A 52723-nucleotide genomic window follows, 5' to 3' on the forward strand; every position below is an offset into this window, starting at 1 on the left:
CTACCGAGGCACACATCAGCCGCAGCCACGATCTTTCCGATTGCGATGATGGTCCGATCCCCGAGTTCCTGTACTGCGACGTCGACGGGGAGTTATACCCGGTGACGTTGGGCAAGCAGGCGCGAATGAACAGCGACCAGGAACACCCGGTTCACTACGCATCGGCCGACATGATCGCGAACGGGAAGGTCGTCGGTCACGTCATCTACACCGACCACTGACCTCGCAGCTGGCGCGCTGACCGACTTATTCGCCGAACAGGTCCGCCTGCCCGCTGCGGGACGTCTCACCCGTGCGAACGGCCTCCTCTGCTTGAGCGACGGGCTCGACTCGGAGGAGCCATTCCCTCCACGGTTCCGGCAGGGAACAGTTGATCGGTGCCCAGGCGAACAGCGGCGCGATCTCACTGTCGCGGTACCCCGCCAGCCCACATCCGATTCTTGTCACGAAGAACCGCTCGGCCGGCTTGCTCTTCGCGTATTCGATGAATTCTGCGACCGCGCCCGCGATCTGCTCGAGCGGAAGGGTCTGTTCGGGATCGTCCAATGGCGGTCGGGGACTTCCTGGCGTCGGCCGGCCATCCTTCGTCGGAATCGCATAGCTCTGGCGGCTCCTGCCCGCCGGTTTTCCGGCGGCTGCGCCAAACTTCTCGCGAGCGACAAGCGCAGCGCCTTTGCCATGCCTCGAGGCAAGATTCGATCCGAACACGAAGATTTCGCCATCCTTCGGCAGGGTTCCGTCGAGATGGAAAATCCGATGTTGCCCCAGCATCCACAGCGCGAAACGATCGTATGCGCCGTCGTTGGCGAGATTGAACACCGGCACGCGATGGCGACTGGCCATGACGATTGCGGTTGCTGTTCCGCCCGTTTCGGGAGATCGAGCTGCCTCTGATTCGCACCCGTCCGGCGTCCAACAGAGGACGAACCGCGCCGGCCTGTCGAGGTTCGGACCCAGAAACTCGCCGACGTTGCGGGAATGCAGCCGACGATCGCCTTCCTTCAGCCGCGACCAGGCCGGATGCACCGTCGCCGCTATTTCGGAGTGCCTGGGTGTTGGGAATTGTGCATGATCCGAGGAATGGCCGTTGAAGCCCGGCCACGGAAGCCAGATCTCCTTCGCGCCGCCGACGGCGTCGCATCCCGCCTCGAAAGCTGCATCGGCCCGATCAGCGGCGCCTGAGCGTAGGATGTAGCCAAGCGCGGAGAGACGCCTGGCGATGGCCGTCATGCGCCTGCAGATCTCAACTGGGGTGTCACTGGAGCCGATGCCGGCATAGTAGAGCGTGTCCGCGTTTTCCATACGGCCAGCATACCTGTCCAGTAGATCCCGACAAGAGCTCGAAAGCCCTCGTTGATGCGGGAATATCGATTGACCGCTAGGTTGTGATGCCACGCCGACGAGCGCGACATGGTCACCCATGCGATGCCGGCCAGCATACCGCTCACCTGATGCCCGCGTGGCGGCGGGCACCAGGCAGAATTTACGCAGTCTCGATGTCGATGCGCAGGTTGTTGAACCATGCTGCGAAGTCAGCGGCGTCGGTGAATACCTTGGTCAGCGCGCCTTCATTGCTGATGCCGACCGTATAGCCCTCGTTGAGCAGTCCAACGATGTGCGTTTCAAAGAGAGCAGGATTCCCTTGTTTGGTAAGGGAGTCGCTGATCGTTTCCTCGGAAATGGTGACTACGGGAGTGCTCATGGTTCTCTTCTTTCGATTTCACGGCGGCCGGCCGTGCGCGGGGCGCCGCTGGCGCCGATTGCTTTTCCGTTCTCAGTCGAGGGCGAGTCGATCAGTCAAATGCAGGTCGCGGCATTTTTCGACGTAGCGAGCAATAACGTCAACGATCCGGCGAAGATTCGTCAGATTTGCACGTGCGGTTTCGAGGTCGGCAAGGTTCCGCTCGACCTCAAGTGGGTTCTGCATATCTTTGTTGATCCCCGCGACGATCAACGGGTACAAATCGTGAACCTTCTCAAAATCTTTGAATGTATCCAGCTGACCGTCTGTCACGTGGCGAAGCAGATAACCGAACTCGTGAACCAACAAGCCGTCTATCGAGAGATCACGGACTGTATCGAGTTCCATCCGATTCTTGACCATCAATTCCGAGAGCTCACGTTCTCGACGCATGGTCGATTGCTTTACCCTTCGCTCTAGTCGCCATTGGCGAGGCACATCGCCGCGTACCACCCAATGAACTATGGCGACTGTCACGATTACTGTGCCCATCACGACAAATTGGTTCATCCAGCATCCATTTGCTTTCGGCTACGGGCCGTGCCGGGCGCTCGTGCGCCAGTTCGCTTTTACGGGTATCCGTTTTTTGCGCTTGACCACTTGCGTCTACGCTGTGCAGCATACAAACGGCTTGACGATGGACCGAGTCCAAAAGATGAGGCCGAGGAAAGTCGCCGCCGCAAGGGAAGACTCCAGCCACCCACGTGACTTCATCCTCTATCGGCACGACATCCAATGACTCACTCCCGATCATTGCTACTTGGGAACGCATTCCCAAACAGGGGGGGAATCCTTTCCACCACGCAGCTTCTCGGCAAGCTTCAGAGCCGTCCCCCCCGCTAATTCGCATGCCGGTTTAGACTCAAATTCTTGCATCGAAATGCCCTGCGCCCCTCCCCCGACATTGCTGGTCATGAACGCGACAATGAGAATGAATTTCATATTTTTTGGTATCCGGCTTACGTGGTTGATTTCAGCTAATTCTGAACGTCGTCGGTCAGCTGCGTCAGTGTTGACATGACGGTGCCGACCCGTTTTACCTACCGACTCGACTTGCAACGTCACGGCAAGGCAGGCACTCGCACCAACTCTACGCCATAGCCGTTTGCGCGCAGACGTGCGACGAGACCTTGCGGGCCAGGCAAGTGAAGGGCGCCGACGACGATTGCAGCATCACCATCATCCAGATAACCGCGCAGGCGGTCCATCCATGCGGCATTGCGTTCGTCGACCATGATGTGCCGATGCGTGGCGGCGTCGGCCGAATTGGCAAAGGAATCGTCTACGAGACGCTGTAGGGCATCGAAGTCGCCGGCATTGAAGGCGCCAGCGACCGGAGCAAGCACCGCGGCCGGATCATGGGACAGCGCCCATCTGAACCCTCGCCGCTCGATGCCCTCGGGCACCGCGAGTCGTTGACGCTGGACGAATGCGTCGTCCTCCAGATACTCAGGCTTCAGGTGGTATTCGAGCAGCGCCGATAGAGTGAGCGCAAAATCCGCTGCCTGAAAGGGATTCAGGCCGCACACCGCATAAGCGACCTGATTGGCATCGCGCACTTCGGGGTGGGTGAGCAGTTCGTCGGCCTGCTCGGGCGTCTTGCCGGAACAGGCCGCTCGTCGATGATACGTATCGAGCTCGGCCGCGCTCAGCCCGGCAGCCCATGCAGCAGGTTCGGCACGTTTTGTCGTTACCGCCTGCGGCACACCGAGTTCTGCCGGTGACGTCTCTCCCACATGCTCGAGGACGAAGTGCCGTTTGCCGGCAAGCACTTCGGGCGACGGACGCAGCAATCCTTTGGCCGGGACGTGCATGACGCCAATCAAGAGACTCTGCCGTCCGTTGGGGGCGGTGACCGCGAATGCAGGCACGCCCTCAGCCGACTGATTAGCCAGCAGGCCGGCGCAAGCTACGTGAGTGCAGCACCCAAGAAACAATGCGAGCAATGTTCGCTTCAATTTTATTCCGACGGTTAATTGTTCAATGCTCGATGGAGGTAGAAGAACACCATTGCGATGCTTCCAGTCAAGAATCCTGAAAGCGTCAAGGGCACCTCTGCTACGAGTCGCCCCGACACAATCCACGCACCCAGCCAAAGGACGCAGGACAAGACTGCCCACCGCGCGGCAAATGACTTGGCACGTGGTTTCAGCCACTCGCGGTTGGCCTCACGGCTTTGGCGGTCGGCGTGACGCGTCCAGACGTTCACCGCACTCCTGTAAGCATCGCCGAGTTCACCCCACATTCCAGCCGCTTTGATGTCCGCCCGCAGGGCCTGCGTCGATTCTCGTGATATTTCGTTCGGAGGCGCCGGTACAAAATACTGGAATATGGCTTTGATCATGTGGGTTTCCCATCTTCCTAGTCAGGCAAGAGATCATCGTTACGGGTGAACACGATCAGCTCATAGGGCGCTCCGGGCCGACATAACAGCGAGAAGAATCCTCCCGTCGCACGCGGATGCGGCACAAATGGGAGACCCGGCTCGCACTCCTAGAAGGTCGGGTCCAACAGCATCCCGTCAACATTGCGTACGATTGAATGCGCAACGAAGCGCACCCACGCGCCGTCAAGTTCGATCGCGAGCCACCCGCGCACTGCATGAGTGCCCGTATGAGTGGCAACCCACGCATCGACGGCATCGTGACAGTTCGGCCGAGGCGTGGCTGCTGGCCGCATATGTTGGATCGGGCGTGCTCGACGTGCGGCGACAAGGCCATCAACAAGTGCGGTGGCCAGAGACTCGTTTCCGATCGGGTGTGTATGAGAGACCCGCGTGCGCATGCCGTCGTTTCCTGGGCTATTCGGATTAACGTGTGGAAGACCGTTTACGAGCAAACGGCTCCGGAGGTGGCAAGTGCGGCCGTTGCATCGCGCAATCCGCGTTCGTAGCCCGCTTCTTCAGCGACTCGCAATTGGTCAGCGTGACGATTTTGCATTCGGTACATCGCGCGATGAAGGTCAGTGTCGTCCTCCATGTAGCGTGCCAGCTGCTCCTCGGTCTTTCGCAGAGCCATTAGCAGCCCGCGCTCGGCACCCAGGCTCACTCGCACCATGCAGCCAGGCTCTGCAGTAGGCACGGCACCAAAATGATCCCGTGCACTGCCAACGGTCGTAAATGTTTCTCCGCAATGGAAGCAAGTCCACCCTTGCGCTGGCACCTGGTAGGTGTCACTGGATTTCACACGAATTTCCGCATTTTCGCCTTGCATGGGTGCTCCTTTCCACACGTTTTTCCCGGATAGCCGTTTCCTGTTTCCCGCGGTCAGTTGCGATGCGACTTATAGGACAAAACTTCGAAGCCGAGCGGATTGGCCTCAAACTTCTTTTCACACTCGCGGTCGTCGCTGACGGGGCAGTCCATGGGCGATTTGAAGCCAAACCTCACGGTTGCGACGCCACCCGCAAAAACGGCACTTGCCAAGCCAGGCGAGACAATATCGACTCGTTCGACTTTGGCGTGCTCGCGCTTCACTACTTCTTCCTTCACCAGCCTCTTTTCAATCGGCACAGCGGCTTGCTGGTTTTGAGCAAGTGCCACGTCGTATGCAGTCCGGTCGACTACGCCCCCGACATCCGCGGCGAAAGCCGGGCTCGTGAGCAGAGCGGCACCGAAGGAGGCGATCGCGAATTTCCTCATCTTGGCCTTCCAAGTTCCGGCTACCGGCCGATCGTGCGGGGCGCTCGAACGCCGATTTGCTTTGGCCGTGCTTGCGGCAGGCCCATCCATTTAGCCGCACGCAAGGGCTTTTCAACCCCAACTGACTTTGTATCCGACCGCCTGCGCCTGCTGAAAGAGGTCCACAAAACGCAGCGCAACGCGCTGGACGTAGTCGTCTGTCCTCCCGAAGGACACGATGCGTGGCCCCCGACCGATGGAGACGTCTCCCCCAGATCGGTCAACGACTCGCACCGCCCCTTTAGTGTCGAGCGCCTCGGACGTCGCGGGTTCGCGCAGAGATTGAACGTTTGCTACCTTCAGTGCGCGGCGCACCAGTTCCCCAAGCTCGCTTGCTGACCACGAGCCGCATTGATCGGGCGCGACACCAAGAGCCTCGAGCATTGCGAACGCATTGCTATCCACCAGTTTGATCTCCGGCAGCACGGACACCTCCTCGGTGTACTCTTCGTATCCTTCCGGCTGGTGTATAACAGTTCGAGTCGGCGCATCGGGCGCCCAAAATGTGATGCTCACGTCAACTTTTCCTGACTTCGTTCGGGCTCGCCTTGTCGGACGAGGAGGTTCGACGAACGAACGCATCCAGCCAGCCCGGCCACTTGCGCAGATCCACAGAGCCGTTGGGTTCTGTCGGTTGCTGCTTCGCCCACGCATCGCGCATTTGGTCCTGCGCGAAGGCGGTTGCAGCCGTTCCGATCAGCAAAGCCACGAGGATCTGTTTCATGCCGTGTGAACTTCTGGTCATATTTGGCTCCCTTCAAACGCCCCGCTTGGAGAGAGCATCCCGGCTTACGCTCCCTGCCAGTTGCATACTGCCGACCAGCTCTGCTGCGCTTGCCCTCTCCAAACGAGGCGGATTACTCCCGGAAGACGCTGATACCGCTTTCTGTCGTCTTCCCAGAACCCTTAGTCGCCTTGACTCGACGGAACAACGGTCTCCAGAGTCCGGCCCCGGGAAATTTTGGAGATTTCCTCTTGCGTCAGAACCAGATCCCGATACGCCTCCTTTTGGTCTGTGTCGATGGATTGTGGGATGAAGATCTTCGATTCAATCATTGCCTTGACTCCTGTTGGATGTTCGATTATCAGCTACAGAATCGGGGTTGTCGCTATTCTGATTACTGCCCGCGTTTGCAATCGAGCGCCTGGACTCGCCACCCGTCCGGATTTGCCGTCACGTCCCGCCGAAGCTCGATCTTGCACTTCTGGTCTGCGACTAGCGCATAGACAGTCGCACTGTCCCCGTGTACGTCGGGAGCGCTCATCACGATGAACCTGCCGACAAGGAACTTCTCGGCGACGCGTTCCGCACTGCCTCCTCCGTCTTTGTCTGCCGCCATCGCCCCGGCCCACACACTCGCCAGCGCGAGCAACGCAAGCAGCTTCTTCATTTGATCACCCTCGTAGTTGGTACCTAGTGTCGCGACACCTGTTTTTGTTCGTTCAGCTTTGCCGAATGATGACAATCACCCAATGCCCATTTCGGGCAGCGACGGCTGGCGATGGTGAATGATTCGAAAGTCATAGTAGGCGTCACCCGCGTCGGCCCGTATGCGCGGGACGACGCGTTGCGAGCGAAACGTCACACCGCCCATCTCGATGGCGAGCATGGCGGAGGTTCCCGGCACGGCCTGTCCATCGAATGTGTTTACGAGCCCAGTAGCAGATTCCGGATCGAAATTGACGTAGTGCCCTGCGACGGCGAGCCGAGACTTGAGGTGCCCGGCATTTCTTTCGACCTGGATGTCGCTTGCTATCCGTGTCGCGTTTTCGAACAGCCGATCTCGTCCTCCAAGATCAGCCCCCAAGGCTTCCGGCCACGGGATCGTTACGACAATGGCGCGAGGGCGAGGATCGCCGAAATCGTCCTTTCCCGCGAGCAGTGCCAGAACGGAACCGATGCGATTCCAATGGTCGTAGTCCTCCCACTGCTTGACCGACGTCGCCAAGGCCTGACCACCTTGCGAAAGCAGAAGGTTGATTGGCAAAAATTCCGGCGACTGGCCAATCTCATGTCCCGTCATCGCTACAACACACCGCGCGGCCAAACACCATTGCAGCAACACTTCGCCGTGCTCCTCCAGGCTCCCCTTGCCGGCCCGGAGCAGAATGACCCGCTCGGAGTAGAGTTCCCACCCCGCGAACTCAGATGGCTTCACGGAGCCGCCAGCGTCAGGCATACCTGCAGCATCCGGGAACAAAGTCTCGAGCACGGTACAAACCGCCGCGGACGTATTGAATGCAAAACCGCTGAAATCCTCGATATGCCGTAGTTCGGCCCTTTCTCCATTGACGAACAAGCCTTGCTTTGAGAGGACGGCGTTGGGCCCGACGCGAAGAATGCCCGCTTCCGCGTTTTCGAACAGGCGGTTGACAGGGGGAGTCGGGTCGTTATTTTCCATTCTGGATATTTCCGTGTATTCGGCTTACGTGGTTGCTTTGGGCTGAGCCTCGCCAGTGTAGATGCTCACTCGCGCGAAACATTGTTTGCCGACGTCGTCAACGGGAAGACACCCATCACGTAAAGCAGCCCGGCCACGCCAGCAATGATTGAGACGAGTGCCGGGAAACCCATCACGCCTGGCGCCATCCACGCCGCTAACATTGGCGCGTCTTTGAGACTACCGGGCGGTAGCGGTTTCGCGAACCATCCCAGCATCCATGCCCAGATCCCTGCGCAAAATGCCAGCAGTAGCAGTCCCTTCAGCTGGTTCCACATATTTTTCACCATGCCGTTCTCAGATCAATCGCAAAATCGTGTCTTGGGCCGGCTCAACGCGGATGCACTTCGACAGGAGTCAAGACGTAGCGCTTGTCGGTACCATCCAACTGACGCACGTTGATCCCGCTCGTCATTATGCGTGTCAAGGCCGTGGCCGAATTACGGGCGGCTTCCAGTTTCCCGTCGAAGCTGCCACGGTCATACCCTTTGTAAAAGGCAACACTTGCGCTGCTCGCCGCCGACGTGGCGGCCACGATCGCTAAGCCGGCGATCAGGCTTGCCGGATGAAGTGCAATTTTCTCCACGTTTATCCCTGTATCTTTCCCACCGCTCGCCGCTTTGCTTGGAATTCCAGGTCGAATTTCGTGGGCGCAGCCTGCGTAGTTGCAAAGGCATCGGTTTGGGTGATCGTTTTGCCCTAGGTGTTAACGGCCGCGACTGCCCTATTCTTAACCCACTATACCCAGAGGAAGCCCTTATTCAAGCTGCCGCGATCTGTCGCAGCTTGGCCCGCGCGTACTCGGCCCAAGCCTGCACCAGCACGACCAAAATAATGGCCTGATCCGGTGTATCGCAGTTGTGGGGAGTGTATTCCACCTCAGGACCGATCCAGTCGAGCCGATCGGGTCTGTGCAGCCGGCCGAATGTCTCAGGATCGGCGCCCAGACTCCCGCCAAACAGGGAATCCGAAATGAAGGCTCTCGGGCATGCCGTTCCCTCGACGAACAGAATCTGGGCCTGCTGTCCGGCTTCATACACGGAACCGCCCACCCTCGCGATTCGCTGGTGGACGTCCGACATCAGGCGCTCGATCTCGATGGACGGGACCCGAATCTGGATCAGATCGACCAACGCCTGGGTCAAGACGGAAAAGCAGAATCCGGCTGTCTTGTTGCCCGGCACGAGATCCAGCCCGTCGATGCGATAGAAGAAGCGGTATTTGTCCATTGAACGGCCTCGCGATAACTCAGTTTGGGTAGTTGGCGCCCGCGCCGCCGCGACGGTCTTGTCCGCTTGCTAGGGGCCACTCTCTTCCTATGCGGTCACCGTGCTGCGGGCGCTGCAGCGGAACGGGTATCCGAAGGCCTGACGGAGCCCCACTCTCGCCTCTTAGTCACGGCCCTACCGTCAAAGCGCCTCCCCGATCAGCTCGCGGCCGGCTCCGTGCGGCTCGCTTGCCCCATCTGGTCCGCCAGCGCCTTCGCGATCGCGGCTGCGCTGAGCCCGCTGCTGTTGGTCGGCAACAGGGTCTCCTGCGCCACCGGGAAGATGATCACGCTGTTCTGTTCGGCGCCGATCTCCTTGAGCGTAGCCAGCGTGCGCAGGGTGATCGCGGCGGGGTTCTTGGCCAGGATATCAGCCGCTTGGCTCAGCTTTTGCGCCGCCTCGTATTCGCCCGATGCAGTGATCACGCGGGCGCGGCGGCCGCGCTCGGCTTCCGCTTCCTGCGCCATCGCACGGATCATCGTCGCATCGAGATCCACGCTGCGGATTTCGACGTGATCGACGCGGATGCCCCACGCTTTCGAACGCTCCTCGATCGTCGCTTTGAGTGCGTCGTTCAGCTTCGCCTGCTGGGACAGCAGTTCGTCGAGCTTGTGCTGGCCGATCGTCGAACGCAGCGTGATCTGGGCCAGTTGGCTGATTGCGCCTGCGTAGTCGCGCAGATCCAGCAGCGCCTTCCTGGCGTCCGTCACCTGGTAATAGGTGATCGCATCGACCTTGACCGAAACGTTGTCGCTCGTGATCACGTCCTGCGGATTGATGTTCGTCGCCGTGATCCGGATGTCCACCTTTGACATGGTCTGCAGCAGCGGGAGCAGAAGGGTCAGCCCCGGTTCCGCGACGTGGCTGAACTTGCCGAGAGTCAGCACAACGCCGCGCTCGAATTGCCCCACGACGCGCAGGCAGTTCGTCACGAATACGGCGATTGCGATGACCGCGATGATCCACAGGAAATTTCCGGCGATAAATTCGAACATAGATACCTCGACACTCGTTACAGAAAAATGTTTTGCACATCGGGCGTGCAGGTTTAGAACGTTAGGAAGCCTGCAGGCCCCATGTTCCGACGTCGGTACCGGGCAATGCCATGCAACCGTGGCCTGCGCAGTACCCCCAGGAAACGCACCGATGGCACGGGGAGGACGGCGCCGATGACGCCGCTGGATCGCCGCCGGCTGGCCGTACGGTGCTTTTGCCGCACAGGTCCGACTCGCACATACCGGCTCCCGCTTGCTCGCCCTCCCCGCTCTGCGGCGCGGCCATCGCCGTCAGTTTGCCGGAGAAGATGGCGGTGCCTCGCTCCTCGAGGTCTTTCATGAGCGCGTCGAGATCGGGCCAGTTGAAATTGAGACGACACGCGCCGAGCAGGCGGATCACCTCCAGCGCCCACAATGCAGGATCCTCGGGTGTGGCGTCCGCGTGCGCACGCAAGCACGCGATCATGTCCTTGGTCGAAAGCTGGTCGTGCAGCGCCTTCCAGAGACGTTCGAGATGAACGCGGTTGGTGATACCGTCGTTCGGCGAGAACTCGTCCAGCAGCCTCGCGGCCTGGCGCGTGCACACATCCTTTCGATCGAATTCCGTGGTGCTGTTCAGCAGCCAGCGCAGCGCATTGATGCCACCGAAAACACCGCTGGCGAGATCCTTGCGCGATTCGGCGCCGACTTTCGAGGCTTCGGTCACGTTGAACGCGATGAAGTGATCGTGCCCGCCGTTTTCGGCCCGGCATTGGCACGGGCGCCGCGGTGTGTGTTCGCAGCTCATACCCGCCTGGATCAGAGCCGGGGAACAATGCACCCACTGGCCTGCCGGTGCTGCCATCTGCGCGTTCGAGTCGACCAACGGGCGCGGCATCCAGTGCGTCGCTGCCTGGCAGATTTCCGGCTGATCGTCCGGCGATTCGTAGGAGTTCTCGTTGAGCGAGTCCGCTTTCACGTCGAAAAACTGCTCGCCGTCGAAGTCCACGCCCTCGGTGTAGATCAGTACGCGGGGATACCTGTCGGAGTCCGGGAGGCCGACCGTCAGGCGGCACCATCCTACGCTCAGCGTGCGGTCAGCATCTTCGCTGGCCGTCTCAGGCGCGGTGCGCTCGTAGACTTCGAGCGCGCGGTCGCGCAGCTCGTGATCGTCGTAGGTCTTGGCGATCGCGTACAACGCGCTGCGCGCTTCGGCGAGCAGCGTCACGATGTTGCTATTCGACATGGGGTTCCTTCCGGGGCGGTGGGATTGCCCCGTTCTGCGGCCACTCTACCGAACGAGCCTCCCGGTTCAAGTCTCGGCAATCAACCGACCTGGGTTTTACGACCGCGCCGCCACAGTTTGGCGGGATTTCGGTCGGCGATCGTCACGCCGTCTCGTTCGAGTACGCACCGGGTCTTTCCGGTGTCAAGGTCCGTGACCAGCCACTTGCCTCTGGACAGCGCCGTGACGCGCGTGCGCGGATACCGAGCCTCGATTGCAATGCGGCGCCGCTCGGCGCGAATTGCCATGAAGGTAACAACCGGCCTCGCCAAGATTCCAAGCAGGACGAAAAGCACCAGCGGGCCGACGAGTAAAGCACCAGTAATCTCCAGTGCGGATTTTGCGGAATGCCCCATGTACGTGGCAATACCGAACGTGGCGATAGCCTCCAGCAGTCCCCACAGTGCAATTTCTACTAACATGCCTGACCTCCTGATGGAAAATTGCTTCAGACCACGAACACTTCATGCTCGGCCAGCTTTTCGAGGCCGAGCAGCGAGTAATAGGCCTCGTCGACCTCCGCCACGTCTGCGCCGATGGAAGTGACCTCGCTGCCGTCGGCCGCGAAGATCGTCGTGTACCCGCTCCCATCGTCCTTGTTGAAGCTGCGCCCACGAAAGAAGCAGGCAAGAATCGTCGGCATGCCGGGGTGCTCGAGCAGCGCGTAGCTGGGCCACGCGTCGATTTGGTCGGCCTGCGCAGCAGGCTCTTCCGGATCGCAGGCGTTGAAGATTCGATCCGTTTCATTCCAGACATACAGACGAACAAAGCCGGCTTCACGACTTCCTTCCGGCGCCTGAAGGTTCCACCAGTCGCAGAGATAGCGGACAGCCGGATGGGCCTCGTAGTCCTGCTTGTCGCGAGATCGCAGACGGCTTTGCTCGAGGAGGTCGATGGCGACCTCGAGCACTTGGTAGGGACCGGCGACGGTCTGGTTGGCGCGCACCGTATCCAGGCCCGGTCGCTCGGCGCGCTTGGCGGCCGAGACGCGCGTGCCGTCGAAATCTGCGACGCTGCGTAGATCCACGCCTGCCAGATGCTTGAGAACCCCGGTGCGCTTCGGATGATCCGGGTTGTTCCAGATCCCCCACAGCCATTCGTTGCCGCGGTGCAGGAACACGAATTTCTGGCCGACTGAGCTTTCCGGGCTCGATGCGATCGCGTCGTCGAGCGAGGCGGCGTCGATGTCCGATTCCTTCTTCCACGTCCCGTACATCTCGTTCTGGTCGAGCCTGCGCAAGATCTCGATGCCTCGTTCGACCTCATCCGGCTCAACGAACTTGCCTGCGAACGTGACATGGAACGAGGAGCGCATCTCGCGCATAGCGACGCCGGTCACGCGGCCGTCCGGCAGTTCGCGCAGCACGAGTTCCGGATACCCGGGAAATTCTTCGGGAGCGCTGCTCGCCGTATTGGATTCCTGCATGGAATTCTCCAGTGAGGTTTGGGGACTACGACAGGCTGGACGGGGTATCGTGGGTTTTCCAGCGAGCCATCGGCGCCTTGTCCAGATCCGCCCGTACGTCGAAGATGTTGGCGAACAGCGCATCGGCGAGCTTGTTGCGGAACGTATCCGGGTAACCGTGCCAACCGTGCTCCGTGACGGCTTTCTTGACCGCCAGTGCCGGCGTGTATCCTGTTGCGTCGTTTTCGATCCGACCGTCATGGAAGACAAGCGCGATGCTATGCATCCGCAGGTACCTGAGCATCCGGTCTACGAAGTCGGGCACTAGATCCACCAGAGCCTCTTGCCGCAGGCGATTCAACTGTTCAGCGGTCAGGTCCGTGCATGGATCGGTCAGCTTTGCACGGATTGCCATGTTGAGCCGATTGCGCTCGGCGACGAGTTCGTCGAGACTCTGTTCCGGAATGGATTGCTGCGCGCTCATGATCAGCCTCGCTGGTTTTGGTGGGAAGCGATGCTGATATGCGAGAACGTGCCGCGCCCGTAGGCGATCTGGACAGACCATGCCAGCACGAACGTCACGAGCGTTATCCCGAGAGAACCGAACCAGATCTGCTGCGTGATCGCCTCGGGTATTCCGCCGAACCACGTTACGGCCGGCGGGCAGTTCCGCGTCAGCAACCCGTTCAGCGGATCGAGTGCGTCGTCGATCGCATTGCCGACTCCGAGCAGCGTGACTGCACCTTCGCGCAACAGCACATCGTGTACGGCGTTCCGCGGGATTCGCCCGATCATGGGCAGGGCGAACAGCGGCAGACCGACAATCCACATGATCACCGTGCAGATCGCGTCAAAGCGCGCGACCCACCGCGGCTTGCGCTTCTTTGGCGCCACTCTTACGGGCGCGAACCCGTTGTCGGTTTGTAACGCGCTCCGATTCATGCGTCGCTCCCGTAGTAGCCAATCGACTCGTCCATCTTCGGCTCGATGACCGGTTGCCAGTAACCGCCGTAGGCATCGCAGTCGATCGCGGTAGTGATGCCGTATTGGCCAATGCTGACGAAGCACTTCTTGGTGCTTCCGGACCAGAGCACGGACAGCGGCACCGGACGGGCGTCGAGGTCGCCGGTCCAATGCCAATACCGGCCCTGTTCTTTCGGCGGTTCCTTCGTCCATGCGAACGCGGGCACGTCAACGTTGGCCGTCGCGCGACCGAACTGGACGCCGCGCGAAAATCCCGCGTCGAAATCGAATTCGGCTGAATCGCCCGGTTTTGCGCCGTAGTCGCGCAGCGCCATCTTCTGGGCGTCATCGTCGGAACGGATCACCCCGGTCCGCGTGAGCCCCCATGACGGCATGAGCTGTGCACCGGCCGGCGGGCCGTTCGTTTCCATTCCATTGCTTGCTTTTGCATTCGACATCGGAACCTCCATCAGATCGTGCCGCCAGTCATGTCTTGTCGTGAGTCACCGTGACCATGCCGTTCGTGGTCTATCGATTGCGGCTGGGCGACACGGTTTCGAGGTGCTCTTTCATCTGGTCGAGCAGGAGCCTCGCATTGTTGTCGCCGCTCAACCTCGTGTCCTCGGTGTCTTCGTCCGGGACATGAAGATCCTTTTCGTACACTTGGCAGAGCCAGCCGCCTGGATACAGGGCATAGCCGGTCGCAATGAGCCTGTCTTTGCCGGTCGAGATCTCGACGATCTGGCTGAAGTGCTGCGGCGTCTCGCGTTTCAGCAGCCAGCGGCGCGGGCTCAGGAAGCTTGCAGGTGCTTCCTTGAGTCCGAACCCTTGCCCCAGGATATTGATCGTGAACTGCAAGCCGAGGATGTGCTCGGTCGAGTAGTCCCATCGGCCGAGCGCGACCCGCCGCGCAATACCGCGTGGGCTGAAGTTGTGCATGACGTGGTTCATGGTCGTTGCTCCGCTAGCGAGGACGAGTGTCGGACGGTCACTCAGCACAGGTAATGCGGGCGGTGCCTTCAATCTTCACGCCGTCGAGCGAGCACCTTTGGCGCTCGGTACCGGCCATGTCGCGGTTCGCGCCGACGACCTTGGTCGCGGGCGCGCTGGCGGCACTTGCCGCGCCGGCCACGCCGGCGGTGGCAGTCACGTCGGGAGCCTTCGGGCCGGTCACGATGACGGCTTGGCGCTGACCTTCCTTCAGGACGATGACGATCGGCGCATCCGCGGGCGTCCGGTACAGGACATACTCCATGCGGCCCTTCTGAGCCACTTCCTGGAAGAGCGCCAGGCGATTCTTGCCATCCTCGTCCTGGAGCAGCACCTGCGGGCGCGGAAGGATGGGGCCGTGACCGAATACGAGATGGATGCTGCCGTCGGGGCTCGTGACCGCGTTCGGACGCAGCTCGTCGGCGCCGGCGATCGCGAAAGTCTGCGGGATCGGCTGGCCAGCAGTGCGCGTGACCGGTTCGGCATTCGCAACGCCGACCACCGCCAGCAGCGCCAAGATGAGAGTCCTCTTCATGGATTTGATTTCCTGATCGGATGGGTTGAATGAATGGCTCTGCCGATCGCCGATTAAGCTGACGGCTTGCGCTCGGACAGGCGGGTCTCGCGCACCAGCCCAGTGAACAGGCTCCAGCCGATGCCTGCGCATCCAAGCAGCCAGATGATCTTTCCGATGATCATCCACACGTTGACCGCATGCAGATCCATCTGGACCTGGTCGATCCTGATCGGCACCGGCGTCTCTTTACACGGAACGTCCTTGCCCGTCCGCGCATGCGGCGTCATGTCCAGATATGAGGTGCGCCAATTCACGTCGTCGGCAAGCAGGCGATCGTGAGCGACGGACCACGCCAAATGATCACTCTGGTCAACGTTCCAGCGGCACACGACCTGGTAGTCCGTGAGCGTCTGGAGTTCCCGGAATACGGTCGGTACCGTGATGCGCGGAACTGCGACCGTCGCGTTGGAATCCACATACACGCCGAGAAATAGCGCAACGGATGCGAGGTAGGCGATGCCGGCGCGTCGCTTCGTTGCCGAGGACATCGACGGTGCCCGCTTGAGCAGCAGTGCGTACGCGAGAAGCGGCCCAAGCATCATCATGATGACGACAGGGACATCCAACGCCAGCAGGTGCGGCCCTTGGATCAGGATGGTCCAGAAGTTGTGCATGTGATTTCTCTTTCTTGTGATTGGTGGCACAAGGTCGGCTACGCCGCCTTGCGGGCCGACTTGCGACGGTCCTCGTCGCTCCGCTCCCGGACCCATGCTTCGATCTTCGGCAGCAGCGCGGACAGATCCTCGCCGTACAACCACTCCGTTCCGTAGTGGCCCCAGCTGAATCCGTAACTGTTGCTGTCGTCGCCCTCGAAGTACTCACGCACCGGCGTGGCGACGCTGACGAGCAGCCCCGTCAGACTCTTGTCCAGCACGTATTCGACGAATTCATCCGTCTCCATCCGAAGCGCCTTCTTGCCGGGAACACCCACGGCCTTCGCGATCTCGACCAGTTCTTCGTCGATCGCATCCCGGAAAACCGGCGGCAGCGAATCGTGCTGGACGATCGTGCCGAGGTGGAATATCCCTTCGAACCGCCATTCGTTTTCACGCGCCGAGCCGGTGATCTGCTCGTTGATCTTCTTGGTCATGGTCGTGTCTCCGCTTCGGATGGAGTTTCGGGGCCGCTTACAGGCCGCCGTTCTGGATCAGGTACTTCAGCGCGTCCTGATTGCCGGCCGCTGCCGCGCGACGCATGAGCTCGAAGCCCTTCGCCTTCACCTGGGAAGCCGACATCGACGGATCGATCTTGAGGATCGCGCGCTCGGGGTGCTCGACGCGGCTCATCAGGCGACCGACCAAGAACATCGCCGTCGGCTCACCCGCGTCGGCTTCCTGCTTGAGGAGGCCCGGGTAATCCTTCCGGTAGTGCAAAGCGAGCCAGGTGCCCGCCGCGCGGTTGCCGGACTGCATAGCCGTTTCCATGGCCGGGCGCATGTGATTGAATTCGGTCGACTGAAGCCAACCTCCGATCGGACCGCTGGGACCGGACATCAAAAACACCGCAGCGGCAGCGCCCACGGCCAGCGCGAGGTGCTTCAGGCGCGAGCGCATTACCGGATCCGGATTGAGCAGAAACGGGGTGCTCTCCGGCCATGTGAGTGCCGCGGCGAGGTTACGGCGCTCGAGATGCAGTTCCTTGATACGTTCGTTACGGGTCATCGATTTCTCCGAAAGATCCAAACTTGCGCCGCGAGCCCCTCCAATTCGGACATCAGGCATGGGACTCGCTGGCGCCTCCATACAGCATCACTGCTGTTCGGTTGCCAGTCGCTCAAGCGCGTCGCGCAGCGTCTCGACCGGGTAGGAAGCAATCGTTCGGTCGGTAGATTCGACCCAGACGCGGATCAAGTGTGTGGCGACCTTTGCGTCGTGCATGCTCACCCCCTCGAAATGCCCCGGATCGATCGCATCCTCGAAAACCGCCTTACGCGGGCCAGACGCCCACATCAGCTTCGGCTTGCGCTCGGGGACCAGCCAGAAGGTCCACACCACCCCTTCCGCCTCGGCCACGTCGAATTGCGCACAGGCTCCCGCCGGGAGCTCCTTGAGCGCGGCGGTCAGGTCCGCGATCGCCGTTTCGAATGCTTCCATCGCAAGCTGGCTGGCCTGCTCGTAGATGTAGGCTGGCTCCATCGGCTGGATGATCCGGCCCCACGCCCGCTTCAATTCCTGACGGGAAATCCCCGGCATGATGCGCCCCACGGCTGAACACGTCGGCGCAAGAGCGCGCAATCGACGCGGCAGACTGGCCATAGACCCTTCTCTGCCTTGTAGCCGAACATTCTAGGGAGATCGATTCTTGTCAGGAATCTTGAATCGTGACCTATCAGGGAGGTCTTTCCGTGGGATCGACGCCAAAAAAGTCTTTCGGCCGCGTCAAGCACAGCCAGGTCTCGGCGTTCCGCGCCATGCGCACGGTGCCCTACGATATCGCCGGATATGACCGGCAAGATCGCGATCGAGGCTCGGAAGAATCGGCCTATGTGTCAGGCGGCGAGCGCGATCGCGCGGGGATTCACAATCGCGGTTGCGACGCCGGGGTTCTTGCGCTCGAGCGAGCACATCGCGCGCCGGACGCGGCGCAAGGCGATATCGCGAGCGATGCTCTTCGAGAGGTGAATGCCCCAACCCATGTCGCGGAACAGTTCTTCGCGATCGGCAAGATCATCCTTGCGAATCTCGATGATGCGGGCCATCTCCTGGCCGATGTCCTTGCGCATCCACTGGAGCGCGTAGCGGCCGTTCTCGCGGATCATTCGGCGGGCGATGCGATACTGGTTCTTGTTCATGGTCGGGACTCGCTGGAAGGGATCGTACTGGTGCGCGGTCAGCTACGGCCGGCTGCAGCCACACGGGCGGCCGTCTTGAACGCGCCGAAGGATTCCTGCAGGTTGCACTGCCAGGCGCCGGTCGCGCGGCCTTCGCAGAAAGCGACACCCTGCGCGACTGCGTAATCGAAATGCGAGCCGAGCACACGGCGAGCGATCTCCTCGCTCATTTCCTCGTGCCAGTAACAGACCTCGTTGGACATCGCAGTTTTCCCCGTGATTGGCAGCAGCACACTTGCATGACCAATACTAGCGATGTCGCCCTTCGTTTCAAGCCAGCACGTAGATCGTCCCTATGCGGTCTTCCTGCACGTCCACCGATCCATTACTTTCCTATCGGCTATTTCGGAACTCGTCGTGGGCGGCCACAACGAACGCTGCGATCGCCGCATCACCTTGAAAATGGCCAATGCGCAAGCCATTCTCGGATCCGTCATCGGCAAAGATCTCGCCAGCGCAATTCGAGCGCCATGGAAGCGTACGGACGTCCTCGGCGATCGCCGCGTGTAAAGATTTGATCTTCGCTTCAACCGGCATAGCCACCGCCCTTCGCGATCAACGCTTCAACACAACGAGGGCACAGATCGAGGGGCTGGTCGAACAGTTCCTCGAACGCAATTCTCTGATCGTCCTTGCTCCAATTCCATCGTTCCGCGCAGAGGGGATGGTCGTAGTAGCCGCTGAATCCGCCGTCCACCTCTTCTGCGACATGGAGCACGCCGCCGGCTTTTAGGAAGCAGCGTCGGTTCTCTTCGAATCCTCTGCTGAGCGGGTACAGGAGTCGATCGTCCGTTGCCAACCCGAACGACGGCTCGCCATAAATGTCTCCGTTCGCGGCAAAACTACGCCCGCGAGCCAACACCTTACGAATCACCCGCACGATGGTGCTGCACCTCGGAACGGCTGCATACAACGCTTTCGCGCATTCGTCCCGGTCATAGACGCGCCACGCCTCGGCTGGGTCCGCAAATAGCGGCGGCATTGACCATCCTGACGTGTCGCAATGAATAAAGAACCGGTTTGGCTCTTTGGCTTTGGCTCCATATTCAACGCGACCCAATATGCGTCCCATATAATTTTCCTATGCGGTTGCGATCGGCCGATGCTTGCGAACCAGGCGGTCGTAACGAGCTGCCGCGAACGCGATATAGATGCGGCCCACGGTGCGGCCGATGAACGTGTTCGAACGCGAAGCCGTGAAAGAATAGTGATCGTGCTCCTGCCCGTCCGCTTCCAGAACCTTTCTGCACTCGACAGCCGAAGAAAAATGCACCCCGTACCAACGATTCAGAAGCCAAAGGCTCAGCGCGGCCAGTGACGTAAGCAACGTTGCAATCGAAATAATCGTAGTCATCGCGTTATTTTCCTCGTGGACGGATGCGGGGTAGAAATCAGGAGTTCCGGATTCAACTGTGGGCAACGACCGGCCAGAATGTCCCGAACGATGTTTCCGGAAGGTCCCGCCTACTTGCCGATGAGCCAGAAATACGTCGTTACACCAGCGACGGATAGCGCCGCTCCGCAGAGTGAAAGCGCTATCCACAGCCTTCGCAATCTGACTCGCGGAGGGCGGGCCGCTGCGACTACCAGCGTCGCCAGCACAATACCTACGCTGCCGACGTAGGTTAGTATGCGCAACATCCGGTATTCTGCATAACCTAGGGCATCGTTCTTTGGCAGTAGCCCAGTGAAATACACCGTCGCCGCAATGACCCACACAACCGATACCCACGGAAGAAGCACGCGAAGCAATATCAGCTCCGCGGTGCCGTCCTCGTAAATCTTCCTCTGTTTCAAAGCATCTCCTTCGGTAGTCAAGTGCCTACCTAAATTACGCGTCCTTGCCGACTCTGACGCCCCGGCCCACACTAGAATCCGGATACCCCGTTTTCCATGGTCAGACAGCCGGTTTCACAGCGTGTGGCTTGTGCTTCTTGCCGCACTCCTTAACCTGTGCCAGAACCGTATTGCCGGTCGGCGCTTCGCTCGCTTCGTAGGATATGGTGTCACCCTTGTACGCAAGCACAATCTCGAATCTCGGTTCACTCGCAAAGTGGTCGACCTTGATGACGTGCGACTCGCACTTGCCGTTATCGCATGTTGTGGCCGTTTCAGGCATGTCCATTTCCTGATGCAAATCGTTCACCTCGACAACTGGCAACCGGACCTTCTTGACTACGCAGGTCTCGTCCGCCTGGCTCACCCCGATCATGCTCGCAAGTACGAGCAACAGAAGTGCTTTCTTCACGTCACTACCCCTTTGTTAATTTTCCGTTGTCAATGCAGCAGCCAGTGCTGCTTGCAAGACCGCCTTAACGGCCTCGCAATTCTTCAGGTATGTCTCGGCATCCGCTTGCTTGGGTAGCAATCCGACCTCCACTGCCTTTTTCAGTGCAGCCGCAAACATCGCTTCCGTAACGTCGCTCATCCCGAACCTCACTTAAGAACAGGCCATGCCGGCTTCCCTTGTCCCGCGCTTCCGTCCTTCCATTTATTCAGCAACATGCTTTTCCTTATTCGGCGGAGACTTCGGCCAGCAGAAGGCCAGTCGGCCAGAACATGTGCCCGTCCGCATCGCTATCCTCACGCGCCGAATCGGCCGTACCAGAAGCCACGCACCCGCGCGCTCATGAATACGGCCGCTGATACCGTTCCACCGATCGCGCTCGCAACCGACGCAGGCAGGCCCAACCCGTCGAGCGACAGACCGCCGGCGAGCGATCCTGCAACGAACGCCGAAGCGAATCGACATGCTTGTGCCTTGAATGCTCCTGTCAGCATTTTTCCTCCTCAGAACACCGCTTTTGCAACAGCTTCTGCCTTCGAGACAAGCTCGCGGCGCAGCTCATGAATCTCCGAATCTCCCGGTACTAGCGAGCGAGTGCTGCGCTTGTGCTTCTTCGGATTCCGCTGACGATCGCGCCAAGTGAAAGCGGCAACGATGAGAAGCATCGCTCTACATTCAGTGATGACCTGCAAGCACGACATGCTTCTCGCCGGCGGCCTGCTCGATGTTCTCCAGACTGATGGACGGGCGGCTCACACAGTTGCCGGGAATCGGGTGCTCTTCCCGCCAGAAAGTGCCCGTGGTCGTTCTTCGGAAGAAGCGGTCGCCGATCTGGATACGCGTTCCCGGGGTGTAGTCCTGCAGCTGCATCATGCCTCCTGATCGAGAAAAAGTTTATGGGCCATCGTCAGGCCGCCTCGCCGCCGAGCACCCAGCCCTTGCCCGTCGACCGGATCTTCTCGGCCTTGCGAAGCGCCTGCAGCCGACGATCGATGATGCGCCAACCCGGCGCGCTGCTTTTCCCGTGTCTGGCTTCTGCCTTTTCGATCTGCGCGAGGCGTTCGCTTTCGGCGCTGATCGCGGGATTCGCGCTGATCAGAAGGAACGGCACCGGCGCGGCCGGCGTCAACAGCCCTGGTGCCGGCGTTGCACCAATCCGTTCCAGAATGAGTTGGTCCAGCGTTTCGTACTTGCTCATGTGATCCTCAAGCGTCGCCGCGCGAAGTCGTCCCCACCAGGACGGCGATCGCCTCGTCTTTCGTTTTGAACCCCGGGCCCAGCAGCATGGCTGCACGGGTGCCGCGACCCAGCGTAATCGTGGTGCCGGCCTGCTTCGCAAACCAGCGCCACCGCTCGGCCTTCACTTGCGGCGCCGTGATCTTGCTCACGACGACCTTGACCTTCTCGCGCCAGATTTCCCCGATGGCGGTTTCGCCCATGTGGACCTGCTGATGCGCGGACTTCTCGCTCCCAGCGACCTTCGTCAACCTCGTAGTCATGGTTAGCTGCTCCCTCTATCGATGCTAATTCTAACGACGCAGCCCAACGGTTCTAGCCCTCGCGCATGCCCTGCCGCCTATGTCGCCAGCCGCGCGATTCCACTTCGGAGTCTCTGGCCCTCCTTCTCTGATATCGGCGTCTGCGCGCACAAATCCAGTCCGGAGTCGCTTTTCCGCCTCCCGCCAGCGGTAGATATAGCAACCAATCATGGTGACTTGGTTATTTTACCAACCATGCTACTATGATAACCATCCAGCCAATTTGGTTACTATTATGGCCACATCAGCCACTCTTGGCGCCGACATTCGGCGGGCTCGCGAAGCCCGCGGGATGAGCGCAAGCGAGCTCGCGGACCGGGCGTCCGTGAACCGCCTCACGCTGCGTGAGCTCGAATCCGGGACCGGAAATCCCCGGCTCAGCACACTGCTGGCGGTTTGCCACGTCCTCGAGCTGGATCTGAACGTCCTGCCGCGCGGCTTGGCCCCGATGGTCGGCAGCGATACGAACCTTCGCAGTGGAGCGCTCAAGCGGCTTCTGGCCACCAGGCGTGATCGCACCAAGCCAAAGGAGTAAGACCTGGGCTGAGAGCCCGAAGCAGGAAGCCCTAATATCCGCACTGGAAAATGACAATGAGCGAACGATTCAGCAAGCCGAACATGATCGCAGCCCTCGAGCGTCGAGCCGAGGCGCTGCAGAAAAAGCACGGGTTCAACCCGAACAACGGCACGGCGCAACTGACGGGGCCGCTGGCCACGCAGGAAGCGGCCGTCGCGTACGGGGATTTCCGTCTAACCCTGGATCTCATCCAGTGGATCGAAGACGGCTCCTTCTTCCGCCACTGAGCCGCAGGAAGGTTCCATGAGTCTTGTCCGTTCCCTGCGCATCGTCATCGACATGGTCAACGTCGGTTCGCTCTTTGAGCTCGACGACGGCCGCAGCTACTTCCGCTTCGACGAAGCCTACGCGATGTTGCCCGAAGCCGAGCGCCCGGTTCTGTCCCAGGCTTTCGAAGCGGAAACCGAAGCAGAGACGCGATCGCAACTGCTCGACCCGGCGCTCGAGGAAACGCGCGGCGACGGCAAGCGCGGCCTGCCGCCCTTTTTCGAGAACCTGCTGCCTGAGGGGCGGCTGCGTCGCCAGTTGATCGAGATGGCCGGCATCGAAGAGCGCGATAGCCTCGGCTTGCTCGCCTACTGCGGATCGGATCTGCCTGGCAACGTCCAGGCCGTTCAGGAAACGCTCACCGAACAGCAGCTCGGACGCCTGCTCACGCAGGGCAACGACAGCTTCGAGATGAGTTCAGCGCAGATGCCGGCGCCTGAATCGACGTCGCTCTCCGGCGTGCAGCCCAAGGTCGCGCTGGTGCGCGAGCCAGGCGGCCGGTACGTCATGCGCTCGAAGAACAACGGCGGCCACTACATCGGCAAGCTGCCGGCGTCCGATTTCCCACAGATGCCCGAGGTCGAGCATGCTTCGCTGAACCTTGCCCGGGCGGCCGGAGTGACGACATGCGAGCACGAATTGCTTCCGCTGACGGAGATCGCCGGCCAGTTGCACGAGGCTATGCGGGAGGATTCCACCCGGTTCCTGCTGGTGCATCGCTTCGACCGGGACGCCAGCACGCCGAACGGCCGACTGCACGCGGAGGACATGGCTCAGGTCACGTCGACGCTTCCGCAGAACAAGTACTCGCTCTCCTATGCGGATCTCGGCCTGGTGCTGCTCGCGCGCTCAACGCGCGACGAGGACGATGTGCACGAGATGCTGCGCAGGCTGACCGTCAACGAACTGCTCGGCAACCCGGACGCACATCTCAAGAATTTCGGTCTGCTGTACAGGACACCTCGCGCCGCGTCACTCTCGCCGGCCTACGATATCGTCGCGTACAGCGCATGGAACGGCTCGACCGGGCACGGCTTGAAGCTGGTCGACGGCACCAAGACCCGTGAGATTTCGCCGGCCATCGTACGCCAGTGGGCGAACCATTGGGGACTGCCGGAAGCGGCGTTGTCCAAGACCATCACCGAGACAGTGGACGCGGCAATGCGAACTTGGGAAGACGTTCTCGCCGCAGCAACGTTGACCGATCAGCATCGGGCCCGGATCTGGGAACACGTTTGTTCCACGAAGCTGGCGGCACGCTGGCTCAAGCGACACAACTAGGCGCCGCACTGCCCTCCTAACCGAATTCCGACCACCGACACGATGCCAAAAACCAACAACGAACTGCTCGCGATCATCCGGCCACTAGCTCAGGCCCGCTACGAGGTTGACACCCACTGGGGGATGCTCGACAAGACGCTTGCCGACATGACCCAGGATTACGGTCTGGAATTGAACCCGGACTACCAGCGCGGGCACGTCTGGACGTCGGCGCAGCAACAAGCATACGTCGAGGGTGTTCTCCGCGGCGCGATATCCACCGCCGGCCTGACGATCCAGTTCAACTGCCCGACCTTCGAATCGCGTCTGTTGGCTTCGGATCGCGATCTGCCGGACGGTTTTCAGGTGATGGACGGCCTGCAGCGGCTGACGGCCGTCCGCGAGTTCATGGCGGGCAACGTTCATCCGTTCGGGTTCTCACTCGACGACCTAGCCGGTACCTCGTTCACGCCGAAGGGCATGGCCTACCGTCTGCGCTTCGCCGTGTTCTGCTTCCAGTACAAGGTCGATGTGCTGGAGCATTACCTGGCGCTCAACCGCGGCGGCACGCCGCACAGCGACGATGAGATCGCTCGCATCCTTGCCATGCGCGACGAGCTCGTGCGCGCCGGTGCCCAGCGATCGCGCTGAGCAGCCCCTAATCCAGACCGGAGATTCCCATGCCCAAGACTCAAACCGAAATGAAGCTCGAATCCGCCTGGGCGATGTTCATGTCGCTGAACGCGAAACAGCCGTACATTCGCCGCTCGCAGGTGATCGAGTTCCTCGCGAATAGCGTGAGGCGCGATCAACGCGAGGTCGCCATCAAGGCGGCCGATCAGTTCATGAAGCAAGCCCGCAAAGACATGATGCTGGTCAAGTCGGGGCATGTCCACTGGCGTTTCGTGGGCGTGACACGCAAACTGATCGACGGTCGGCCTGTTGCGGAAACGGCAATGACGACGCTCGAAATCACCTCCCGCGTCCCGTCGAAGTGGTTGTCGGTGGATCTCGAAACCGGCGACGTATGGCAGGGCAACGAGGCCGGTAAATGGGTGCGGGCCTCACCCGAGAACGTAAGCACGCTCAAGCTTCTGGCTGGGAAAATCGTCGAATAGCCTTTTCCCATCGGCGCCGCGCTGCTTCAGGCGCCTGCTGCTGCTCTCCGGTCATGAAACAGCCGGGCATAGCTCGGCCGTCCTGCATCCGCTCGGCCTACTTGCCCGCCGCCGCCACTCGACACCGACGCTCCACGGCCGACCCCGTTGCCGGGTCCGCGCCGCCGGCGGCGATGTGACGGTAGACGGTTTCGATGCTCCTCGCAATTTCGCGACAAAAAAACCACCGGTACCCCCGTCAGGGGATACGCGGTGGGTGTGTTTCAGATTGATCGATTACCTGCTCGGCGACCGTTCGTCATCGGCTGAGTCAATTTCGAAGAAGGTCGGATCCGCGCCGATCTTTGCCGCTTCGGTGTCAAGAAGCTCACGCGTCAGGACACCGCTCGATACCACCGAGAGCCCGCCGCCAACATAGGCGCCTTCGCGGCACTCGTAACCGATTTCCTCCACTGACATGGACGACAGATCCTTCCCGTCGTCGTGCAGCACCGTGAACTGGATCACCGACTTCCGAACGCCGGTCGTCTTTCCAGTCGGGCTCGATCGTTTCAAATCGGCTTCCGAAACCGCAAGGACGTGAGAAGCCTGAACGAGATCCTTACCCTTATAGGCGTTTTCCAAGGCTTTCTCGGTGCTGGTCGACTCGTAGCCCGCTTTGGCGAGAATATCGCGCAAGATCGGGCCTGGCTCCAAGACTGTTTCGCCGTTGGCGATCATTGAGCGAGCGAGAGAGTCGCCGAAAGGCTCTGCTACTTCATAAACAAAGACGCCAGGATGTCCATCGTTCGCATCGAACCAATCGCTAGCCCTATCAGCAAACAACGCGTGGCCAACCACATCGTCAATAAACCCGGTCTCGCCGCGGAACGAATCCAAATCGACGTCGAGACCTTGCCCTCGCATTTCACGAAGCACGTCGCGTGCACCGATGGCGAGGTACGCAATGGTCAACGCATCCGGCTCGTTACGCACCTGCCCTGCTTCGGCCGGACCATCGCTGTCGATGCTGTTCGACAGTTGCCGTGGACGTGCGAGTCGCGCGGCATAGGTCTCACCGACTACCCTGTCCGCATTTTCAGCAAATTTGCGCACGATGGCGGCTGCAGCTTCCGGATCGCTCGCCTTTGGAACCAGTGCGGAGTGCCCCTCCAACTGATTGCGTCCTTCGGAGTAGTACGACCCTTGGAGCATGTAGTTCTCGCCAGCAAAATCGGCGAGGTACACGAGAGCCTCCTTTATGCAAACGGCCGTTGCGAAGTTCTTGCGGGCGATTGCCGTACCGTCAGCCTTCTCCCATCCGTGGATGCTCAACACATTTTGGACTCGACCAATGAACGCCTCTCCCGATGGTTTCCGAAGCACATCCGGAACCTGAAACACTGAGCCTCGGAGTTCGTCGACCAGCATCCATGCGTGAGCTCCCGCAAACACGGGATGGTTCACGTCCGCTCTCGAATCTGGACGCTTACGTTCCCAAGAGACCGTCAGGCGCCCGCTCGGATAGAACCGGCTTAGCGTGAGTACGCCAACATCCTGGGCATCCGCGTCGTCCCAAGGATTGCCCTCACGCCATCGCGCATCGGACTCGCTCGGGATTTCGCACCAATGCGTGGGCTGAAAACCCGACTCGAGGTAGTGAGTAACGGGACTGTCGACTCGACCTTCGGCGCACCAGGTCGTGATGCAGCTGTCACTCTCGTTGAAGAACACGTACTTCTTTCCGGGTTCCAGCAGTTTCACGCTGGCCCGATCGTCGAGAGGGACCGTAGTGCCGAGTGGGACGATACGCACTCCCCCGTAGCGCACAAAGCCGCTAACAGCGTCTACAAGTACCGTATTTTCTGCGGTGTCCTCGTATCCGTCGGGAAGCAATCGGATCCAAGCTCTATCGTTCTTCACGACAGTCATGCGCTTGATATCCTCCGTCGCCAGAGAATACGGGACCTCGACGCGATCGCCTTCCTTCAGGCCGGCGAGCCACTCCAGATGATCAAGGACCGGCGATTGCGGCTGTGCCGAGATCTTGCTGAACGATTGCTGATTCGTCATGTTTCCTGCTCCTGAGAATTAGCGAAGCAGGCAGCCCTTGCAGGGCTGCGAGCCCCGCAAGGGTAGAAATGGTCACCGGCGGGCGGTGAAATGAGATCGTGGCCTACCAAGAGGTCAGATTTGGCTGGTTGCGGCCCAGCTGCCCTTGAAACGGGTCGCAGTATATCACCGGTTCCCGACAGGAAATTCGTGCGCGCCGGCACTCCGCGATCGCGCTGAACACCCCGAATACAGACCGGAGATTCGATCATGAAAACAGCCGGGCATCGCCCGGCCGTCCTGCAGCCGCGTGGCCTACTTGCCCGCCGCGGCTACTCGACGCAGCCGCTCCACGGCCGACTCCGTCGCCGGGTCCGCGCCGCCGGCGGCGATACGACGAGCTTCTTCAACGGCATTCTGGCGATCGATCGGCTTCTGGCCGATGTCGGCAATCGTCGTCGCGGCATCCGCACGCACACGTGCGGCGTCGGCCGCCCGGTTCAGCGCGGCGAGCCCCGTCGACGCGCCGCCCGTGCCCGAGCGCAGCGCGTTCAGTTCGTCCTGTTCCTGGCGCCGCAGGTTCGCGCGATCTTCATCCGCACGTGCCTGGTTGAGGCTGCTGATCGCGGCTTTCGCCTTGGCGTCGAATTCGTTGAGGTTTTTCTCGACGGTGTTCAGGATGTCCTGAAGCGTGTCGACGAGCTGCTGCGTGGCGGCCGCATCCTGCTGCAGGCCCGGCAGCTTCGCCTTGTTCGATTCGAGGTTGCTCGTGAACTCGTTGAGCGTTGCTTCGTCGATCTCCTTCTTGTCGAACTTCGCGATCAGGATCTCGGCCGCTTTCTCGTCGGTCGCGATGCTCGTCGCCAGATCCGTTGCCGCCTGCTGCGCAGCCGCGTTTTTGTGCTTCGCGTCGGCGAGTTTCATCGCGACCTCGCGCAGCTTCGCGGCCAGATTGTCCCGGTCCACCTGCGTCGCGGTTTCCGGGTCGAACGAGGCGATGGCCGTGGCGATGCTGTCGCCGAGAACACCGACATGCTTCTTGATGAGGTTTGCCGTGAGGCTCCAACCAGACATGTGCAAAACTCCTTGAAAGGGATGGCGAAAGTGAAATGGCCGGCGCTACAGCACCTTGACCTTATTGCGGTCGAGCGCGAGCCCGGCCAGGAAATCGACGTACACCGCCGCAGACGGCTGGCCGTCGAGACTGCGCACGTTTTCGAACGAGATCAGGAGGCGTTCAGACTGACCGCCAGCAAGCGTCCGCGTGTACTGCATGAACGAGAGATCCTTCTTCATTCCGCGATCGCCTACCGCGTCGTCCAGCCGGTTCTCCGTTGCACGGAAGGGAGACACGTACTGGCCCGCGCCGCCCTCGCGCGTGAAATGAAGGTCTGCGACGTCGCCGGGCAGCAGCGCGTCCAGACGGGCATCGCTCATGCCGTTGATCTGCGAAAGTTGGTCTTCCGCCATGTAGTAGTCCATCTCGCCCAGCCCGAAGCCTTCGCCGCGGAACGGCGACTGTTCCTCGGCGGTCACCGGGAACTGGCGCGTGAGGAACTGGTAATACGCGATGTCGCGGATATCCTCGAGGCTGTCCGGGCCGCAGAGCACCTGCAGGAACGCGCCGCCGATGCCGAGCAGGTTCTCACCTACCGACGTGTAGAGCCGAAAGAGCTTGAGGTCCTCGTCGCCGTTCATATGCAGACGACTTGCCGCTTCGATGGGCAGTTGAGCGTCCTTCGGCGTATACAGAAGACTTGCGTCCAGCAGCGCGAACTCAGCGCGCGGGATCGCCAGCAGCGCGCCGATCTGCGCGTTGAACGGCAGACCCGTATCCACGCGGTCGAGCTTCGGGGCATGGGCGCGAGCAGCGTCGTCCAGCTTCTGGTCGACAATGCGGCTGGCGAGATTGAAGAGGCTCATTGATGTCCCTGAATCGTGATGTGCATCGGTCGCCATGAGGAGGAAACGGCAAACCGGCGTTACCGACTTGGTTTCCCGTTCCTCCTCACAGCTTGTAGTGGTTCGTCGCGGTATAGCTGTCCTTGCGGACCGACCAGTTGGTCCAGAGCCTGTAGGATGCGAACCCGATCACACCAATACCCGCGATCCACAGCAGGACGTGCAGGATCTGGCTACCGGTATAGGCTACGGTCGGCGCTACTGCGTCCGTCGACGATCCAGCGTTGCTTGCCGGCTGCGCACCAGCCGACGACACCGCGCCCGGCGACTGCAAACGAGTGTCCGCGACGCCACCAGACTGCACGTAGACCGGCTGGGACGGCTGCTGCTCGATCACGACCGGAGCGGAGCGCGAGCTTTCATGCCCAAGCATCCATCCGAACAGGAAGTTGCTACTGCCACTTCCCGAGCTGTCGTAGTGGTGCACGACGATCGGCGCAGGCGAGTTGTAGCGGTTCCCCGTTGGTGTACCGCCCGAATAGTCGCCGTCGCCGCCAGCGTTTGTGTAGACCGGTGCCGGTCGGTTGTAGGTGGCAGCGGCCTGCCGCGACGCCTGGCTGTTGTAAAGCGCGGTGCCGAGCGACGAGCTGGGACGGGAGACACTCGGACTCGCGCTCGAGACGTTCGAACGCGAGCTGCCGAAGCCGCTGCCCAGGCTGCTACCGCTCGACGAACTGTGCGAGCTGGACGAGGAATGGCTTGAACTGAAGCCGGAGTGGCCGCCACCGCCCCCACCCCCGCCTCCGCCTCCGCGTGCCCAAGTGACGGGAGAAACAGCCAGGGAGAATGCAACAGCCAGCGTGGCCAGAAAGCTGCGTTTCATGTGAAGGGCTCCGTTCCAGAAATCGACCGGCCAGATAGCCAGACGTCATCAGTCGCGGCCGGATAGCTGGATGTTATTGACCGCAGGGCCCGTCAGAAACGCTGAATCAGGGTCTATACGGGGCATCTTTCGCCACGCCAACCGTGGGAAGAAGATGTGCCGCCGAAAGCCAAACGTGGTCTGCCACGTACCGTCTTGCAATGGCGCGCTGGCATGGCACTCTGGCCTCTCCTCACCGGAGCGCCAGCCCATGACCGACGTCGCATACGAAACCGTCCTGCCCGATCAACCGCATGTGAGCACGCCGCCGGCCGCCCCGAATACTCCCTTCGATAGCGCAGCATTCGACGCCGCACGGGCGAAGACCATCAAGGCGTCCCGAGAAGCCGGCAACATCCATCTCGATCAGCTTCCCTGGTACGTCGAAACGATGCGCGGCCGCGAGATCTTCAATGTTCACGATCCGAAGGTTCACGGTGTCATCCGAACCGTGAGCAACAACGGGAGCATCTACGTCGACTGGGCCAACGCCTACTCGGCGGAGAAGGAACTTGCCTCGCCCATCCAGGACGGCAACAAGACCGTTTTCCGGGCTTCTCTCGGCCCGTACGACTTCAAGGACTACGCGCTGGTGCAGCCCGCTACACGGCCGCAATAAGCGCCCATAGAGGGCATGACGGCTTCTGGGTACAATGCCGCCACCAGGCCGTCAGAAGAGAGCGCGGTGACCTGCTTTTCGGGGATATTCAATGAGAGTTTTAGGCGTAGCCATCCACAAGCCGGATACACGCGACGTACTTGCCCTACTGCTGTCAAACGCCGTGGTCTTCGCGATCCTGATCGGAATCGATCGCCTGATCAACAGGCATGTGGACCTGACCTTCATCGGTCTCATTTTCACGATCGTGATCTGGTACAGGCTTTCCGAGCTCATGGGGCTCAACCTGAAGCGAGCCGGGTGGAAGGGCTTGATCATTCAGGTGATTTGCACCGTGTTGATCGTCATCGGCTACGGAGTCGCCACGATGCACTGATCGATCGTTGATCAAGCCGCACGGCCCGCTGGCACTCCTCAGGGGAGCATGCAGCGGGCCGTTTGTTTTTATCAGCTCAGTCTATCCGCGATCGCCTCCAGCGATTCGCTCGACGAGAAACTGAAACTATCAGAGTCTCAGTTCCCGTCGACTACCCGGTACACCGGCGCCCCGCTGGTTCCCGCAACCACGTCGAACGAATACTTCCCGGATTCGGTAGTGATCGTCAGGCGGCGTGGCCCGATTATCTTCGGACCGCCGATCATCGGCGCGTACTTCAGGGCGACGTAGTGATGATCGATCACGGCCTGAACCTGAAGAGCGAGCGGGCGCGTCCACTCGACCTGCTTGACCATGTCCGGAAATTCGAGGACCGATACCCGCACCGGCGCGAGCTCGAGCGCGCCACCGTTCCGCATGATCCGTCGGTCGGTGTTCAGATCCACCCGGCCGTCTTTTGCGATGTCGTAGGTCACGAGCCCGGTCGACGTCACGAAAATCATGTCCGTCGCCGTCGCATACTGCGCATTTCGCTCGATCGTGACCACCCGATGATCGTCACGGACGCGGACGAGCCATCCGATCGAGTTTCCGATCAAGACCTTGCTGATCGGGGTCTCCGACTGGATGCTGACCGGTTGGATAGGTGCGCCAGCGTACGCAGTTGCCGTGGAAATGACTGCGATCGCCGCGGTGACCCAATGAATGATCTTAGGGGTCGCCTGCCTCTCGTTCATAACAGCGAGGTTCATGGGGTTCCTTTGAGATTCCTGATCGGATTCGTTTACGAGCGCTCGGGATGGGAGCCACGCGCTGCCAGAAATCCACCGATCGCGCCGCCCAGATGGCTCTGCCACGAGATTCCGGGATAGATCGGCAGCACACCGAGCAGCATGCTCAAGCCATACGTGCCGACGACGAACAGCGCCATCACGATCGCGAGGACGTTGCGCGTGTAGATCCCTCGCCCGACGAGGTATCCGGCAAATCCGAACACGACGCCACTGGCACCGATATGGTCGGACCAGGCCGCGCCGAAAAGCCAGGAGCAGAGCCCGGCGCCCAGCATCGAGCCGATCAGGGCTTCGTAGAAGTTCGAGATGCGCGGCCACATGGCCAGCCAGCCGAGGATCAGCAGGCCGCCCGTGTTCGCTGCGATGTGCCCGATGTTCGCGTGCAGCCAGGGAGCAAACAGGATGCCCTGCAGACCGCTCAGCGTGCGCGGAACGACGCCATGCCGGTCGAGATGCAGCCCCGGTATGGCAACGGTCAGGAAGAACGTCAGCCACATCGAGCCGACGAACATGACGAGCAGTAACGCTCGTGCTCGGATCTGCTCGCCGGCGGAGCGAACCGCGCGGGTCATGGAATAGGTGCTCAACATCATTCGGTCGCGAAGTCCCGCCAGCGGCGATGATCGCCGCGACGGGTGTGCCTGTTCAGGGGGAGATCGAGAGGTAGGCCGAGCCGACCTCGTCGCTGTCGGGGCGGTTGAGGCGTGCCGCAACACGGTCCATGTGGGCGTCGATGCCCGCGAACAACTGCGGCAGATCCGCATCGCGAGCGCCGCGGGCGTTATCGCAGCCGGTCTGCTCTCGCATGTACGTGTCGAGCGCATTCAGAACCGCATCGCGGGCACCGTCGCGGAATTCGTCGATCGTGATCGTCTTCGTGTGCGCCGTTGCCGGCGCGTCGACGAGCTCGACGATATCAAAATCTGAACTGGTGATGGATTCCCCGTTGGGATCCCAGTATGCGGAGTGATCCGTCTTGTGGAAAGCCTCGCCCGTGTAATCCTCGGCGTTGGCCGGCCGGTAGGCGACCTTGCAGTAGTCGCCATTGCGCATGCGCACGAGCACTTCCCCTTCGGCCTCGCAGCGCGCCTTGAGCGCGAGCGTGAACGGGTTGAAATCCTTCCTCGTGGCCAGTACCGTGGTGTTCCGCATCAAAACTCTCCCTCTTATTTCGATGCTCTCATTCTATTGACTCGCTCGGCCAATTCTAGACGTCTCGTCGTGGCTGCCCCCATTCCAGGCGTGTTCAGTTCGCCCTGTCCGGAAGCAGCCAATGGATCGCTCCTCAATAGACTTCGCCGTTGATCGCAAGGCCGGCAGGACACGCTTCAAAGCGGTATTGCCGATGCTTTGGATATTGCGGGTCGATCTCGCGCACCAAGCGGTCGAGCTCGCGCATCATGTCGCCATTGTCTGCGCCCATCAGATGTACCGCGAGAGTTGCTAGAACTTTGGTGTTCGCTTCTCAACGCGGAAATGGTGAACGGAGTAGGACGTAGTGCTAACCTTGACTGAGTTCACGTGGTGGACCTTCACCGAATCCCGTTCGATTTCGAGCGCCGCTTCGCGGAAATCGTCGTCCCACCGCGGCGGCTCGGCGGAATATTCAGACAGCGTGTCCAAGATCCCTCCATCAGAATCTGATCGTTTGGGTACTGGCTGTGGTGGCATCTCTTCCAGCACTGAATAGTCGATTTCCCAGCCATCATCACTCCACTGTCCCAAGTTGACCGTGATCTCCGCATCTTTCGAAAGTGTTGAGACCGCCACCTTGGCAGCGTGATGGAATAGGACCACATTGCGCCCGGCCTTTGTTTGAGCAGAAGGGAAGACGATCCCATCTAGGCGCGGCTCGTTCATCATTGCCAAGAAGTCGGCGACCGCCTGGGTCGGCAAATAGTCGATCGCTTCATCGTCTGGCATTACAGGCCGTGCCATCCACATTCCTAGGGTCCGCAGGAACGCGGCCCGCTCAAGGCGGTGTTTCAGCGAGGCGTCGAAAATGCTGCCCGTGACGTGTACGCCTTTCAACGCCGTGAGGTCGAGGAGACGTAAGCGCTGGGTAATGCGAAATTTCGCGACGGCGACTCTACTTCCAACCGGCGCGCGCACTTCTGCGATCGCCACCGACCCATTGGTCGCGCCGTAGAAAACTGAGATTCCCTGAGCGTTCATTCGCCCGGCTCGCGCCATGTTGTGCGGCGGCGATCCGAGATGGCGGTCCGGCAGGCGCAGAGCTTCTTCAAGGGAGCCATCCGTCTGAAACACCCGGGCTCGATAGAGGTGATCGAGAGAGGTCTTCGGCCCAGCGTTGACGACCACGGGTCGAGCATTTCGCGTTTTGAGCTTGTCGATATTGCCAAAGACTTCTGTGAGGTGATTGGCGGCAGACAGACTGAAGAACCGCGCTTGAGTCTTTAACGAATTCACAAAGCCCAGCCACTCGTCTTGCCACCCGCGATAATCGGGGCCTCGTTCCTCATAATATGAGTCGGATGAGAACTCCGATTCCTCACCCATGGCGTCCTTGTCAAAGTCCCCATGGCGCTCTTCAAGGATTGCGAGAACGTCCTCCGCAGCCCCCTGAGGAATCAGCGCGGCGTCGGCGATGGCATCAAGCACCGGAACCCCTTCGCGGTCCCAATCGTAGTCCGACTCTTTGTCTGCAAGCAGGCGCTCCTGCCACGAGTTTGGTTGGTCCGGCGTGCGAATATAGTGGTCTTCGAACGCTGTCTCGATACGCTCCGCGAGGTCGTCGATAGACAGGGATGGCGACGTCTGGCCGCAGTAGTCGCATGCGCCCACCTCACCAGATTGCGCGATTTCGGCGGAAAGATAAGCTTCGCCGACACATTCGTGGCAAATCCTCGGCATGACTCGTTCCCATTAAAGCCGAACCCAATCGCTCGGAGACCAGTACGCACCGGGCAACTCCGAGCCATCCTGGATGATCACGCCATACCCGTCACGGACTTCAACGACTCGGCCATCAACGAAACGGCATACCAACTCAAGCCCGCTACGCTCGCCGAGCAGATGAATCCAGCCGGTCAGGTGCGAGTTCCAGAATCGCCCCCTGGTGTCGATACGGACGAACAACCCTGTCTCGTCGATATCTCCATCAACGCAACAGGTGAGCTCGTCGTCGTCCGGCATATCCTTCGACTGAAACCACCCGCCCGCGCGAGCTGCCGCGGGAAAAAGCTCGCAGTCACGCGAAATTCCGATAGTTGAGAAGTCGCTCATACTTTCCGATTCAAAAATCGATCACGTCGACTGGAGCATCAATCCCGTGGTGTTGGAGAACTGCCTCACGAAACGCTCTCCACTCGGCGTCCCCGGCTGGCTCATGCGTACAATGCAGGCATTGATCGGCCCCCTCCAGTTGCTCCGCCACGGTTCGATGCACATCGATTCCGAAGCGCTTGCTGAAGCGCCCAACGCACGAGCCATCGTGCGCTGTCACCCACACGGTATCTCCCCTCGAGGACACATCTATGCTGTGAGGTTTCGTCACGCTTTTCCCTATTCCTTCGCTGTCGCGGGCGGCGCTGAGCAAGCAGGGCAGCACCAACCCGTCGCGCGAGTCCAAGTCCAACCATGCTCCTTACCGAAGGTAGATGCTTCGCGCTTCGTGCTGCCCCCGAACACAGCTTCGCCGCATCCGCAGCCAAGCCAAAATTCCGGAAAGATTCGCCCGCGCGTCGCCATCACCTTTCCTCGATCAGCGTCTGCCGTTGCCGGCCTCTACGAGATAAGCCTTCAATGACAAATTCCCGAACTGAGTTTTTCGGCCCACGCCCGATCCTTAGCGGCATCACGTACCGTCAGGGCGTGATACACGCGAGCCTCATCGAGGGCACGCTCGCTCGCCCGGAACTTCTCCTGCGAGAAGCCATCGAGAAATGCCACTTTCTGCACGCCACCGTCGGGGTAGTCGTGCTTCGTTTGCCCCGTGACCCCGTGCTTGCGAAATGCGGCGCGACCTTTGCGCTCGCAGTCGCCAATCGCCGGTACTGCCGACCTGAACAGGTCCATTGATTTTTCCGTCCTAGTTATGGCTGGGCGATCTGCCCTTGCCTGTCGATGATCTCAACGTCGGTCACGTCGCCTTTGAGGCGGAATCGAAAGCCCACCCGCCAGTCCAACGAAGGACCAAAGGCGTCGATCCATTTGCTTGCCGCTTCCTTCGAGCGAAAGCCCCGATCAAAGCGCGTTGTCGCGCCCTGCCGCACAAACCACCGGCAACGCTTTTGCTGAGGAACCGACGCGAAATTGAATCCGGCCATCGTGATTTCCTTGTTATTGGTGCCCGTCTTTTCCTCGTTATATGGCCGGCACGGCGCCGCCATTTGTGGCCTTCGCCTTCCGTTCGCACTCGACGCACCGTGCCTCCTTCGGCAATGCCATGAACTCGGCCAGCGGAACGAACGTCGCGCGTACGCTCGGCCGGGATGTGTAGCGGCAGCGCGATCGCTCTCCAGTATCGTTGGCAACGTGAATCCGCCTCACCCTCTTCTGCGGTTCGATGGGAAGCGTCATTGCCTTTTCCTTCGTCGCCTAGCGCCTATCGAATCAACACTGTACCGAACAGCGCGCCTGGATCAAGTTCCTTCGACGCGGACAACGAATCGCATGGGCTGTGTCTCTTCGCTTTTGCGCAACTTCGAAAGAGTGCCCATGCGAGTGCCTTCGGTCAAATGACGGAGATCTTCAGGCTGTCCGCCAGCTGTAGTACCTTGCTCCGGAGCGGATCGACCGCCAGTGAGTCATCGCCGAGAACGTGGAGGCCTGGTGATGACAGCCTCTGCCCGAAAAGCATGACGCACCGGCCGGCGTCATTCCGGCGGGAACCGTACGCGATCCCCTCCGCCGTGGGGCATTGATCGTGCGCGGCCTGCGACCACTGGCGGGTCTGCGGATACCTGGCCGGGATGCTGTCGATCAGATCGGCTCGCGCAAGCTCCAGGGCAGGCAGATACGGCGTATGGAAACTGACGCACTGGATCGGGTCAGGCAGAAGCACCTTCGCGATCCGATAGTGCGTCAATCGGTTCAAATCGAACACTCCGGGCGGATTGAGCGTCAGATCGTGGAAAAGCGACTCCATGATGGCGCATTCGAACGAACTCGCCGCGTACCACGTGTGGACCGGCGAGCCGTCCGGGAGATTGATCGGCGCGAACCGCGTATTGCCCCAGCCTTCGGAGAACGTGGTCGACGCAGTGCCGTAAGGGTGGGTGCAATACGCGTGATACCAAGCGGGCACATCCTCCCGGGAAATGGACAGGACGGTGAATGGCTCCGCCCCGCCGGGTACGTGCAGGCCGGTCATCAGGCGACGTACTCCCCGTGAAGATGATGGGCGGCTTCAACGACGTCATCACGACGGTCGAGTGCGTCCCGCGGCGCAACCGGTTCAGCCTCGTGTGCGCCACGCCCGGCTATCCATCCGTTCGGGAAATGGAACCACGCGGCGATCTTCCACGCATCCTCTACTGGCCCAAGCGCCTCGAGGATGTCTTTGATCACGGGCAGTGGCTGGCTCATCGCGTCGAACTGATAGCCCGCGAAGTATTCCTTGCCATTGAACGTCACGCCAAAGACACGCCCTCGCCGCTTCCAGTCACTCGCGGGTTGAGCCTTGTTGGCGGGCGGCGTCGCCTGCAGCACATTGATCTGTTCTGCTGTAAGCCAGTCTCCCCGCCCGAAAACGTCACGCATGGTCTTCTGGCGCCGGATACGCTCCTCGATCAACGGTGCCGCCGGCGCCGACAGGCCCGAGAAAGCCTGAGCAATTTCATCCGCGCGCTGGAAAAGCCCTGTTTCCCATTGAGGTGTGGCCAGAATGACAACCAGCAACTCTTCGATCCCCTTTTGCAACGAGGAAGCAACGACCGGGTCGGTGCCGCGCGGGAGCGGCAGGCTCAACACTACGTCCGCGTTTGAGTCCTCATGGACTTGAATCATGACGCCCTCCCAAAATTTGCGACTCTGCCAACATTATAGTTGTTGTCGTCAAATTCGCAAGCTTCGAGAGATTGGGTACGACAGGGCGAAGTCGCAATATAGGGGCATATCGGCAAAAATGCTACACCTGCTACGGACTACGGGGGAACATCAACGTTTGGGCGTGAAACCGCTGTAAGGAAATGTTCACTATTGCAGTCAACGTCACCGGAAATGAAAAAATCGGCGGGGACTCGGGAGACGAACAAGATTGGCCGTTATGCTCTGCAGCGCATGAGCCCTTCTAGGCACAGTTCCCGGTTAAACCCAACTCAACGGCCAACGACCGAGGACGGTGGGTCGCCGGCGGGCACTGTAGATAATCAGAGCTGCAGGAGGACGGCGAGCACGCTATCGGAAGACTTGAACCGGAACGAAGCGGATTCAGCCGGTGTCATTTTCTCGAGCGCCCGCTCCTTGGTTGCCAGATCGCACTGATCCCGCCTTGTCCGGTTTCATTTCGGCAGTCCCATATGGGAGTAACCGGCTCGCAAGAGCGTCGAATTGATTGACCGCGTCCGCAACATTTCCGATACGTCGTTTTGGCCTTTTCCGACGATCCGGCGCCAAACCTCCCATGCTCTGGGAGCCCCCGTCGCGCGAAAGCGGACAAAGGCGGGTAGACGCTCGTGGCGAACATCGTCGGCGAGCGTGCTCTTGTTCAACGCTTCAGCAAGCGAGTGCGAATTTCGGCGTCCCATTTGGCTTCGCCAGGACTCAAAGGTCTACTCATGTTTCGAGTACCTGAATGCTCGACGTGGCGAAATTACGTGCCTCAATTTGGCCCCCGCTTGCGAGCACTGGGTACTTGCCCCCGTGAAAGAACTCATCTGCTAGATGGCCCTATGCGAGTGCTTAGCTGGGGAACCTCATCAGGACCGTACGGAGCCTTTTCGTAAGCGCTGGGTCGCGGATGCATTCGACCGGCGTGAGATCGTCCAATGCGGGCACTTTCTCGTGAATCCACCCGTCGTAGCCTGGACCGACAACTTCGTAGATCACGGTCGCCAGTTCAACGTCACCGTTGAGTGATTGCGCGAGATCCAGCACTTCCTGCTTGGATTTTGATTTACCGAACACGTTGACAAACCGCTGCCAACTCGCGTCACCGGGATAATACTTTTCAAGCTCGTGCATATCACCATCCTGCAAACGATATCAAATTGGCTCCGGCCGGGTTTCGAGCTGATGGCGCCAAAATTCCATCATACCCTTCCCGAATTGCCATATCACCCAGCTCGTGCGTCTTGGTGTATGTATCCCCGGTGATGTCCTCGAGCTTTACACCCAGTTGATCGCGTACCTTCGGGTCGGTGAGATCCAGCACGTTATTGAGTGTGACGTCCTTGGTAACGAGTTCGCGAGTTTTCAGGTCGACCTTATAGTGTTGGACTTCGCTCAACGCTGTGGCCTGTGAATCAGCCCCATAGACACCGCCAACGCCCTCCTTTGTATAGCGGTGGCCCGATGCAATATTCCCATCGTGCGTGGTCCATGTGGTACCAATCCGGTCTGGGCGTTCGTAGCGGTACGCCCGCATCGAGATTTTCTTGCCCTTCGGCAAACATGGCTGCAGACCAAGAGGGTCGACCAGTTGCTGCGGATCGCGAACGTAGCCTTGCGTTCGAGGGCCTCCTTCGAGACCGAGAGGGTCGATGCTTAGATACTGTCCCGAATCCGGATCATAGTAGCGATTCAGATTGTAGTTGAGCCCGGTCTCGTCGTCCGCCCACTGTCCGGGAAAGCGCAGCGTTGTATCGATTGCTGATGCGCCGTCGTTTGCAGCGCGCCGCGCCGGCAGCAGCTTCCCCCACAACGAATACGCGGCTTTCCACACCGGCTTGCCGTGTTCGCCGAACACTGCCTTCGGCAGACCGACCTGATCGGTCAGGATCGGGTAGAGGCCGTCGTCGGTCTCCTGCGCGAGCGGCGAGAAACTTCCCGGCTCGATATGCCACGTCACGACCTGGCCTGTCGTACCGTCGCGCCGCTCGATCCACCGCTCGGCCAGCGTCTGACCGTCCCACAGGAACCTCACCATTTCGCGGCCACCGACCTGCTGCTTCGCGACCCGGCGGTTGAAGGCATCGTAGCGGTACAGCCAGACGCCGCGTTCGGGTGTTACGACCTTCACGAGCCGGTTGAGGCCATCCCATGTGTATTGCCACGTCTTCGGCCGGAACCCCGGCTGTTCGACCGTCTTCTCGATCGTGCGGCCGCGGGCGTCGTACCGATAGCGCGCATAGCCGATCCGTTCAGGCAGACCGCCTCGGTGGTAATGGTGAGCATCTACGGGAGCCTGCTGCCCGTGCGCGGCAATGTTCATTGCCGCGTCGTAACGGAAATGCTCGGCCGACTGCAGCAGGCTCTCGGCCGAGACGATCTGACCGCGTGTGTCACGCCGGTACGTAAACGTATCGACGTCGGTGTCGACGCGGTCCAGTTGTCCGGCGGCGTCGTAGTGATAGACCTGTCGAGTCAGTTGCTCGAGCGCACGCGCTGGGTTGTCTTGCAAGGCATCAAATGCCGCAGCAGGGCCCGCGATCTGCCGACGGATACGACCGAGCGCATCGTATTGCTGCTGCGTAACGAACTCCGCCGCTTGGCGACCGATTTCGCGCCCTATGCCGTCGCGCTGGATCGTCAGCCGGCCCACCTGCGTTAGTGTACCGAGCGCATCGTATGCGTAGGCTGTCTCCCGTCGCGGCGTCATCCGAAGACGCCGCTGCCCATCAGCATCGTAGACGTGCCGCAGCAGTTCGCCGTGCTGATCCTCGCCGATCAGATGGCCGTTCCTGTCGTAAGCAAACCGCGTCAGATGCGCGTGCTCACCTTGCACCTCGGCCGATTCCAGTCGTCCACCCGCGTCGTAGCGGTACGCAAGCTTCACGTCTCCGGCATCGACCTCGGCGAGCCGATCGAAACCATCGTACGTGTAACGCCACTGTCCACCATCCGGCAGCGTTTTTGCGAGCAAGCGACCGGCAGCGTCCCTCTCGTATTGGGTCGTGCGGCCGCCCCAGTCGATCTCGGCCGCGAGCCGCCCGGCCGCATCGTAGCGGTACGTGTATGCCTCGCCCAGTGCATTGACGACCTTCGTTAGCCGGGTCGCGTGGTCGTACTCGAAACGCGTGGCATGGCCGGCGGCGTCGATCGACGCCGTCAGCAGATCGAACGGGCCATAGGTTCGCTGAGTCGTACGCCCGATCGGATCGGTCCACTCGACGGGCAGGCCCTCACTGTTGTACCGCGCCCGTGACACGGAGCCATCCGGGCGCGTGATCGCGCTCACCAGGCCGCGTGGATTGTCGGGGCCGTCGGCATAGTCGAAGTAAGTGATATGCCCGTCAGGCGAAGTTTCCTCGAGTATCCGACCCAACACGTCAACCTCGCGCCGAAAGCGCGCACCAGTCGGCAATGCGAAGTCGGTGAGCCGCAACCGGTCGTCGTAGTCGAGGCGGGTTTCGCGATCGCCGGCAACGATGCGCAGCAGTTCGCCGTTCGGGCCGTAGCGGTAGGTCGTCTTGGTGCCATCCGGCTCTGTGCGCGCGATCAACCGGCGCAGGTGATCGTATTCGAGCTTGATCCGGCCGCCGTTCGGCAAACCCGCCGCGGTGAGCAGCTGCGCGTCATCGTATTCGAAGCCGATCGTGCGCCCCGAGCTGTCTGTGACCGAAATCAGTTGGCCCCGATCATCGTAGTGGTAGTCCGTCCGTCGGCCGAGCGGATCGATCCGTGCCGTCAAGCGGCCGAGTTCCCATTCCGAGTGGAGGCAATGGCCGAGCGGGTCGGTTTCGGCCGTGACGAGCCCTTCGTCGTTGTAGTCGTAAACCCATTCACCGTCGACATCGATCACGCGCGTGCGGCCGGCCTCGTAGACAAACCGGCCCGTGTGATAACCCTGACGGGTGCCCGTCTCGATGACACGCCCGGCGGTGTCGTACCGATATCGGACTTCGGTCTGGTCCGTATCCCGCCATTGGGTCATCCAGCCGTGCGCATCGTACGCGTAATGGAACTGGCCGAACTGGAAGCTTGCCACGTGGGTCAGCATGCCGTTCTGGTAGCCGTAATTCACGAGCGTTCGAATCTGACCGTCCGCATCGTGAAGAACGATCCGTTCCGGCCGACGGTCACGCCCGTGATAGGCAACTTCCAGCCGATAGCCATCGCTATGGGTCAGGCGACTCAAACGCCCCGTGAGATCATAGAAGAAGGCGACCGCATTGCCGTCGAGGTCCTCGAGCCTCTCGAGGCGAGACGAACGACCTTCGACAAGAGGCGAAAAAAGCCGCAGTTGCCGGGTGTCGCGATCGAGGATGCGCGGCTCGAGACGGCTGCCGATCAGCCGGTAGCGCGGTTCGCGCAGGTTGATGCCGTCGAGCGCCATGTCCGGCGCATCGAAGCCGATCACTAGGCCCGCACCATCGTGGAATCGCGCGAAGCGGCCGCCGTCGAACGTCAGGTGCTGCGACCAGTTGTCCGACCAGCGATGACCGAGCAGCCCGTGATCGTCCGATTGCGTCCGATAGCGACGCTTTAATTCCAGCGGTAGCACACCGGGGATCACAATGTCGGTGCGGACCTCCAGAACCTCGCCAGATACGGGATCGACCGGGTCCTTGCACCCCGGTCGGTTCTCGTCCTTGATGCCTTTCTGTTCAGCAGATCGGGTGGACTCAGACCGGAATTTTCCGCGCAAGCCCTTGCCGGCCAATTTGCCAATTCCGCCGCCCACGATCCCGCCAATCAAACCCGCGAGGAATTCCTGCGTCGCGGACAACTCCGGGTTCTTCGGGCCGTAGTTTCCGGTCGTCTTGTCGATCCAGATGCTGTTGCGCCCCGAATTGACTTTACCGCTACAGTGCGTCTCGTGGCCGATCCGCACCAGCGGCAGACCGTTGACGAACACCGTTTTGCTGCCGTCGACGAGCGGCTGCGGCGCACCCGAATGGTGCTCGCACGTCACCAGGTCCGTGACGCGGGCAACCTTCTTGCGCTCAAAGTACACGTTGCCCGAGCCCGTGACGATCTCGCCACAGTTACTGCCCATGCTCTGGCTGGCCGACGCAAGTGCGCCCCCCAGAGTCAGGCCGCCCGCCATGCACGCCCCGACGATCAGCGCCCCGGCGACTCCACCTGTCGCCACGGTCGCCGCCACCGCCACGCCAATCGCGACCCCCACGGCAATGCCGGCGAGGATCCCCATAAAACCCGACGAGTGCGCGATCCGATCGCCAATGCATGCGGGGTGCGGCTCGCCTCGGCCGATTGTGAGGCCCAGTGCGTCACCGACATGCGTGAACTCCCCGGCGAGCCACCCCGTAAAACCAACCTTGTCGAGTGCCCACGCTCCGCCGACCGCAATCGCCAGCGGCAGCATCATCGTACCCGCAGCGATCGCACCCGCGCCCAATGCCGCGCCGCCGGTTGCACCGCCCGCCAACGCCGTACCCGCGGCGCCCAACCCTGCGGCCGTCCCTTCAACGGCCGTCAGGCCTGCGTCGGCACCGAGCATCCCATAGTTGAGGGTCTCGTAAAACGGCTGCTCCGCCGCTTTGGCGGCTTCACCGTCCTCCAGCTTGGCGATCCGATCGAGACGTTCCTGTGCGCTGCCGCTCGGCTCGTTGTAATTCGGCGTGTCCGACATTGCGGCCTCAGATCGGATCGCGCAACTGAAGGCTCTGAATCACCGCCTTGATTTGTTCGCGCTGGGTGTCGCTCAACGTACCGGGCGTGGTGAAGGTCAACATCAGCACAACCTCGCCGTACTCCACCATCGTCAATCGCTGGTGGATCTGTGCTTGGTTGTTCGCCCACGTAAACTCGTGTACGTGGGCGGCGCGCCCGGATACGGTGGCATCTTCGTTTGCCACCTCGGCATAGTCTGGCACCTGCTTCGCCACCTTCCGGATCTCGCTTGTCACATATTCAGCGAACTTCATCCCCCATGGCAGCCGCTCGCGCGTGATCACGAAACTGACGCCTTCCGTGCCGCTTGCCGCCGACACGAATACGTTCATCGTCTTGTCTTGCCACTCCTCGGGCAGCGCCAGCGTGCCTTCCTGCATCTGGTACATGTTGGGTAATCCTGATGGGTTTTAGCCGTTCTTCGGGTTGATGTCGGTTCGGGATGCCTGAATATTGATGTTCCCGGCGTCGAGGTGGATCACCGAATCACCTTTGTAGATGTCAATCGAGTCCGCTGTCATGTGGATCTTCGTACCGCCATCGCCGCCGACCTTGATCCACAGCTCCTTGGCTTCGAGCGTATGCACGCCCTGCGGCGTTTTATGCGACGTGTCACCTTGCGTCACGACGTCCGACAGATTGCCGACCGCGACTGTCGTCGTGTGGTTACCCTTCCCGACCTCGACGGTCCGATCGCCTTTGAGTACCTGAGTCCACTGCGCGTCTTCGACAACCGTATGCATGTCCTTCTGTGCATGCATATAGAGCATCTGCGCGCCGTTCACGTCGCTCATCAAGAGTTCGTTGGAACCCTCACCCTTGTGCGTCTGGCTCTTGATCCCCATCGTCTGGCCGGCCGCACCGTGATACGGATTGCCCTGCTCGCCGTTGAACACGCGGCCGACGATCACCGGGTTATCCGGATCTCCCTGGTTGAACGCAACGAGCACTTCCTGCTTGATCCGCGGAATCGCGGCCGCGCCCCAGCCGTCGCCCGCCCACGGTTGCGACACACGCACCCACATCGAATCGGAGCCATCCTTCTTGCCGCGCCGGTCCCACGGGAAGTGCACCTTCACCGCGCTGCCGTTGGTGTAGATTTCCTCGCCCTTCGGCCCCACGACGATCGCCGATTGCGTGCCGTGAATCACCGGCTTCGGCGTGCCGCGCGTCGCGCGATACGGAATCTTCTTCGGCAACAACGCGAAGCTGTTGCGGTACGGCAGTTTTGCGCTGTGCTGCGTGTAGTCGTTCACCGCCTCGTGACGCACTTGCAGGATCACGTATTCCTGATTGTTTGCGAGCACCGGGTGATTCGCGACGGTAACAGCGCCGGCCGTCGTCATGCGCCACGCGTAGCCGCCGCCGGTATAGCGATGGGCCTGCGCCTCCTCGGCCTCCATCGCGAAACGGGCGTAGCGGTTGCCGTCGTCGCCGTGGTCGTACAGCGACTGGTGCTCGAACCGCTCGGTCGCGTCGAGCCGCGCGTGCTTGAGGTTTTGCGGCCCGGCTTCCACCAGCATCAGCGGCGACGACGGGTTCTGGTGGTTGAAGTCGCGGAACGTGACCTTGCCGACGCCAAAGCGCCGACCTTCGTGCAACTGGTCGATACCGCTGTCCTCACTCGCCTCGGTAGCAGCGAACGGCACCGAGGCCGGCCCGTCGATCGGGCGGAACAGCAGGTTCGTGTCGCCGATCACCAGGATGTGCTTGTCCTTCTCGTAGCGGTGCGTCCAGACCAGCCCCTCCTGCTCCATCAACCGTGCACAGAAGTTGTAGTAGCTCTCCTGGTACATCACGACGTACTCGAGCGGCTTCTGGCTCGTCCGGATGTCGAACGCGAAATCGGAAAACCCGTGTTCCTGGAAGATCTCGGTGAGGATGTCCTGCGCGGTCTTGTTCTGGAAAATCCGGCAGTCGGTCGAGCGGGTCAGGAACCAGAACCACGGCACCGCCGTCAGGTGGTATTGCGTGACGTTCCCGGGGTTGCCGGCCCGGTCGAACGACGCAACGTAGCCGTCGAAGTAGCGGTCGTTGTCGCCGGAGCCCGATGCGACGACGCGCTCGAGCGTCGACAGGCGCGCCTGCTGGTCGAGCTTGATCTTGACCTGCTGGCCGATCAGGTCCTCGGGGCGAAGGTCGTGGCGGTGCGACAGCAAGTCGAGGTGGATTTCCGGCAACCGGTTCACGTACTCGTCGACGACGGCCGCACTGACCAGCAGCACGTCCGGTCCGAGCGGCGTGTCGAGCGACACGTAGCGATTGAGCTGGGTCAGGCGCGCGGGGTTGGCGGCGCCGTTGATCGCTTCGGCGACTGCGCCGGGCGTCTTGTCCATCAGCGAGAAGCCGGTCTGTGCGAGCTGCATCGCACGCTGGAGCGTGTCGACGTGACCGGCCAGGCCCGCGAGCGGCCCGAGGCTGCCGGCGACACTCGACGCAACCGGGCCGGCGAGGCCGCCGAGCGCGCTCAGCGAGCCGAACGCACTACCGCCCAATCCAGTGGGAATACCCCCATTCGGAGCGAAACTCATTCTTGTTCCTTCTTGTGATCTCAGGTTCCAGGGGCCGGCTGGCCGGCCCGAAGCCCCGATAATGTAGGACAAAACCCGATCGCGTGAAAGATATAGGCAAACGTTTTCGTTCGGGCCCTGAAAACCGAAAAGCACGGCCGGCGGCCGTGCGCCGGTCGGCACGGGAAAACACACAATCTTCACGAGGCATGTGACAGTCCCGTCCGGGGCGCAGCATCGCGCCGATGTGAGTGGGCACCAACGCGTCTAGCCGCCTGCAGGCCCTAAGCCGCGCCGCGCGCGGCCGATCGTCGTGCTACCCGATCAGCGCGGCGTTAACGCCACGTTCGGTGGCCACCAGGACCTCCACGCACAACAGAGGTGCGCTCGCGCGCTGCAATGGATCGGCATACCAACGTGCGTCAGCCTCGGCTCAACCTACACCGGGACCAAACTAGCCAATCACGTCGCCAAGAAGCGCCCGCACTGGAACGGCGTGTGCGACCTCACTGCGATGCCGCGCGGTGCGCTGGCGACCCTGATGAGGGAAGTCGACGTCGGCGACGTATGGGGTGAGGGGCCGCACTTAGCGCCGCGGCTGCGCGAACTGGGTATCGCGTCGGCACTCGACCTCGCACGCGCCGACCCCGAGGCGATCGCTGGGGAGTTTTCCGTGGTCCTTGCCCGGACTGTTCGCGAGCTGCGCGGCACGCCCTGGATCGACCTGGGCGCGGACACTGCGCCGCGCAAGCAGATCATGACGTCGCGCTCGCTCGGCCGCGTCGTGCTCGAGCAATCCGAACTCGCCGAGGCGATTGCAGAATTTGCTGAGCGCGCTGCGCACCGTCTGCGCGCGCAGCGCTCGCGGGTGGGCGCACTGCAGGTCTTCATTCGCAACAGCCCGTTTCGGGAGCGGGAAGCGCCTTTCTCCGCGTCGACCTCGATCCGGCTGACACCGGCAACCCAAGACACCCGGCAGATCGTCGAAGCCGCACGATACCCGCTACGCGGGATTTTCAGGCAAGGGGTGCGTTACGCGAAAGCGGGCGTGATGCTATTCGACCTCAGTTCGGTTGATGTCGAGCAACTGGAACTGTTTGGGGCCGACGAGACGACAATGACGGGCAATGGCCGAGATCCGCAAGCGCTGATGCAGACTGTCGACGCATTGAACGCGCGCTTTGGTCGCGGCACCGTGAAGTTAGCCTGCGCCGGACTCGCGCAGGAGTGGCGGCACCGACCGGAGCGGCTAACACCAGCCTACACGACCGATTGGAACCAACTGCCAATCGTACGTGCTTAGGCTGCCCGACTCGGGACAGGCGATGACGCCGGCGGTACGACGAATCAAAAAAAAGCGTCGCACTTTCCAGGGCGACGCTTCAAAAGTGTTCTAGCCAATCCGAGGGCCGTGCTAGAACCTGAGAGGACTTCAGTATGACATAACTGCTTCTCATCGGGAAGCCGTTTTTCCAAGCTACGCAACACATCAATGCCAATGGCTTTCAGCCGGACGATTGCTGCTACAACGACAAACGTGCAGAAATACATGCGGATCGGCGCCTTTCGCGTTCTGCCTCGATCGAATTCGCGCTGTCTCAGCGACATTCCACACATAGCCCGCCGATTTGATCGCGGGGGCGATTAACAGCAGGCAAAGCAGCGCCGCGATCGACAGCAGGGGCGACGAAATCATCGACTTTCCCCTGCATTGGCGACCTCAAACTCAGGCAAGCGACATTGGCCGAGTACGGGCGGGCGTGGCCGAACGTACTCGCCGTTCCGTCGAAAGCCACGATGGCCGCTCGCCGGATCATCCACCGGCCATTTACCATGAACCATGAAATACAGTCGCATGAGGTAGTCATCTTGAGTCGCAAGATGACCCGCGTGCCACCAATGCTCATCGAAAAACGACGATTGGGAAAGCGTTTCGACCACTTCCCTATGCTCATCCAAACGCTTGCCGACGCTGCGAGCAAAATTCAGTTGTGCGGTCAGGTCTTTGTGCCGAACCAGCCCTAACCGTCTGAGAATCGAATCGAAATTCATCGTCTCGCTCCGTCAGAGAACTCGGAGATTCGAGAGCATGACGTCACGCGTGTTCTGTGTCGGATGGTCCGCTCTGACCCCGCCTTCGTCTGGGGCTTCCCCGGGTTCGGCGAATGCGGCCAGACAGACCATCAGTTCCTTCGAGACGCCGAGGCCGATACCCATTGAGGCCACGTCTTCCAGCAAGAGGGGGCCGTTCATCAGTACCTTCGCCAAACCCCGCACGCTTTCCACGAGCGCGCGGTCCTTATCTGTCCATCTGTCAGGCGGGAGATTGCGGAGGTCCAGGAATTCTTTCAGCCTTTGCGGCATGGGGCGCCGGCCGACGCGAGTCGCATACCCCGACATCACGGAATCCGTGATGGTGGTCCCCACGAGCATGTTCCAAAGGTGTTCCGGTTGCATTCGAGCTCCTGTCAGTTATCCGATATGGGCGTGTCGCTGTTCTCGGCAGCGACAGGAACCCTTGGCCAAAATTCTATTGACGCCGCTTCCGCGCAGGAATCCGGAATGAGCGCCTATTTGGGCCTCTTTATGACGTACGCGCGGTCAGCTCGAATGTTCCCCGACACGAACTTGCGAAATTTCGCAAACTGGACGCACCAATAAAAGACCCGCCGGTGCTCCTTTCGGAGCAGACGGCGGGCGGACTTCATGTTGATGGATTACATGGTGGGCGAAGACGAATTGTCCTGCATGTGCCTAGGGTTCTCGAACGGAATGGCGAAGTGCGCCGCCAGTTCCGCGATCGATTGTGACGCGCACTTCACAGGAACGTCCGTGTGCTTCACTTCGGCTCGAAAGAAAAACTCGTCATCGGTAACCACCAGCATGTCGCACTCGGAACGGACGGAATTCTCGTCGCCCGCATCCAGTGCGTCTTCAGGATCAGTCTCCGGATCGTACTGAAGATACTGAGCACGACAGTCGTGCTTCTCGACCGTGTACAGATCGTTGGCTCTGACCACCGAGGACAGCTTGACGATATCCTGGGCCGACTCCTCACTCACCTCGAAGATTGCGACCCGAGGCTGGTTATCCAGATCGCCGCCGCCCGTTACTTCGACGCGGTAGGCCTTTGGCGAACGCGCGGGTGTGGCCACCGTAACTTCCGGCCGTTTCCCCGTTGCCTGTCCTGCTACGGGATGGTTCTGGTAGGCCGACCATGCTTCATCGCTCGTCTCGGGACGATATCCCAGGTTCTTCCATGCCAGTACGCCACGGACATAGCCGTGTGCATAGGCGCGATCGTGATGACCCTCCATGTCCCTGACCGCCGCACGTTCCGCTTCGGCCGTGCCATCGTGAAAGCCCCAGTTGAATCGCACGCGCTCCGGGAAGGAGCCATTTCGCTGCCAGTTCCTTTTCATGATCGTCAAAACGTCGCTGGGCGTGCCGCGTTCCAGCGCCTCTTCGACCATCTTCAGGAATGCCACCTTGTCCCGCTCTGGGCCCACGTGGGCAGTTGCTGCCGGATCCGGCTTCCCGGACCACGAGTTCTTTTCGCCTTCCGAGTTGTAGAGAACCACCTCGTAAGCGTCGTCGTAATCTGGACGGCCGCGGAGCGCTACGTGACCAATCGCAACTCCATCGACCTTCGCGATTTCCGTAGTGAAACCGTCGGACGCCCAGACGATTTCCGGCAATTTCACTTGATTCATGTTGCTTCTCCAAAGTTGATTGCGAGAAGCGCTCCCCACGATCGGGGAGCGCCCCCGCGAGGGTTTGAAAAGGGACTTGAGGCCCGTTCCCCCTCGAGGGGGAAACGGATATCGAGTTGACTACTTGCGCTCGAGCATGCCAATCGCGGCTGAGATGGCCTCGGCCGATTCATGGCGTTTGCCGAGCTCGTTGAAGCGGAGGGCGTTGCGCAGCATCTGCAACGGATCCGAGGTCAAAGCTTGAGGCGTCGGATCCGGTTGCGAAACCGCCTGAACGTCGCAATCGACGGAGTCGACCGCGCTGGACAAGTCAGTGCCGTTGTACTCCTTCAGCATCGCGGAAACGACGTTCCAAGCGGAGATTGCGCGAGGGTTCCCGCTCTTCCGCACTGCTTCTCCCGAGAATTCGAAACCCCAGGCCTTCAGCAGGACGCGCGCCATCCGTTCCGCACCTTCCACGACTTCCAGATCGGTCATCCCGATGGAATCCTCCGGCGAACTACCAAGTTCCCGCGATTCCCCGCCCGGAGCCCAGTGTGGCAGCGAACCGATCGGCGACAGGCCCCAGACCTCCGGGTCATCGCTAACCTCGTTCACTTCCAGCACAGACTCAGCCAGATGAGCCTTTTCTGCAGCGGACAAATCCACCCACTTCAGTCCGTCGAAAGCCTGCGCAGCCACGAGCTTGTCGTTTGCCACGTCGACTACGATACGGCATTGCGTCTCCGCACGGCCGGGCCCGAACAGGTGATTCCAGTTGCCTTCGAAGAGCTCTGCTTCCGGCATTCTCCGTTGTTCCATTGTAAGCGATCGGATAACGACGCCACCCTTGCCGCAGATCACTAGACTTGACATGCGATGGCACCGTGTAATATGGGCGAATGTCTTATTTGCCGTCCGGCCACGTACATCGATAGGGGATACACATAATGCAGGACATCTTTGAACCCCGGCGCGAACCAGCGCGCAGCATCTACCACGCATTCCAAGCCGAGGCGACCAAACGCAAAGGGCGCAGCATCGACGAGTGGCTAGCAGCGGAGCGAGACGCCGTATTTCGCGAAGCGACGCATCAAGCGCAAAGTCTCGGTCTGCGCGCTCCAACGATGGATGAAGTTGTTAGCGGAGAACGCTATGCCGCCGGGTCGGTGGACTATGGCGCGAAGTGGGCATACTGCGTTGTAGAGGCGATGCATAAGCCCGCTTGAACGACGTGTGGCAAGAGCGCGGATCAGCGGAGTCGAGCGGCAGCTTCCACGGAAGCAGCGCGTCGTAGGCGTCAGCAGTTTTCGCCAGAGGCAACCTCTGGAACAGCCAGGCGAGATAGCGATATGGCTCGATTCCATTGGCCTTGCACGTTTCGACGAGGGAGTACAGGTTGGCGCTGGCCTGCGCGCCGGCAACCGTATCGGAGAACATCCAGCCCTTGCGGCCGACGACGAACGGCCGGATCGCGTTCTCGCATAGATTGTTCGAGATTGGCCAGTTGCCGTTCTCGACGTAGCGAACCAGCTTGTGCCACTGTCCGTTCATGTACTGCAATGCCTTGCCGAGCAAACTCGACGGCACGACGCCCGGCAGATGCTCGACCAGCATGCGCTCGATGAGGGAGAGCACGCGGGCGCTGTACCGGGCGCGCAGTCGCTGCCGGCTTTCATACTTCCACTTCGCGCTGCGCGCCTCGGCCGCAAACAGCTTGCCGATCAGCACGACGAAGCGCGTGGCTAGCAGATCGGGCGAGCGAGCAGCCTTCGGTACCGAGTCCTCGGCCTTGATGAAGCCGCGGCGCACGTGTGCCCAGCATCCGAGATGCACGAGCTGGTGATCGTGGGCGATGCCGTTGTAGAGCTCGTACCCGTCCGTCATCAGCACAGTGCCGGGCTGCACGCCGGCATAGAGCTTCTGCGCATGTTGGGCGCCGCGCCCCGGCGAGTACGAGAACATTCGTACAGGCGGCCCTGAGCCGTTGATCTGCGCCCATAGATAACTCTTCGCCTGCGGCCTTCGTCCCGGCTCTTTCAGCACCTGGAACGTTGTCTCGTCGCCGTAGATCAGGTCCGATTCAAGCAGCGCGTCGCGCATCAGGTTGATCACCGGCTGTGTGGCCAAGCCTACCCGCACTACGCTGGCGGCCAGCGTATTCGACGAGATGTCGCCGCCGAAGCGACGCAGCAGCGTGGCCTGGCGATACAGGGGCATGCCGTACTGGTACTTGCCGGTGATGATCCAGGCCAGTGCGGATTCCGTGAGCAGCCCGCGCGGAATGATGCGCGCCGGCGCCGGCGTGACCTTGATACCGAGATCGCAGCATGGGCAAGCGTATTTGACCCGCTGATGCTGAACGACGCGCACTTGCTCGGGAATCACGTCAAGCTGTTCGCTCGTTTCCACGCCGATCTCGACGAGGGCATGGCCGTCGTGTGCGCAGAACCGTTCAGACTCGGGTAGCTCGTGCCGCACGACCTCGCGCGGCAGGTTCGGATCGAGTGGTTTGCGCCCGCGCTTGCTTCTCGTGTGGGCGGCGACCGACGTGCCGGGTACGTCCTCGCGCGCAGGCGCGTCGGTAGTCGTCGCCAGAGCCTCGGCTTCGTTGAACAGACCGAGCTGGTCGGCATGGCGCGCTTCGCTCGATGCGCCGAACAGTTCGTGCTTGTAGGCCCGCAGTTTCTCCTCGGCCAGATCGCGTTGAGCCGTCACGAGCCGAAGCTCACCGCGCAGCGCGTCGCGTTCTGCAAGCAGTGCTTTGTATTCCTCAACACTAGGTATGACGGGACTGGTCGGCATGACCGATTAGACTATGCCGCCCTCGTGATGTTCAGCTCATCCGCGCGTAATATCGCTGAGGATGCTTCTGGATCACGGCCAGGTCGATTCCGTCGAGTAGCCAGTGCAACTGCTCGGCGGTGAGCGTGATCGTGTCGCTTCCGATCGGCCAGATGAAGCGATCGGCTTCGAG

Annotated in this window: 75 protein-coding genes (2 of these 75 cut by a window edge); 10 read left to right on the forward strand and 65 right to left on the reverse strand. The window is 60.9% G+C overall.

Features of this window, described 5'->3' with window-relative positions; translation table 11 throughout:
- Positions 1-221, forward strand: the 3' portion of a protein-coding gene (locus G3O06_RS05225) for a hypothetical protein (RefSeq protein WP_205815274.1). The gene continues 169 nt to the left of window position 1, outside the view; only the last 221 of its 390 coding nucleotides appear in the window; its start codon lies off the left edge, out of view; the stop codon is at positions 219-221.
- Between the two features lie 25 nt (positions 222-246).
- On the opposite strand, the gene G3O06_RS05230 is transcribed toward G3O06_RS05225, so the two are convergent.
- The 30 genes from G3O06_RS05230 to G3O06_RS05375 form a co-directional block, all read right to left on the reverse strand.
- Entirely contained in the window at positions 247-1302 is a 1056-nt protein-coding gene (locus tag G3O06_RS05230) for a hypothetical protein (protein WP_205815275.1), read from the reverse strand.
- A 181-nt stretch (positions 1303-1483) separates the two neighbouring features.
- Entirely contained in the window at positions 1484-1702 is a 219-nt protein-coding gene (locus tag G3O06_RS05235; RefSeq protein WP_205815276.1) for a hypothetical protein, read from the reverse strand.
- A gap of 72 nt (positions 1703-1774) precedes the next feature.
- A complete protein-coding gene (locus G3O06_RS05240) occupies positions 1775-2251 on the reverse strand; it encodes a hypothetical protein (protein ID WP_205815277.1) in 477 nt (158 codons plus the stop codon).
- Positions 2252-2497: 246 nt separating this feature from the next.
- Positions 2498-2683 (reverse strand): hypothetical protein, encoded by a 186-nt coding sequence (locus tag G3O06_RS05245; RefSeq protein WP_205815278.1) that lies wholly within the window; start codon positions 2681-2683, stop codon positions 2498-2500.
- A gap of 119 nt (positions 2684-2802) precedes the next feature.
- Entirely contained in the window at positions 2803-3699 is an 897-nt protein-coding gene (locus G3O06_RS05250) for a TraB/GumN family protein (RefSeq protein ID WP_205815279.1), read from the reverse strand.
- A gap of 14 nt (positions 3700-3713) precedes the next feature.
- Positions 3714-4085 (reverse strand): hypothetical protein, encoded by a 372-nt coding sequence (locus G3O06_RS05255; protein ID WP_205815280.1) that lies wholly within the window; start codon positions 4083-4085, stop codon positions 3714-3716.
- Between the two features lie 484 nt (positions 4086-4569).
- The gene (locus G3O06_RS05260) at positions 4570-4953 is read right to left on the reverse strand and encodes a hypothetical protein (RefSeq protein WP_205815281.1); all 384 of its coding nucleotides are present in this window, start codon (positions 4951-4953) and stop codon (positions 4570-4572) included.
- A gap of 53 nt (positions 4954-5006) precedes the next feature.
- The gene (locus G3O06_RS05265) at positions 5007-5381 is read right to left on the reverse strand and encodes a hypothetical protein (protein ID WP_205815282.1); all 375 of its coding nucleotides are present in this window, start codon (positions 5379-5381) and stop codon (positions 5007-5009) included.
- 111 nt (positions 5382-5492) lie between these two features.
- On the reverse strand, positions 5493-5936 hold the full coding sequence (locus tag G3O06_RS05270) for a hypothetical protein (protein ID WP_205815283.1): 444 nt from the start codon (positions 5934-5936) through the stop codon (positions 5493-5495).
- Position 5937: 1 nt separating this feature from the next.
- Complete coding sequence (locus tag G3O06_RS05275) at positions 5938-6144, reverse strand: hypothetical protein (protein WP_205815284.1); 207 nt, start codon at positions 6142-6144, stop codon at positions 5938-5940.
- A gap of 394 nt (positions 6145-6538) precedes the next feature.
- Positions 6539-6811, reverse strand: a complete 273-nt coding sequence (locus G3O06_RS05280; protein WP_205815285.1) for a hypothetical protein — start codon at positions 6809-6811, stop codon at positions 6539-6541.
- A 75-nt stretch (positions 6812-6886) separates the two neighbouring features.
- Positions 6887-7822 carry a hypothetical protein gene (locus G3O06_RS05285; RefSeq protein ID WP_205815286.1) on the reverse strand — a complete coding sequence of 312 codons (936 nt, stop codon included), beginning with the start codon at positions 7820-7822 and terminating at the stop codon, positions 6887-6889.
- Positions 7823-7887: 65 nt separating this feature from the next.
- Positions 7888-8151 carry a hypothetical protein gene (locus tag G3O06_RS05290; protein WP_205815287.1) on the reverse strand — a complete coding sequence of 88 codons (264 nt, stop codon included), beginning with the start codon at positions 8149-8151 and terminating at the stop codon, positions 7888-7890.
- 41 nt (positions 8152-8192) lie between these two features.
- On the reverse strand, positions 8193-8447 hold the full coding sequence (locus G3O06_RS05295) for a hypothetical protein (RefSeq protein ID WP_205815288.1): 255 nt from the start codon (positions 8445-8447) through the stop codon (positions 8193-8195).
- Between the two features lie 175 nt (positions 8448-8622).
- Positions 8623-9090 (reverse strand): hypothetical protein, encoded by a 468-nt coding sequence (locus tag G3O06_RS05300; protein WP_205815289.1) that lies wholly within the window; start codon positions 9088-9090, stop codon positions 8623-8625.
- A gap of 197 nt (positions 9091-9287) precedes the next feature.
- A complete protein-coding gene (locus G3O06_RS05305; protein ID WP_205815290.1) occupies positions 9288-10124 on the reverse strand; it encodes a slipin family protein in 837 nt (278 codons plus the stop codon).
- A gap of 61 nt (positions 10125-10185) precedes the next feature.
- Positions 10186-11349 carry a hypothetical protein gene (locus tag G3O06_RS05310; protein WP_205815291.1) on the reverse strand — a complete coding sequence of 388 codons (1164 nt, stop codon included), beginning with the start codon at positions 11347-11349 and terminating at the stop codon, positions 10186-10188.
- Positions 11350-11429: 80 nt separating this feature from the next.
- Positions 11430-11810, reverse strand: coding sequence for a hypothetical protein (locus G3O06_RS05315; RefSeq protein ID WP_205815292.1), 381 nt, complete (start codon positions 11808-11810; stop codon positions 11430-11432).
- Positions 11811-11836: 26 nt separating this feature from the next.
- A complete protein-coding gene (locus G3O06_RS05320; RefSeq protein ID WP_205815293.1) occupies positions 11837-12814 on the reverse strand; it encodes a hypothetical protein in 978 nt (325 codons plus the stop codon).
- 25 nt (positions 12815-12839) lie between these two features.
- The gene (locus tag G3O06_RS05325) at positions 12840-13277 is read right to left on the reverse strand and encodes a hypothetical protein (protein WP_205815294.1); all 438 of its coding nucleotides are present in this window, start codon (positions 13275-13277) and stop codon (positions 12840-12842) included.
- Positions 13278-13279: 2 nt separating this feature from the next.
- On the reverse strand, positions 13280-13735 hold the full coding sequence (locus G3O06_RS05330) for a hypothetical protein (protein ID WP_205815295.1): 456 nt from the start codon (positions 13733-13735) through the stop codon (positions 13280-13282).
- On the reverse strand, positions 13732-14187 hold the full coding sequence (locus G3O06_RS05335) for a hypothetical protein (protein ID WP_205815296.1): 456 nt from the start codon (positions 14185-14187) through the stop codon (positions 13732-13734). Before G3O06_RS05335 ends, G3O06_RS05330 begins: the two co-directional genes overlap by 4 nt.
- 97 nt (positions 14188-14284) lie before the next feature.
- Positions 14285-14707: a hypothetical protein gene (locus G3O06_RS05340; protein WP_205815297.1), complete on the reverse strand. Its 423-nt coding sequence runs from the start codon at positions 14705-14707 to the stop codon at positions 14285-14287.
- Positions 14708-14744: 37 nt separating this feature from the next.
- Positions 14745-15281 carry a hypothetical protein gene (locus G3O06_RS05345; protein ID WP_205815298.1) on the reverse strand — a complete coding sequence of 179 codons (537 nt, stop codon included), beginning with the start codon at positions 15279-15281 and terminating at the stop codon, positions 14745-14747.
- A 53-nt stretch (positions 15282-15334) separates the two neighbouring features.
- Positions 15335-15937: a hypothetical protein gene (locus G3O06_RS05350; protein WP_205815299.1), complete on the reverse strand. Its 603-nt coding sequence runs from the start codon at positions 15935-15937 to the stop codon at positions 15335-15337.
- A gap of 38 nt (positions 15938-15975) precedes the next feature.
- Positions 15976-16413, reverse strand: a complete 438-nt coding sequence (locus G3O06_RS05355; protein WP_205815300.1) for a hypothetical protein — start codon at positions 16411-16413, stop codon at positions 15976-15978.
- Between the two features lie 37 nt (positions 16414-16450).
- Positions 16451-16984, reverse strand: a complete 534-nt coding sequence (locus G3O06_RS05360; protein ID WP_205815301.1) for a hypothetical protein — start codon at positions 16982-16984, stop codon at positions 16451-16453.
- 87 nt (positions 16985-17071) lie between these two features.
- Entirely contained in the window at positions 17072-17578 is a 507-nt protein-coding gene (locus G3O06_RS05365; RefSeq protein ID WP_205815302.1) for a hypothetical protein, read from the reverse strand.
- A 233-nt stretch (positions 17579-17811) separates the two neighbouring features.
- On the reverse strand, positions 17812-18114 hold the full coding sequence (locus G3O06_RS05370; RefSeq protein ID WP_205815303.1) for a hypothetical protein: 303 nt from the start codon (positions 18112-18114) through the stop codon (positions 17812-17814).
- Between the two features lie 38 nt (positions 18115-18152).
- Positions 18153-18356 (reverse strand): hypothetical protein, encoded by a 204-nt coding sequence (locus tag G3O06_RS05375; RefSeq protein WP_205815304.1) that lies wholly within the window; start codon positions 18354-18356, stop codon positions 18153-18155.
- A 52-nt stretch (positions 18357-18408) separates the two neighbouring features.
- On the opposite strand from G3O06_RS05375, the gene G3O06_RS05380 reads away from it, so the two are divergent.
- The gene (locus tag G3O06_RS05380) at positions 18409-18663 is read left to right on the forward strand and encodes a hypothetical protein (RefSeq protein ID WP_176000196.1); all 255 of its coding nucleotides are present in this window, start codon (positions 18409-18411) and stop codon (positions 18661-18663) included.
- 16 nt (positions 18664-18679) lie between these two features.
- Here G3O06_RS05380 and G3O06_RS05385 read toward each other — a convergent pair whose 3' ends face one another.
- The 10 genes from G3O06_RS05385 to G3O06_RS05430 form a co-directional block, all read right to left on the reverse strand.
- The gene (locus tag G3O06_RS05385) at positions 18680-19225 is read right to left on the reverse strand and encodes a hypothetical protein (protein ID WP_205815305.1); all 546 of its coding nucleotides are present in this window, start codon (positions 19223-19225) and stop codon (positions 18680-18682) included.
- Between the two features lie 9 nt (positions 19226-19234).
- A complete protein-coding gene (locus tag G3O06_RS05390) occupies positions 19235-19507 on the reverse strand; it encodes a hypothetical protein (RefSeq protein ID WP_205815306.1) in 273 nt (90 codons plus the stop codon).
- Positions 19508-19617: 110 nt separating this feature from the next.
- A complete protein-coding gene (locus G3O06_RS05395) occupies positions 19618-19950 on the reverse strand; it encodes a hypothetical protein (RefSeq protein WP_205815307.1) in 333 nt (110 codons plus the stop codon).
- 100 nt (positions 19951-20050) lie between these two features.
- The gene (locus G3O06_RS05400; protein WP_205815308.1) at positions 20051-20401 is read right to left on the reverse strand and encodes a hypothetical protein; all 351 of its coding nucleotides are present in this window, start codon (positions 20399-20401) and stop codon (positions 20051-20053) included.
- Positions 20402-20416: 15 nt separating this feature from the next.
- Positions 20417-20581, reverse strand: a complete 165-nt coding sequence (locus G3O06_RS05405) for a hypothetical protein (protein ID WP_205815309.1) — start codon at positions 20579-20581, stop codon at positions 20417-20419.
- 155 nt (positions 20582-20736) lie between these two features.
- The gene (locus G3O06_RS05410; RefSeq protein ID WP_205815310.1) at positions 20737-20934 is read right to left on the reverse strand and encodes a hypothetical protein; all 198 of its coding nucleotides are present in this window, start codon (positions 20932-20934) and stop codon (positions 20737-20739) included.
- Between the two features lie 9 nt (positions 20935-20943).
- Positions 20944-21105, reverse strand: a complete 162-nt coding sequence (locus G3O06_RS05415; RefSeq protein WP_205815311.1) for a hypothetical protein — start codon at positions 21103-21105, stop codon at positions 20944-20946.
- A gap of 10 nt (positions 21106-21115) precedes the next feature.
- Positions 21116-21313 carry a hypothetical protein gene (locus G3O06_RS05420; protein WP_205815312.1) on the reverse strand — a complete coding sequence of 66 codons (198 nt, stop codon included), beginning with the start codon at positions 21311-21313 and terminating at the stop codon, positions 21116-21118.
- A gap of 34 nt (positions 21314-21347) precedes the next feature.
- Entirely contained in the window at positions 21348-21638 is a 291-nt protein-coding gene (locus G3O06_RS05425) for a hypothetical protein (protein WP_205815313.1), read from the reverse strand.
- A gap of 7 nt (positions 21639-21645) precedes the next feature.
- Positions 21646-21939 carry a hypothetical protein gene (locus G3O06_RS05430; protein WP_205815314.1) on the reverse strand — a complete coding sequence of 98 codons (294 nt, stop codon included), beginning with the start codon at positions 21937-21939 and terminating at the stop codon, positions 21646-21648.
- A 274-nt stretch (positions 21940-22213) separates the two neighbouring features.
- Here G3O06_RS05430 and G3O06_RS05435 point away from each other — a divergent pair, with 274 nt between their 5' ends.
- The 5 genes from G3O06_RS05435 to G3O06_RS05455 are packed head-to-tail and all read left to right on the forward strand — an operon-like array spanning position 22214 to position 25200.
- Complete coding sequence (locus G3O06_RS05435) at positions 22214-22513, forward strand: helix-turn-helix transcriptional regulator (protein WP_277403690.1); 300 nt, start codon at positions 22214-22216, stop codon at positions 22511-22513.
- 56 nt (positions 22514-22569) lie between these two features.
- On the forward strand, positions 22570-22782 hold the full coding sequence (locus tag G3O06_RS05440) for a hypothetical protein (RefSeq protein ID WP_205815316.1): 213 nt from the start codon (positions 22570-22572) through the stop codon (positions 22780-22782).
- A 16-nt stretch (positions 22783-22798) separates the two neighbouring features.
- Positions 22799-24103: a type II toxin-antitoxin system HipA family toxin gene (locus tag G3O06_RS05445; protein WP_205815317.1), complete on the forward strand. Its 1305-nt coding sequence runs from the start codon at positions 22799-22801 to the stop codon at positions 24101-24103.
- Between the two features lie 42 nt (positions 24104-24145).
- Positions 24146-24733 carry a DUF262 domain-containing protein gene (locus G3O06_RS05450; protein WP_205815318.1) on the forward strand — a complete coding sequence of 196 codons (588 nt, stop codon included), beginning with the start codon at positions 24146-24148 and terminating at the stop codon, positions 24731-24733.
- 29 nt (positions 24734-24762) lie between these two features.
- Positions 24763-25200, forward strand: coding sequence for a hypothetical protein (locus tag G3O06_RS05455; RefSeq protein ID WP_205815319.1), 438 nt, complete (start codon positions 24763-24765; stop codon positions 25198-25200).
- 276 nt (positions 25201-25476) lie between these two features.
- Here the strand turns inward: G3O06_RS05455 and G3O06_RS05460 are convergent, their stop codons facing one another.
- The 4 genes from G3O06_RS05460 to G3O06_RS05475 all read right to left on the reverse strand — a co-directional run bounded on the left by G3O06_RS05460 (position 25477) and on the right by G3O06_RS05475 (position 30016).
- Positions 25477-27252 carry a hypothetical protein gene (locus tag G3O06_RS05460; RefSeq protein WP_205815320.1) on the reverse strand — a complete coding sequence of 592 codons (1776 nt, stop codon included), beginning with the start codon at positions 27250-27252 and terminating at the stop codon, positions 25477-25479.
- A 294-nt stretch (positions 27253-27546) separates the two neighbouring features.
- The gene (locus G3O06_RS05465) at positions 27547-28305 is read right to left on the reverse strand and encodes a hypothetical protein (protein WP_205815321.1); all 759 of its coding nucleotides are present in this window, start codon (positions 28303-28305) and stop codon (positions 27547-27549) included.
- A 45-nt stretch (positions 28306-28350) separates the two neighbouring features.
- Positions 28351-29154, reverse strand: a complete 804-nt coding sequence (locus G3O06_RS05470) for a DUF2491 family protein (RefSeq protein ID WP_205815322.1) — start codon at positions 29152-29154, stop codon at positions 28351-28353.
- Between the two features lie 85 nt (positions 29155-29239).
- Complete coding sequence (locus tag G3O06_RS05475) at positions 29240-30016, reverse strand: hypothetical protein (protein WP_205815323.1); 777 nt, start codon at positions 30014-30016, stop codon at positions 29240-29242.
- Positions 30017-30266: 250 nt separating this feature from the next.
- Here G3O06_RS05475 and G3O06_RS05480 point away from each other — a divergent pair, with 250 nt between their 5' ends.
- Positions 30267-30674, forward strand: a complete 408-nt coding sequence (locus G3O06_RS05480; RefSeq protein WP_205815324.1) for a hypothetical protein — start codon at positions 30267-30269, stop codon at positions 30672-30674.
- Between the two features lie 91 nt (positions 30675-30765).
- Entirely contained in the window at positions 30766-31050 is a 285-nt protein-coding gene (locus G3O06_RS05485) for a hypothetical protein (protein WP_176000180.1), read from the forward strand.
- Positions 31051-31187: 137 nt separating this feature from the next.
- On the opposite strand, the gene G3O06_RS05490 is transcribed toward G3O06_RS05485, so the two are convergent.
- From G3O06_RS05490 to tssI, 15 genes are all read right to left on the reverse strand, one after another.
- Complete coding sequence (locus tag G3O06_RS05490; RefSeq protein ID WP_205815325.1) at positions 31188-31802, reverse strand: hypothetical protein; 615 nt, start codon at positions 31800-31802, stop codon at positions 31188-31190.
- A 32-nt stretch (positions 31803-31834) separates the two neighbouring features.
- Positions 31835-32437, reverse strand: a complete 603-nt coding sequence (locus G3O06_RS05495; protein WP_241019528.1) for a rhomboid family intramembrane serine protease — start codon at positions 32435-32437, stop codon at positions 31835-31837.
- Between the two features lie 52 nt (positions 32438-32489).
- Positions 32490-32996: a hypothetical protein gene (locus G3O06_RS05500; RefSeq protein WP_205815326.1), complete on the reverse strand. Its 507-nt coding sequence runs from the start codon at positions 32994-32996 to the stop codon at positions 32490-32492.
- A 133-nt stretch (positions 32997-33129) separates the two neighbouring features.
- Positions 33130-33267: a hypothetical protein gene (locus tag G3O06_RS05505; RefSeq protein ID WP_205815327.1), complete on the reverse strand. Its 138-nt coding sequence runs from the start codon at positions 33265-33267 to the stop codon at positions 33130-33132.
- A 20-nt stretch (positions 33268-33287) separates the two neighbouring features.
- Positions 33288-34718 carry an RES domain-containing protein gene (locus tag G3O06_RS05510; RefSeq protein ID WP_205815328.1) on the reverse strand — a complete coding sequence of 477 codons (1431 nt, stop codon included), beginning with the start codon at positions 34716-34718 and terminating at the stop codon, positions 33288-33290.
- A 12-nt stretch (positions 34719-34730) separates the two neighbouring features.
- A complete protein-coding gene (locus tag G3O06_RS05515) occupies positions 34731-35090 on the reverse strand; it encodes a hypothetical protein (RefSeq protein ID WP_205815329.1) in 360 nt (119 codons plus the stop codon).
- Between the two features lie 516 nt (positions 35091-35606).
- On the reverse strand, positions 35607-35882 hold the full coding sequence (locus tag G3O06_RS05520) for a hypothetical protein (RefSeq protein ID WP_205815330.1): 276 nt from the start codon (positions 35880-35882) through the stop codon (positions 35607-35609).
- Positions 35883-35899: 17 nt separating this feature from the next.
- Entirely contained in the window at positions 35900-36133 is a 234-nt protein-coding gene (locus G3O06_RS05525; protein ID WP_205815331.1) for a hypothetical protein, read from the reverse strand.
- Between the two features lie 37 nt (positions 36134-36170).
- Positions 36171-36386: a hypothetical protein gene (locus G3O06_RS05530; RefSeq protein ID WP_205815332.1), complete on the reverse strand. Its 216-nt coding sequence runs from the start codon at positions 36384-36386 to the stop codon at positions 36171-36173.
- 154 nt (positions 36387-36540) lie between these two features.
- Positions 36541-37179 carry an RES family NAD+ phosphorylase gene (locus G3O06_RS05535; RefSeq protein WP_205815333.1) on the reverse strand — a complete coding sequence of 213 codons (639 nt, stop codon included), beginning with the start codon at positions 37177-37179 and terminating at the stop codon, positions 36541-36543.
- Positions 37179-37814 (reverse strand): hypothetical protein, encoded by a 636-nt coding sequence (locus tag G3O06_RS05540; protein WP_205815334.1) that lies wholly within the window; start codon positions 37812-37814, stop codon positions 37179-37181. Before G3O06_RS05540 ends, G3O06_RS05535 begins: the two co-directional genes overlap by 1 nt.
- A gap of 894 nt (positions 37815-38708) precedes the next feature.
- Positions 38709-38990, reverse strand: a complete 282-nt coding sequence (locus G3O06_RS05545) for a hypothetical protein (protein ID WP_205815335.1) — start codon at positions 38988-38990, stop codon at positions 38709-38711.
- Position 38991: 1 nt separating this feature from the next.
- On the reverse strand, positions 38992-43503 hold the full coding sequence (locus G3O06_RS05550; RefSeq protein ID WP_205815336.1) for a DUF6531 domain-containing protein: 4512 nt from the start codon (positions 43501-43503) through the stop codon (positions 38992-38994).
- A gap of 7 nt (positions 43504-43510) precedes the next feature.
- Positions 43511-43933, reverse strand: a complete 423-nt coding sequence (locus G3O06_RS05555) for a DcrB-related protein (protein ID WP_205815337.1) — start codon at positions 43931-43933, stop codon at positions 43511-43513.
- Positions 43934-43954: 21 nt separating this feature from the next.
- Positions 43955-46075: a type VI secretion system tip protein TssI/VgrG gene (tssI, locus tag G3O06_RS05560; RefSeq protein WP_205815338.1), complete on the reverse strand. Its 2121-nt coding sequence runs from the start codon at positions 46073-46075 to the stop codon at positions 43955-43957.
- 520 nt (positions 46076-46595) lie between these two features.
- Here tssI and G3O06_RS05565 point away from each other — a divergent pair.
- Positions 46596-47357, forward strand: a complete 762-nt coding sequence (locus G3O06_RS05565) for a DUF4113 domain-containing protein (RefSeq protein ID WP_205815339.1) — start codon at positions 46596-46598, stop codon at positions 47355-47357.
- Positions 47358-47746: 389 nt separating this feature from the next.
- Here the strand turns inward: G3O06_RS05565 and G3O06_RS05570 are convergent, their stop codons facing one another.
- From G3O06_RS05570 to tnpB, 6 genes are all read right to left on the reverse strand, one after another.
- Positions 47747-48106, reverse strand: a complete 360-nt coding sequence (locus G3O06_RS05570; protein WP_205815340.1) for a hypothetical protein — start codon at positions 48104-48106, stop codon at positions 47747-47749.
- Between the two features lie 12 nt (positions 48107-48118).
- A complete protein-coding gene (locus tag G3O06_RS05575; RefSeq protein ID WP_205815341.1) occupies positions 48119-48511 on the reverse strand; it encodes a hypothetical protein in 393 nt (130 codons plus the stop codon).
- 260 nt (positions 48512-48771) lie between these two features.
- Positions 48772-49767, reverse strand: a complete 996-nt coding sequence (locus G3O06_RS05580; protein WP_205815342.1) for a hypothetical protein — start codon at positions 49765-49767, stop codon at positions 48772-48774.
- A gap of 120 nt (positions 49768-49887) precedes the next feature.
- Entirely contained in the window at positions 49888-50553 is a 666-nt protein-coding gene (locus G3O06_RS48885; RefSeq protein ID WP_241019529.1) for a hypothetical protein, read from the reverse strand.
- Between the two features lie 333 nt (positions 50554-50886).
- Positions 50887-52551 (reverse strand): IS66 family transposase, encoded by a 1665-nt coding sequence (locus tag G3O06_RS05590; RefSeq protein WP_241019531.1) that lies wholly within the window; start codon positions 52549-52551, stop codon positions 50887-50889.
- Between the two features lie 31 nt (positions 52552-52582).
- Positions 52583-52723: the 3' end of an IS66 family insertion sequence element accessory protein TnpB gene (gene tnpB, locus G3O06_RS05595; RefSeq protein ID WP_205815343.1), read on the reverse strand. Its footprint extends 210 nt past the window's final position; only the last 141 of its 351 coding nucleotides appear in the window; its start codon lies beyond the right edge, outside the window; the stop codon is at positions 52583-52585.

This window comes from Burkholderia sp. Ac-20345 (genome assembly GCF_017104825.1).
Classification (GTDB): domain Bacteria; phylum Pseudomonadota; class Gammaproteobacteria; order Burkholderiales; family Burkholderiaceae; genus Burkholderia; species Burkholderia lata_B.

Bases quoted from the DNA above. Each gene is read 5' to 3' on its own strand.
- G3O06_RS05230 (WP_205815275.1), bottom strand. From the start codon at position 1,302: ATGGAAAACGCGGACACGCTCTACTATGCCGGCATCGGCTCCAGTGAC.
- G3O06_RS05235 (WP_205815276.1), bottom strand. From the start codon at position 1,702: ATGAGCACTCCCGTAGTCACCATTTCCGAGGAAACGATCAGCGACTCC.
- G3O06_RS05240 (WP_205815277.1), bottom strand. From the start codon at position 2,251: ATGAACCAATTTGTCGTGATGGGCACAGTAATCGTGACAGTCGCCATA.
- G3O06_RS05245 (WP_205815278.1), bottom strand. From the start codon at position 2,683: ATGAAATTCATTCTCATTGTCGCGTTCATGACCAGCAATGTCGGGGGA.
- G3O06_RS05255 (WP_205815280.1), bottom strand. From the start codon at position 4,085: ATGATCAAAGCCATATTCCAGTATTTTGTACCGGCGCCTCCGAACGAA.
- G3O06_RS05260 (WP_205815281.1), bottom strand. From the start codon at position 4,953: ATGCAAGGCGAAAATGCGGAAATTCGTGTGAAATCCAGTGACACCTAC.
- G3O06_RS05265 (WP_205815282.1), bottom strand. From the start codon at position 5,381: ATGAGGAAATTCGCGATCGCCTCCTTCGGTGCCGCTCTGCTCACGAGC.
- G3O06_RS05275 (WP_205815284.1), bottom strand. From the start codon at position 6,144: ATGAAACAGATCCTCGTGGCTTTGCTGATCGGAACGGCTGCAACCGCC.
- G3O06_RS05280 (WP_205815285.1), bottom strand. From the start codon at position 6,811: ATGAAGAAGCTGCTTGCGTTGCTCGCGCTGGCGAGTGTGTGGGCCGGG.
- G3O06_RS05285 (WP_205815286.1), bottom strand. From the start codon at position 7,822: ATGGAAAATAACGACCCGACTCCCCCTGTCAACCGCCTGTTCGAAAAC.
- G3O06_RS05290 (WP_205815287.1), bottom strand. From the start codon at position 8,151: ATGGTGAAAAATATGTGGAACCAGCTGAAGGGACTGCTACTGCTGGCA.
- G3O06_RS05300 (WP_205815289.1), bottom strand. From the start codon at position 9,090: ATGGACAAATACCGCTTCTTCTATCGCATCGACGGGCTGGATCTCGTG.
- G3O06_RS05305 (WP_205815290.1), bottom strand. From the start codon at position 10,124: ATGTTCGAATTTATCGCCGGAAATTTCCTGTGGATCATCGCGGTCATC.
- G3O06_RS05310 (WP_205815291.1), bottom strand. From the start codon at position 11,349: ATGTCGAATAGCAACATCGTGACGCTGCTCGCCGAAGCGCGCAGCGCG.
- G3O06_RS05315 (WP_205815292.1), bottom strand. From the start codon at position 11,810: ATGTTAGTAGAAATTGCACTGTGGGGACTGCTGGAGGCTATCGCCACG.
- G3O06_RS05320 (WP_205815293.1), bottom strand. From the start codon at position 12,814: ATGCAGGAATCCAATACGGCGAGCAGCGCTCCCGAAGAATTTCCCGGG.
- G3O06_RS05325 (WP_205815294.1), bottom strand. From the start codon at position 13,277: ATGAGCGCGCAGCAATCCATTCCGGAACAGAGTCTCGACGAACTCGTC.
- G3O06_RS05330 (WP_205815295.1), bottom strand. From the start codon at position 13,735: ATGAATCGGAGCGCGTTACAAACCGACAACGGGTTCGCGCCCGTAAGA.
- G3O06_RS05335 (WP_205815296.1), bottom strand. From the start codon at position 14,187: ATGGAAACGAACGGCCCGCCGGCCGGTGCACAGCTCATGCCGTCATGG.
- G3O06_RS05340 (WP_205815297.1), bottom strand. From the start codon at position 14,707: ATGAACCACGTCATGCACAACTTCAGCCCACGCGGTATTGCGCGGCGG.
- G3O06_RS05345 (WP_205815298.1), bottom strand. From the start codon at position 15,281: ATGAAGAGGACTCTCATCTTGGCGCTGCTGGCGGTGGTCGGCGTTGCG.
- G3O06_RS05350 (WP_205815299.1), bottom strand. From the start codon at position 15,937: ATGCACAACTTCTGGACCATCCTGATCCAAGGGCCGCACCTGCTGGCG.
- G3O06_RS05355 (WP_205815300.1), bottom strand. From the start codon at position 16,413: ATGACCAAGAAGATCAACGAGCAGATCACCGGCTCGGCGCGTGAAAAC.
- G3O06_RS05360 (WP_205815301.1), bottom strand. From the start codon at position 16,984: ATGACCCGTAACGAACGTATCAAGGAACTGCATCTCGAGCGCCGTAAC.
- G3O06_RS05365 (WP_205815302.1), bottom strand. From the start codon at position 17,578: ATGGCCAGTCTGCCGCGTCGATTGCGCGCTCTTGCGCCGACGTGTTCA.
- G3O06_RS05370 (WP_205815303.1), bottom strand. From the start codon at position 18,114: ATGAACAAGAACCAGTATCGCATCGCCCGCCGAATGATCCGCGAGAAC.
- G3O06_RS05375 (WP_205815304.1), bottom strand. From the start codon at position 18,356: ATGTCCAACGAGGTCTGTTACTGGCACGAGGAAATGAGCGAGGAGATC.
- G3O06_RS05380 (WP_176000196.1), top strand. From the start codon at position 18,409: ATGTCGCCCTTCGTTTCAAGCCAGCACGTAGATCGTCCCTATGCGGTC.
- G3O06_RS05385 (WP_205815305.1), bottom strand. From the start codon at position 19,225: ATGGGACGCATATTGGGTCGCGTTGAATATGGAGCCAAAGCCAAAGAG.
- G3O06_RS05390 (WP_205815306.1), bottom strand. From the start codon at position 19,507: ATGACTACGATTATTTCGATTGCAACGTTGCTTACGTCACTGGCCGCG.
- G3O06_RS05405 (WP_205815309.1), bottom strand. From the start codon at position 20,581: ATGAGCGACGTTACGGAAGCGATGTTTGCGGCTGCACTGAAAAAGGCA.
- G3O06_RS05410 (WP_205815310.1), bottom strand. From the start codon at position 20,934: ATGCTGACAGGAGCATTCAAGGCACAAGCATGTCGATTCGCTTCGGCG.
- G3O06_RS05415 (WP_205815311.1), bottom strand. From the start codon at position 21,105: ATGCTTCTCATCGTTGCCGCTTTCACTTGGCGCGATCGTCAGCGGAAT.
- G3O06_RS05420 (WP_205815312.1), bottom strand. From the start codon at position 21,313: ATGATGCAGCTGCAGGACTACACCCCGGGAACGCGTATCCAGATCGGC.
- G3O06_RS05425 (WP_205815313.1), bottom strand. From the start codon at position 21,638: ATGAGCAAGTACGAAACGCTGGACCAACTCATTCTGGAACGGATTGGT.
- G3O06_RS05430 (WP_205815314.1), bottom strand. From the start codon at position 21,939: ATGACTACGAGGTTGACGAAGGTCGCTGGGAGCGAGAAGTCCGCGCAT.
- G3O06_RS05435 (WP_277403690.1), top strand. From the start codon at position 22,214: ATGGCCACATCAGCCACTCTTGGCGCCGACATTCGGCGGGCTCGCGAA.
- G3O06_RS05440 (WP_205815316.1), top strand. From the start codon at position 22,570: ATGAGCGAACGATTCAGCAAGCCGAACATGATCGCAGCCCTCGAGCGT.
- G3O06_RS05445 (WP_205815317.1), top strand. From the start codon at position 22,799: ATGAGTCTTGTCCGTTCCCTGCGCATCGTCATCGACATGGTCAACGTC.
- G3O06_RS05450 (WP_205815318.1), top strand. From the start codon at position 24,146: ATGCCAAAAACCAACAACGAACTGCTCGCGATCATCCGGCCACTAGCT.
- G3O06_RS05455 (WP_205815319.1), top strand. From the start codon at position 24,763: ATGCCCAAGACTCAAACCGAAATGAAGCTCGAATCCGCCTGGGCGATG.
- G3O06_RS05460 (WP_205815320.1), bottom strand. From the start codon at position 27,252: ATGACGAATCAGCAATCGTTCAGCAAGATCTCGGCACAGCCGCAATCG.
- G3O06_RS05465 (WP_205815321.1), bottom strand. From the start codon at position 28,305: ATGTCTGGTTGGAGCCTCACGGCAAACCTCATCAAGAAGCATGTCGGT.
- G3O06_RS05470 (WP_205815322.1), bottom strand. From the start codon at position 29,154: ATGAGCCTCTTCAATCTCGCCAGCCGCATTGTCGACCAGAAGCTGGAC.
- G3O06_RS05475 (WP_205815323.1), bottom strand. From the start codon at position 30,016: ATGAAACGCAGCTTTCTGGCCACGCTGGCTGTTGCATTCTCCCTGGCT.
- G3O06_RS05480 (WP_205815324.1), top strand. From the start codon at position 30,267: ATGACCGACGTCGCATACGAAACCGTCCTGCCCGATCAACCGCATGTG.
- G3O06_RS05485 (WP_176000180.1), top strand. From the start codon at position 30,766: ATGAGAGTTTTAGGCGTAGCCATCCACAAGCCGGATACACGCGACGTA.
- G3O06_RS05490 (WP_205815325.1), bottom strand. From the start codon at position 31,802: ATGAACCTCGCTGTTATGAACGAGAGGCAGGCGACCCCTAAGATCATT.
- G3O06_RS05495 (WP_241019528.1), bottom strand. From the start codon at position 32,437: ATGATGTTGAGCACCTATTCCATGACCCGCGCGGTTCGCTCCGCCGGC.
- G3O06_RS05500 (WP_205815326.1), bottom strand. From the start codon at position 32,996: ATGCGGAACACCACGGTACTGGCCACGAGGAAGGATTTCAACCCGTTC.
- G3O06_RS05505 (WP_205815327.1), bottom strand. From the start codon at position 33,267: ATGGGCGCAGACAATGGCGACATGATGCGCGAGCTCGACCGCTTGGTG.
- G3O06_RS05510 (WP_205815328.1), bottom strand. From the start codon at position 34,718: ATGCCGAGGATTTGCCACGAATGTGTCGGCGAAGCTTATCTTTCCGCC.
- G3O06_RS05515 (WP_205815329.1), bottom strand. From the start codon at position 35,090: ATGAGCGACTTCTCAACTATCGGAATTTCGCGTGACTGCGAGCTTTTT.
- G3O06_RS05520 (WP_205815330.1), bottom strand. From the start codon at position 35,882: ATGGACCTGTTCAGGTCGGCAGTACCGGCGATTGGCGACTGCGAGCGC.
- G3O06_RS05525 (WP_205815331.1), bottom strand. From the start codon at position 36,133: ATGGCCGGATTCAATTTCGCGTCGGTTCCTCAGCAAAAGCGTTGCCGG.
- G3O06_RS05530 (WP_205815332.1), bottom strand. From the start codon at position 36,386: ATGACGCTTCCCATCGAACCGCAGAAGAGGGTGAGGCGGATTCACGTT.
- G3O06_RS05535 (WP_205815333.1), bottom strand. From the start codon at position 37,179: ATGACCGGCCTGCACGTACCCGGCGGGGCGGAGCCATTCACCGTCCTG.
- G3O06_RS05540 (WP_205815334.1), bottom strand. From the start codon at position 37,814: ATGATTCAAGTCCATGAGGACTCAAACGCGGACGTAGTGTTGAGCCTG.
- G3O06_RS05545 (WP_205815335.1), bottom strand. From the start codon at position 38,990: ATGCACGAGCTTGAAAAGTATTATCCCGGTGACGCGAGTTGGCAGCGG.
- G3O06_RS05550 (WP_205815336.1), bottom strand. From the start codon at position 43,503: ATGTCGGACACGCCGAATTACAACGAGCCGAGCGGCAGCGCACAGGAA.
- G3O06_RS05555 (WP_205815337.1), bottom strand. From the start codon at position 43,933: ATGTACCAGATGCAGGAAGGCACGCTGGCGCTGCCCGAGGAGTGGCAA.
- tssI (WP_205815338.1), bottom strand. From the start codon at position 46,075: ATGAGTTTCGCTCCGAATGGGGGTATTCCCACTGGATTGGGCGGTAGT.
- G3O06_RS05565 (WP_205815339.1), top strand. From the start codon at position 46,596: ATGAGGGAAGTCGACGTCGGCGACGTATGGGGTGAGGGGCCGCACTTA.
- G3O06_RS05570 (WP_205815340.1), bottom strand. From the start codon at position 48,106: ATGAATTTCGATTCGATTCTCAGACGGTTAGGGCTGGTTCGGCACAAA.
- G3O06_RS05575 (WP_205815341.1), bottom strand. From the start codon at position 48,511: ATGCAACCGGAACACCTTTGGAACATGCTCGTGGGGACCACCATCACG.
- G3O06_RS05580 (WP_205815342.1), bottom strand. From the start codon at position 49,767: ATGAATCAAGTGAAATTGCCGGAAATCGTCTGGGCGTCCGACGGTTTC.
- G3O06_RS48885 (WP_241019529.1), bottom strand. From the start codon at position 50,553: ATGCCGGAAGCAGAGCTCTTCGAAGGCAACTGGAATCACCTGTTCGGG.
- G3O06_RS05590 (WP_241019531.1), bottom strand. From the start codon at position 52,551: ATGCCGACCAGTCCCGTCATACCTAGTGTTGAGGAATACAAAGCACTG.